A 56,370-nucleotide genomic window follows, 5' to 3' on the forward strand; every position below is an offset into this window, starting at 1 on the left:
TTACCTAATCAGTTAGCTATCACTTCACAAGTATCCCGATATAGCCATACCCTTTTAAGTGTAGATAACTTGCCTAAAGTGTTAGCTCAAGCCTTTGCTGTATTTAACAGTCAACGTCCAGGTCCAGTGCATATCGAGATCCCCATTGATGTACTAGCCCAAGATGCTAGTCACCTCGACATGCAACCTTGGCCAATGCCGCAACCTCCTGCTCCACAGATAAGTAGTATTCAACAAGCAGCAAAACTATTAAACGAAGCAAAGCGTCCGGTGATGATTTTAGGCGGTGGGGCTAAAAATGTAGACTCAGTGGCACAAACCTTAGCTGAAAAACTCAATATGCCAGTTATTAACACCTGTAACGGCAAAGGAATTATCCCCCCAGAACATCCCTTATCTATCGGCTCAACGCCTTCTCACCCAGCAATCCGTGAAGAGTTCGAAAGACAGGCAGATGTGGTTTTAGCGGTAGGGACTGAGCTGGCTGAAACCGATTATGATTTTTTCTTTTTGGGTGATCTGGATATTAAAGGCAAGCTTATTCGGATTGACATCGATAGTGCGCAATTAATGCGTAATCACAAACCTGACTTACCCATTCTCTCTGATGCCCAACAAGCGTTATCTGCCATAAGTGAACAATTAGTGAATAACAGTTCGCAAAATGTGGAGGCGGTTCACACTCGCTGTGACAAATTGCGTACCGATACTCAAGACATGAAAAAATCGATTTATACCGACTTTTTCAAAACCATCACCGACACCTTGGGTGATTGTATTATTGTTGGTGACTCCACTCAGCCAGCTTATTACGCACAAGCATATTATGAGACCAATCATACCGCGCGCTATTTTCACTCTACCACAGGTTATGGCACCTTAGGTTACGCCTTTCCAGCGGCTATTGGCGCTGCCATTGGAGCTCCAAAAAATCCAGTCATTGGTTTAACCGGTGACGGTGGTGGTCAATTTAGCTTGAACGAAATTATCAGTGCCGTGGATGCCAATATTGCGGTTATCTATATTGTTTGGAATAACCAAGGCCATGGTGAAATTCGTCGTTTTATGGATGACGCTAAAGTTGAGAAAAATGGTGTGGATATCATTCCCCCAAATTACGTAGCGCTGGCGCAAGCCATGGGTTGTCAAGCCGGACACGCTAATGACTTAGTACAGCTAAAAACACTGTTAGAACAGGCGAAATCGATTAACGCGCCATTTTTAATTGAATTAGATGAAGCTGGACTTGACTGCGGCTACGCATTTTAGAGGATTTAGATATGAATGTTTTCCTTACTCGACCATTGTTTGACACAGCGTTGCTAAAAGCGCGTTTAGCCCAAAACGGCATAAGCTTACAAACCACAGAATCAGACCAGATTTGCTCTGAGTCATTGCTGCTTGAGCAAACCAAGCAAGCCGATGCATTGATCACCCATACCGAAGACAATATTGATGCAAACCTAATCGCAAAATTACCTTCGAGTATTAAGTTAATTTCAAACTATGGTATTGGTTTTTCAAATATTGATGTGGAAGCGGCTACCCAAAAAGGCATTCAAGTCACCAATACTCCTACCGAAGAAGCGTTTCATGCAACAGCTGAAGCAACCGTCGCCTTATTGGTGTCCATAGCCCGTCAAATCCCAGCTCTAAATGCTGAAAGACGGGCAATGAAAACCGATCCTGAGCCCTCTTTCCAACGCCCTACGGCAGTGTCTATCCGCAACAAAGTTACAGGTGTTGTTGGGTTAGGACGAATTGGCTCTCGTGTTGCCCAAATGATGCACTATGGCTTCAAAAACACCATTATTTATTACGATCTTTATGAAAATAAAGCAATGGAAAAAGACATCAATGCCCGCAAGGTAGCCTTAGAAGAGCTGATGAAAACCGCCGATTTTATTTGCGTTAATATGCCGCTTTCAGAGCAAACTTACGATTTGGTTAGCCCTGATATGCTTGCGTTGATGAAACCTGATGCGGTACTGATTAACACCGCTAGAGCGGGACTAGTCAACGAAGATGCTCTAATTGACAGGGTCAATAAAGGGTTGTTACACGGTGCAGGTTTGGATGTATACACCGACAAAGTCAACACTATTACGGCACAAAATGTTGCCTTAACTTCCCACTTTGCAAATTTCGAAAAAGAAGCCTACACCGCAATGACCAATTTGGTCGCAGACAATATCATTGGCTATTTAACCAATGATAAACCGGTAACCCCGGTGAACTCACCGTTAAGAGAATAATAATGATAAAAAATCAAACGACTCTGCAACGAGAAAATAGTTATTCCCCTCTAGTCTGGATAAAGTTATTAGGCTGTTCGCTGTTCGGCGTAGGTTTTTTCCTAGTCCCCTTTGTATATGACGGTTCTTGGACCATAAGCCTGGGAGTGGTCTCAAATCTTTTTTCAGGTTTGATTGGTGAAAACATGAAGTATTTCACCTGTAGTATTTTTATCCTTGGTGCACTTATTTCAATTATTTACAATTTGCCCCCGCGCTCCTTTGCTGAAAAACTGCCTTTAAGTGAGAAATTTATAGCGTCACACTGGTTTTGGACGTTATTAGCGGTCATCGGTGGGGTTACGTCGGCAATGACATTATTCCAATTTGGGCCCGAATGGGTGTTTGCCAAAGAAACCGGTGTAACTGCTTATATTGATGTTGCAGGTGCTATTTTTCTGTTGATTGGTTTGGGGTGTTTATTTCTTCCTTTTCTCACCGACTATGGCCTGTTGGATTTCATTGGTACATTATTGCAAAAGGGGTTTCAAAAGTTTTTCAACTTACCAGGTAGAGCCACCATCGACACCCTAGCCTCTTGGGTCGGTTCATCCAGTATTGCCGTGGTTATGACGAACTACCAATATATGCAAGGTTATTACAGTGCCAGAGAGTCGGCGGTAATTGCCACTAATTTCTCGGTCGTCTCCATTCCCTTTGTATTGCTAACCGCGCAAGTTGCGGGTATTGAAAGCCACTTTCTACAACTCTATGCCACTATGATTTTCATTTGTGTTTTGTGTGCCATTGTTACCCCTAAACTGCCCCCTCTATCGTCGTTTAAAGATGAGTATTACGGTGGTAACGGTAAACAACTCAATGAAGACGTCAATCATGGTGAAAGTCGTTTCCTTTGGGCATCTCACCGTGCCTTGGCGACGGCCAAGAAAGCGCCCTCACCTGGCAAATCAATTAAGAAAGGTTTCTGGTCAATGCTGGACATTTATTTGATGATGATGCCAGCGGCCATGACCATAGAGTTTTTAACCTTATCGGTTTATTACAATACAGGCATCTTACAAACCCTTAGTTACCCTTTTTATCTACTATTGGAAGCGCTACAAATACCGGAAGCCGAGATGGCCGCACCAGGTATTTTCATTGGGTTACTCGATCAATTTGTTCCAACCATTATTGCCGGTGATATCGAGTCGCCTATCACCAAGTTTATATTGGCCGGCTTATCCATTACCCAACTGATATTCTTTGCAGAAACAGCAATACTAATTATGCGTTCAGCCATCCCTTTAACCATTATGCAGCTCATAGCGATATTTATTGTGCGCACGATCATTGCGTTTCCTATATTGGTTTGTGTTGCGCATATGCTGTTTTAGGTTAATTGGGTTCACGTACATAACATTCTTCGTATGTTATGTACGACCAAGCTGTGATTAGATCAGCAATAGAAAAACGAGTTTTAATCATTTGGAGTGAAACATGAGCGACATAACACAAATAACAAGCGAGCATATCAGTGCCCATGGACTTCCGGCTTCCGTATTTAAGGACAGCACTACCTATGATATGGAATGTGACAAATTATTTGCCCAAGGCTGGGCGAGCATAGGTTGTGCTCAACAGATAAGCAAACCAGGTGATATCCTACCTATTCGCATTGCAGGACAGTCATTGATTGCGATGCGTAATAAAAATGGCGAAATAGGCGTATTCCATAACGTTTGTCGTCATAAAGCGGCCCCCTTGGTAGATGAACCATGTAATAAACGCAGTTTAGTTTGCCCCTATCATAAATGGACATTTAAAATTGACGGCAACTTGCTGAGTGCGCCCCGCTACTTCGGAAGTGAAAACAAAGTAATGTCTGAGGAAGATAAAGCTGACAAAAGCCTGATCAGTGTTCGCTTTGCCGTATGGTGGGACATTATTTTTGTCAATATTGATGGCAAGGCAGAACCATTTGAAGACTTTATTCGACCTTTAGATGAACAATTGTCTAACTATCCTAAAGACGATATCCATTTAACCAGCAGCACTGATTATTCTGGTGAGGTCAACTGGAAACTTGCTGTAGACAATTTCCTCGACGGCTACCATGTGCCATTCGTCCACTCCCAGGCATGTACCTTAGATTCAGTTCTTGATCAACAAGATCTATTTTTATCTGACAATATCGTGGGCTTACATTTAGCCAATGGTGCCAGTGCTAAACCGGCTAAAACAGCAAAACAGTTACCCCACTTCAACGGGCTAGCAGAGGACAAACGCGGTACTCAACAATGGTTTGGCATTTTCCCTAACACCTTGTTTTTTGTAGACCCATGCTGGGTACAGACCATCGTCATTAAACCCATGGGTGCAACTCAAACAGCTGAAACCTTAAATATATATGTGGTAAATGAAGAAGCCGCGAGTGAAGAGTATGCAGCCGAGCGTGAAACCCTCAATGCGGTTTTAAATGAAGTCAATCAGCAAGATATTGAACTGCTCGATAAACTGCAGGTCACCCGTAGCAATGACATTGCCAATCAAGGCCACCTCAACGCTGCTTGGGATCAGGTGAATATGACCTTCCATCAAATGTGGCTGAAAAAAATGACAGCACAAGCAAATGATGAATAGACAACCCGTGATGAATATGAAATCTATACTTTATCCAATTTTGGCTTCAATTGTGGAGTGTCGCACCTTATGAGTTGTATTATTATCGGCGCTAGTCATGCGGGAGTAAATGCCGCAATTAACCTGCGTAATCTGGGATATCAGGGCAAAATCACCTTAATCAGCGCAGATAAGGTGTTGCCTTATCAGCGCCCACCGTTATCAAAAGCCTTTTTGCAAAATACCTTGCCGGAACAACGCTTATGGCTGCGCCCGGAAGCATTTTATCAACAAAAAGAGATTGATTTAATGTTGGGTAAACGGGTGATCTCTATTGACCGTGAGCAGCAAACCGTTGAATTAGATGACGGGCAATGCCTAACGTACGATAAACTCATTTTAGCCACGGGCGCGTCAATACGACGCTTATCAATACCTGGAAGCGATCTCATAGGCGTGCATTATATGCGCGATTGTGAAGATACTATGGGCTTGCGAGATGCATTGCCAGACGCGAAAAATGTGGTAGTCGTGGGCGGTGGCTATATTGGTTTAGAAGTGGCTGCATCACTTCAAAAGCTAGGAAAAAATGTCACCTTACTTCTTAACCAAGAACGTCCGTTAAAGCACCTAACCAGCGCTGTAGTAAGTGATTATCTCAGCGAGTTGCATAAGGCAAATGGTGTCAATATTCAACCCAATGCGGCAGCTCAGGCAATCATCGGAGATGAAAAGGTGACGGCCGTAGAGGCCAGTAATGGTGAATGTTATCCCGCCGATATCGTTGTCGCGGGAATTGGCGTAAACCCAGAACAAGCGTTGGCACAACAATGCGGTTTAGCAATTGATAACGGTATTCAGGTTAATCAATATATGCAAAGCTCAGATGAGAATATCTATGCTATTGGCGATTGCGTTAGCTTCTTTCATCCAATTTATAACCAGCAAATGCGTATTGAATCGGTGCAAAATGCCACAGATCAAGCTAAAACCGCAGCACTGGCTATATGTGATAAATTAACACCTTATACCGCAACCCCGTGGTTTTGGTCTGATCAATATGATGCCAAGCTACAAATTGCTGGTTTGTCTAACGGTTACGATGAATTTGTAGTGCGTAAAGAATCAGAAAATAGTCTCGCTGTGTTTTATTTTTCTAAACAACGATTAATTGCAATTGATGCGATTAATCAACCTAAATCCTTTATGATCACTCGAAAGTATCTGCATCAGCTGCCCGCCGTTGATAAGAACAAACTAGCAGATAATGACCAGGATCTTAATACCCTATTTACTGAATTAGTTGGAGTTTGAGCATGCCAAATATTACTTTTATTTTACCCGATGAAAATCAACTTACGGTTGCTGCAAGCGATGGCGAAAGCTTAATGCAAGCCGCTGTAGATAATGGCATTGAAGAAATAACTGCCGACTGTGGGGGCTGTTGTTCTTGTGCAACCTGTCACTGTTACATTGACGATGCCTGGAAAGATAAACTCGAACCGGCCGATGAAATGGAAACGGCACTGTTAGACAGCGCAATTGAAAACAAACAAGCAAATAGTCGTTTGTCATGTCAGATATTTTTAACCTCAGATCTAGACGGTTTAGTGGTGAAAATTCCTGAAAGCGATTGGTAAGCAATCACTAGAATGCTGATAAACGCCGTATAAAGTTAACATCCTAGTTAACTCGTCCAAAACCAAAAAAAGCGGAATCTTTTCAAAGATTCCGCTCTTTTTATGTTCTCTTCAAGATATGTTCAACAGAGATTTAACTGCATTCCGCTAAACTAAACTGCTGCATAAAACTGTCTATCCGATTACAGGCATCTTCCAGTTGCTTATCGTCTACAACATAAGAAATACGAATAAAATCAGATGCACATTGACCAAACGCTGCGGCTGGCAATACACCAATTTTTTGCTGCTCAAATAACGCTTCGGCAAATTCCTGAGAACTCAGCCCAGTTTGACTCACATTCACCAGTAAAAACATAGAAGCCTGCGGTGTGATACAACTCAATTTAGGATGTTGCTGAAAGCATTTTAATAAGCGATCTCGACGTCGTAAATAACTTAAACGCATACTTTCTGAGTCAGCCAATGCGTCTGTGTCGGTCAATGCTGTATACGCCGCTTGTTGAATAAAACCGGGTAATCCATACAACATGCACAATGACAGATTACTTAAATGTCCAATCAATTCAGTGGGACCAATCGCCCAACCTACCCGCCAGCCTGTCATAGCATGAGATTTAGATAAACTATTGAGGGTGATAGTGCGCTCTGCCATATTCTCTAAACCAGCAATACTGACGTGTTCACCTTCAAAAATAGTATGGCTATATACCTCATCAGAGACCACCCATAAATCATGTTTGATCGCCAAATCTGCAATCAACTGCAATTCCTGCTTATTCAGCATAACCCCAGTAGGGTTATTCGGAGTTGCAAAAAATATCGCTTTGGTTTTGTCGGTAATTGCCTGCTCTAATGCCTCAACGTCTAGACAAAAATTATTTTCTTTATCCATCGCCACAGGTATCAGTTTAGCGCCCGTTAACTGAATACAAGCTTCGTATGTTACGTACATCGGCTGTAACACAATCGCTTCATCCCCCGGCTCTAAAATGCACATTGAACTGGCAAACAAGGCATTTTGTGCCCCAGCCAGCAAAATAACATTATCCTTAGTCACCTGTTGAGCGCATTTTATCTGATGTTGCTCGGCAATTTTACTGCGTAGATTGTCACGCCCTTCTATTTCAACGTAATGTGTATCTCCGCTACGCAACCCCTCAATGGCAGTGTCTATAACCGTGGTTGGCGTATCGAATTCAGGATCACCAATACTTAAAATAATCACGCTAGGATCGCGTTCTTTCAATGATGTTGCTTTAAAATGAATATCCCAAGCATCCACGGTTTCGCCTTGAATGGCTTGAGTTAATGGCGCATAACGCATGTTCAATATTCCTAAATTTTAGGTAGATGATAAACTTAATTGATGAATAATCTGTACAGCATTAAGCATCACTTTCACGACGCATCTGCATCGATCAACAATGCTTTGGTTTCGGTATACTCTTTTAAGCCTTCAAGGCCCCACTCACGGCCATTACCTGATTGTTTATAACCACCAAATGGACTGTCGGTATTAAAATAAGCACCTTGTAAATAGCATTGACCAGCACGTAATTTACTGGCAACTTTAATCGCCTCAGCGCGATTTTCGGCATAAACCGCTGATGACAAACCAAAGGGCGTATCATTAGCCAACTCAATGGCATGGGCAATGTCTTGGTAAGGGATAATGCACAAAACAGGTCCGAAGATTTCTTCCTGGGCAATGGTCATGTCATTGCTAACATTGGAAAAAATAGTAGGTGCAACATATGCGCCCTTGCTGAATTCTTCGGGCACTTGTGTGCCGCCACAGAGTAACTTCGCGCCTTCTGCTATGCCTGTGTTGATATAGCTTAAAACTCGCTGCTGTTGCAGTTGAGAACTCAGTGGACCCAAGTTGGTTTCAGCCAACATAGGATCACCAATCTGCCATTCTGCAGCAACGGTTTTGGCAATGCTCTCCACTTCGGCTAATTTCTCTGCAGGCACTAACATGCGAGTTAGGGCACAACATGTTTGCCCAGAATTAAGCATCACATCTTCTACACCGTAGCGTACAGCTGCGTCTAAATCGGCATCAGGGGTGATAATATAGGGGGATTTTCCGCCCAACTCCTGACAGACTCGTTTTACTGTCGGCGCGGCTGCCTGAGCAACCTTAATCCCAGCTAAGGTAGAGCCGGTAAACGACACCATGTCCACCAGCGCATGACTGCATAAGCTCTCACCAATTTCACTGCCGACGCCGGTTAATAAATTAAATACACCAGCAGGTAAACTAGTACCATCAATAATCTCGGCAAGGATCAAATCTTGTAATGGGGTTTGCTCGGCAGGCTTAACCACTATGCTACATCCAGCAGCTAGCGCTGGACCCAGTTTGCCAACCAATTGTGACAAGGGGTAATTCCAAGGATTAATTAACACACACACGCCGACGGCTTCTGACACCACAATATGATTGGTATGTTCTTGTTGTTTATCCATTTCTGCAGCCATTGGCGCGAAACTGCGCAAGGCATCAATGGCTCCTTGCACTTGTAGGTCGGCAGCAACTGAAATAGGACATCCCATTGAAGCAACAATTGCCTGGGTTAAGTCATCTTTACGTGACTGCATGCCGTCAGCAATTTCATTGATAATAGCAGCTCGAGTTGATGATGGATTTTCAGACCAAGCTGCAAATGCTTTTTTTGCTGCACCAACGGCAAGCTCGACGTCCTGTAAATTTGCGGATGGCACCCTTGCACAGATTTCACCATTGGCAGGATTGACCACATCTAAGTGCCCATTGCCGGCACTGTTAACCCAGCGTCCATCAATATAGAGTTGTTGGTAATTTTTCATTTGCTACCTTTTGCCATACTCGCTAGCTGGCCAATTTTAATACTGCGCCTAGCAAAACCTGACAGCCTGCTGTGATGTCTTCCGGCGTGGCATTTTCAGCTTCATTGTGACTAATACCATCTTCACAGGGTATAAAAATCATCGACGTCGGAGCCACTTTAGAGATGTAAACAGAATCATGGCCCGCCCCTGAAAACATTTCTTCATAGGCAAATCCGGTTTCTTCAACAGACTCACGAACCGCATTAATACAGTCTTGATTAAAAACCACAGCGGGTGAATCCCACTCATCTAAGATGTTGAAATCAACACCACATTCAGCGCTAATTTGTGCTGAAATTTGCCTAAATTGCGCATCCATTTTGACTAACACGTCTTGCTCAGGGTGGCGTAAATCTACCGTTAAGGTTAAGGTTTCAGGTACCGTATTTCGCGAACCCGGGCTTACATTTATGTCACCAAAAGTGGCTCTTGCAAGTGGACCATGTTGCTCGGCTAAAACATAAAGCTGACTAACAATAGCCGCCATCGCTTTGACAGGATCTTTACGCTGCTCCATGGGTGTAGGGCCTGCATGTACAGGTTGCCCTTGGATAACTAAGTCATACCAGCGCATGCCCTGCACACCTTTCACTACACCGATAGGTTTACCGATCGACTCTAGAATGGGTCCTTGTTCAATATGTAATTCAAAGGCAGCTTTGATGGGAAAAGGTGCACAAGGTGACTCACCTAAGTAACCAATGCGTTGCAACTCTTGCTCAATGGTTAGGCCGTTTTTGTCAGTGCGCTGCAATCCATAATCTAAATCAAACTCACCGCACCACACGCCAGAACCTATCATTGCAGGTGAAAAGCGTGCGCCTTCTTCGTTAGTCCAAACCGCGACTTCAACTGGGTGTAACGTTTCTATTTGGTTGTCTTCTAAGGTGCGCAGTACTTCTAAACCGCCAAGTACGCCATACACACCATCAAATTTTCCACCAGTAGGTTGCGTATCTAAATGACTTCCCATTAACACCGGTGGCAAACTGTTATCTGTGCCTTTTCTGCGCAAAAAAAGATTGCCCATTTGATCAACTCTTAGCTCACAGCCAATTTCTTTGCACCATTTAACAAATAAATCTCGACCGGTTTTGTCATCATCGGTTAACGCCTGACGATTACAGCCACCTTTATTGGTCGCACCGATTTCAGCCATCGTCATCAGACTTGACCATAATCTTTCGCCATTAATTTTCAAAGTCACTATTGCTCTCCTATGCGTCTTTACGACTTAGCGGCTGACACATGCAGTGTACACCGCCTCCGCCAGAGGTAAACATCGACATATCAGGGGCATATACCTCTAGGCCGTGCGCTTTGGCTTTATCTACAAGCTCGGTACTGGCTTCGGGGATCAAGACGCGATCTTTACCCAATGCAACCACGTTTACCCCAAGCTCCAACACTGAACGATAAGAAATGTCGAGGATCTCAATGTCTCTGGCTTTTAACCAGTGCAACAATTCATCTTCAACCGCTTGGGTACAAACCGCGGCTAATTTATCGGTTAGCATTGCAAATTTCACATCTAGATGTAAGAAGTATGGGTCAAATTGGTAAGATTTAAACTCCCAACCTTCCTTTTCTACCCAGCTACGAACCTGATTAATACCTGCTTCACTAGTACGTTCGCCCGTGTAGCCGCACAGTACAACACCAGGCTCTAGTACCATGAAGTCGCCGCCTTCAAAAGAACCAGCTGTAACAGCATCATAAATTGGAATATTGTTCTTTTGATAAAACTGCGAAACGCCTACCCACTCGCCTCTTCTCCAAGGACTATACATTTGGGTAATAATTGGCCCCCATGGCGTGAGTACAGAAGAATCACGGGCATAAATTTGATAGGGTAAGTTTTCATCAGCTTCAAGTATATGAGTCTTAACACCACAATGTTGATACACATCCAACATTTCTTTGTATTGCTGCTGTGCTACTTGTTTATTAAATTCCCGTCCTAACCGAATGGAACGACGAGCCATAGCATTACCACTTTTCCAGTCGTAATGATCCATGGGGCCAATCAAAACCTCTTGTAACTCCCCATATTCGGAGTCCATACTCCAATGTTCTAGTCGAGAAGTACCGCCTTGCGAATTGCGACGAAAATAATTAGCTGTCATGTGTAAAATCACCCTATCAGAATACTTAGATTTAGTTTATGGTTATATTTTAATTACTCAAGCAATGTTTTTTCACCATACCGGTCTAATAATTAGACCAAAATAATGAATTATAATGGTGAGCCAATATACGCTGACACGATGAGATTCGACGCAAATTTGCCAGACAGTCGAAGGTTACGCCATGAAACATGATAAAAGTCCCTATATAGACTTACGCCAAATTCCCCTTAATGCATTACTTGCCTTTGAGGCCGCTGGACGACACTGCCACCTTCGCCGCGCAGCACAAGAAATGTTTGTATCGCACTCAGCCCTAAGTCGGCACATTAAATTGTTAGAAGCTCGACTGAACACGCAACTGTTCGAACGAAAAAATAACAAGTTGCGATTAACCGCCGCCGGTAGTCGACTGCTGTCTTCCATTCAAATTGCATTTACTGAGCTTAATAAGGGATTACATTTACTTGATCCCACCTTAGTGGCAGGAGAAATAGTGATAGGCACAACCGCCACAATTATGTTGAATTGGCTTTTACCTGTTTTGGCAAATGTTCAGCGTCAGTACCCAGAAATTTCATTTAAAGTGCAAACCTTAGAACCCCATCAACAATCATTGCCGTCAAATCTTGATATTGCCTTATGTTTAGGTCAGCCAGAAGATCCTGTCAAAACCATCACAAAGTTGTATGACGAATATTATGTGCCGGTTTGTAATCAGGCATTGTTGAAAGGAAAAAACCTTCAATCAGTTAAGGCGTTACTCAATTATCCCTTATTGCACGACGGATTAGGTCAATGGTTCACCTGGTTTAGCCACCACCAATTAGATGGTAATGACTCACCACAACATACTTACTTTGAGTACGCTTACCAAGCGATAGAAGCCGCGCGGCTGGGTATGGGATTAGCACTGGCTGACATTGTTGAGGTTTCAGAGGATATTCAGCAAGGTAAATTGATGCAAGTGGGTGATTCGGCTCACACCGAAGGACAATCGGTATTTTTAGTCACCCATGACAGGACGCAAATGAACTATCGTACTCAGTTGGTGCTGCGCAGTATTTTGCAAAACCTTGAGCAAAAAGGAGCAAGACTTGAATCGACGGCTCACCTTAATGATTTTTAACCCAATGATTGACTAAAATTTGTACCTGGCAACTAACATACAATTATAGCTAGCTCGTAACGACGCTACTGCTGACAAATACTATTTCGGCCTGCACGTTTCGCTTCATACAATGCCTTATCTGCGCGTTTAAATAAACTTTCGAAGTCGTCATCTTGATTCAGTTGGGTTATACCAATACTAATAGAAAGTTGTTCACCTGCGATAAGCTGCATATCATTGATTTGCTCCAACAACCGGTTTCCTACCATCATCGCCATTTGACTATTGGTATTTGGCAAAAGCACAATAAATTCGTCGCCACCGAAACGCCCTAACAAGTCGTCTGGTCTTAAAAGTTGTTTGACCTTCTCACTTAACTCTTTTAGCGCTTGATCGCCCACGTTGTGGCCATGAGAATCATTTATATTCTTAAAATGGTCGATGTCATAAACCAATAAACACAAATCATTTTTTTCCCATTGGGCGTGACGTATTTCAACCATTGCTCGCTGTGTAAGGTATTCTCGCGAAGCGGTTTGGGTTAAATTATCCACAAATACTTTATTTTTAAGTTGATGGTTGTGCGCGGTTAATGCCGGCACGGCAATGGCAAACAATGCATTGGACGCGACTACGTTGATGGCATATTGATAGACCATAACAAAATCCATTAACCCCAATTTATCCACTAAAAAGACAATCAAAAGGCTGGTCAATGCCAAACTGAGTACATTTAAAAATGCATTCTCAGTACAAGCAATCCACATATGGGGTAACACCAAAAAGAAAATCATAAAAGAACTGTCGATTGATTGACTGTAATTAGCAACCGTCATGGTCAACACCACTAATGATAACGCAATCAGAACCTTCAACTTAAATTGTGGCGTAGGAAAAGGAGTCTGCCCTTCGATATGGTGCAGTATATGGAACGGCTTTTTAGGATATAAAATATGCAACACACTGAAAAATAAAGGGCTTAGCACAATAATGCCCGCCATATCGCCAATCCAGAAGGGTAACCACGCAGTGGAAAACTCTTGAACCGTCATCATATCGGTATAAATTAAAGACATTAACACCAACAAAGTGGCAACCAAAGATGAAATAGTTGCAATGACTAGAAAGCTAATAATTGATAAAAGTAAGGTCAACTTTTTACTTTGGGTAAACCACCGCAACAAGCGACTCCCCATGTAGTAGGGAACAATATGAGCAAATCCAAACAGCACACCGCTCAATAAAACTTGCTTAAAATTTAGCTGAATTTGATAGTGGTTACTGGTAAACAACGTCACCAATATCGCCCCAAGCATAATAACAGGAGTTGCCCGAAGCCCAACAACAAACAATACGGCGAAGCTTAATCCCGCGGCAGGAAACCAAACACTAGCATGGTTAGTATACTCAACTAATGCACCACTAAACCACACTAGCAACCAGCATAGTAATAACATGCACGCTCTTGCATTTGCTGAGCTTTGCAAAAAAGCTAAGACTTTTCGTACTACAGCCGCTTTCGCTAAATTTGCTGAAAAAACACTTTTCTGCATTTAAATACTTTTCCTAAAGAATAGACCTTAACCACCACAAACACGTCCCACTTATCGGCTCAATAGCATTATGTACAGAAGATAGAACGTTCTCAGTTAGTACTAAGATACTAACAAGCTTAGCAAGGTTCCATTAAAACAACCTAAAGTTCAGCATCGGGAATATGCAAAAATGAAAAATATAATAACGTTTTTTTGAAATTTTGGTAAATAACAATTTAATTTGTTAGCCGTTATTTACGCGCAGTGTGATCGATTTTAAACATGAAAATGAGTCATGCCGAGGGGGTTACCCCCTTGTTTCCTCATTGCGCTATATAGGTGAACGCAACAAGGAAGCAAGAAAGTGAGGGCCGTTATCCAAGATTTAGCGTGGCATCAATGGCCACGCACCGCCTATTAAGAGCATCATTAAGTGGCCTACAGGGTTTATATAATCAGCGCTTTGTTTCATCAGTGAGGTGCCAGGGCGTTGCAGGTCGTAATATCCGCAAAGGTTGACCGGCTAACTTAGAAACATCTGGTACTTGTACACTGCGTTTCGGCGCGCCCATAAAGGTCACTTCCACACTAATCGGCTGTAATTTTGCTAATCCAAAATAGATGGGCCGAGCACTTTGCGCATTGTACCCGCCTCCTGTAGGGACAATTCTTGAACCAAGAACGTTACCTTGTGGGTCATAAAACCTGACGACTGCCCCCTGCTGAGTATAATTGCCATGGCTATCGAGGACTAGCACAGATAATCCCCTTGCTCTGGCATCTTTGTTTAGCTCATTTCTAAACACAAAATGCCCACCTTCTTCGCCAAAGGTATCGGTAATTGATAGGTCTAGATCACCATCGTTGTCGTAATCTATCCACTCTACTCCACGAGTTACAAATAACCATAATCGCCCAGTTACTCAAGAAGGTAGTTCTGAGGGATGAGATAGGTAGAACTTGCAATTCTGATAACCACCATTAGTATGATTATCATAGCAAATTCGAATAACAAGCTTACTCAAATAATCAGTTTAGGAACCCGTAGAAGCGCATTGTCACGACCTTAGCTAAGACGAAAAGTCGCAAATTTTAAACGCTTTACATGGGTAGGAATAGATTTCGGGTTTCACATCACTCAGCCCTTTCATTTTTTTGGCTGTGAACGCTTTTTCAAATGTTGCGATGCGTTGGTAGTAATCATCTAAAAGTTTTTGTTTAGTTTCATCATCGACAAACGAAAAAGTAAGTGAGTTAGCACCTGTTTTGACTAATTCCGACCACGACATATTAAAGTTCGTCACCGCGGTATAATACTCATCGGTCATGTTTGAATCCCACATCCCCCGATCATCGGTTGATAATGCCACTGGCACGCCTAAACGCAAATATTCAGGAAACGGATGTTGTGAATAATCGTCAACATACTCTAATAAAAGATTACTGATTAAGTTAATTTCAATCAGGTATTGGTTGTAGCGCATCAATAATAATGTGTCAGCATCGTCTATTAAGTTAAAGCCATGACCTATGCGGGTAGCGCCTAATAAAAGGGTATCGCGAATATGCTGATTAGGCTCATCGGTTTCACCGGCATGAATGGATAAATTAACCCCGTGATATTGATGTCGAAGCTTTCTCATGGTGTCTAAAAAGCGCAACGGATGGCCTTTGTCGTTATCTTCACGGCCAACCATATCAACAGCAACATAAAGTTCTGGATGTTCAGAGACAAATTTATACATCCATTCTAAGGCAGGTAACGCTTGCGAATGAAAGCGCAGCAACGAATATTGCAGACGAACAGTCACCCCACTGTCAATGGCATCTTTTTGGGCAAAGCGTTTAAGGTACATCTGATAAACCTGCTCATCTTCAAACCCGCTACCATCAGGATGAACAAAACCACGAACGCCAGCATCGGTCTCTAAATAAGATAAACCTTCAGCGCCAAATGCTTGCATGTTTTTGACAATTAGATTGGCTTGCATATAAGGGTTGGCAAGCAAGGAATTAAGGCGCGTCCAATGGGTTACAAAAAATTCTTCGCGTCCTTCACTCGGTTTATCTAGGCGAATACTATCCATCCAGGCTTGTTTTTGTTCTGGGCTGAGATCTTGCAAACGTTTATATTCAGACTGCTCACAGCTATCGAGTTTTTGGTATTCAAACTGCTGAATATTAACAAACAACATTAAGTAAGGTGAGCCTTTGAATTGATCTGAACCATAAGCTTTGCAATTGTTAATTTTAACTTTTGTATAGTAAATATACCCGTTTTTTCGTTGCTTTATAGCTTCATCAAACCACCACTGTGAACGATTCGAACCTGATGAATGATTATGTAAATCGCCCCCTTTGGGCATCGCATATAAAAAGGTATACAGGTCTTTAGCTGACGCCGTTTTTTTGAAAGCTTCAAACTCACTATCAAAGGTTGCAGCAAAGGTGTTGCACACCACACTCATACAAATGACTGAGAGTATATATAGCAATTTCATGTTAACGGCTCCAAAAAGCGGATGGTTTATTTAAAAGTTGATTACTTGTCAGCAGGCTAAATTAACCTGCTAATTGAACAAAACAAAATGAAATCTGATTATTTCACGTCGTAGGGTAATGCACTCTCATAGCTACTCCAGTTTTTCACAATTTCCTGAATCACTGTATTGCCTACTATATATGCTGCATTTTTAGCAGGATAACCACCATCGGGATACGGAGCCGTGACACTCCAACTGGTTAACTTGTCGGCAGGTGCCATAGTGTAGTTACTCACGGTTCTTAACACCATGACTCTTTGCGGATCCACTTTACCAATCCGAGCCAGACGCATAAGTGATGTTAAGGTTCCTGAGTCTTCCATATTACTGGTCATAAAGTTTGCAGAATCACCACCGTATAAGGTTAACCAATCGTTGGCCCATTCATTTAAGTGTTTACCATGCCAGTATTTACTCGCGCTTAATGTATCTCCCATGGTCACAAAAGGAGGCTTTTGCGCGTTTGGCATCGTTTTATATAATTCTCTAAACGTTTTTATACCTTCACTGTCAGGGAGTTGAATATCTTTTGTTTGACTAAAAGCCCAATCGGCTAATTGACTGTTTAAATCGAAGGAAACCGTATCTAGCGTCCATCCGGTAGAGATGTCTGCCGGTTCTTCAGCAGGTTCAGTGGCACCTAATGGGATAATTCCATATGGCCAAGAATCCGGTATTTCTCTGGCATCAATTTGATAAATAAGATCGCCATCAACAACATGCTTGGCCCATGCTGCAGAACCCAGCGACAAATCTTCTGGATCACCACCAGCAATACCTGCAACTACCCAATAGGCTTTACTTAGGTCAAAGCGAGGATCTAGCCCCAGTGCCATAATTGACGCCGTTGCATTGGGGATACCACCCCCCACACAAATCACCAACACTCCATCTTTATTGAGGTATAAATCGTACTCGCCTAATGGGAAGTCTAATTTTTGAGAAAAGTCTCCACGTTCCAACCAAAGTTGAAGCTCCCCCGCGTCATCTCCCATTGCATCGCCAGACTCATACATAGTCACCACTACGGCTTTAATTGCATGGGTTTGTAATGCGGTTTGTACTTCGGCTTCTGCCACACTGACAGGCTTAATTTTGGTCGTGGTTTCATTATTACCGCAAGCAACAGTGTTAGCCGCTAGTAACACTAACATTGCAGGCTTAGCGTATTTCAAAAATGACATATTGATACTTCTCCGGTTAGATCACACTCAAAAACTTGACCAGCTGGTCAGCAAATACTATACCGATTGGCTAAAAATGGCGAATAAATAGGTTTCTGATAAATAGTGTTGTTAGGTTTACCCATTGATGGGAAAGGGCTAGGGAAAATAATCGACAGTTAAAAACACAGATTGAAAATACGAGCCAGCTTTCCTTTGCACTTACTTATTTGGACAATAAGCGATGATCATGGTGCATGAGCATCTAATCAGTGCAGGGAATAACAATCAATAGATATCTAAAAACCCCAAAAGAATCGGGGTTTAAAAAAGCAGAAGAAGAATAAAATTAAACCATAGAAAAGTTAGCTAGGCAGACTATAACCGCCTAGCAAACAATCGATGAACCAAATCAAAAAATAGCTTATTTAGCACTCACTTCAGTAAACACATAGGAATGCTGCATATCAATGAGTGTAAGGGTGCGTTTGCCTGCATCATTTTGACCAATTACCAATTCCAAACCAAAAATTGCAGGATTCGTCATCACAATAGAGTGTTTTCCATCTGAGCTGGTTTTGGTTGTGACAGTGCTCGTCCAAACGCCAGGATCAAAAATGGTTTGCCCGCCCACTTGTGTAATCGATAATTCACCTAAAATATCACTTTCGTAATGTTTGGCCAGGTTAGCCAAAATGGTCGCGTCACCCGGTAGATCAATTTCATTCAATCGGGCGGCGATGCCTTTTTGCTGTTCAAGTGCAAACACCTCTACTTCCTCAGCAGCCTTGGAAGGAGCGTCATAAAGTAATTCAATTAGTTTACGTTGGAATGCCGAGGCTAAATAATATCCTTCATCGGAGTTGGTCAAAATTACCGCGGCAACATTGGCACTGGGTATCACAATAAATTGGGATTTATAACCCGCCATACTGCCGCCATGTTCAATAATCTCCACCCCTGCGATTTTCTTGGTACTTAGCCCCATTCCATAATATTTATCTTTACCAGATGACACTCCAGGTTGGCGTCTTTCTAACAACGGTTTTTCAGCAAAGAGCCTTTCACCTTCAGGTGTTACCCCTAACGTTAGTTCATTGGCAAGATACTTGAGCATATCCGACGAGGAAGAAAAAGCGCCACCAGAAGGGCGATAAGGTATCACCGTCAAATTAAATCCCTGCTCCGGGGTTTGTAAAACCTCTTTAAGCTCATAGTCCAATCCTAGGGCATGAGGTTTAGCAATATTGCCTGCAATCGCCGTGCTGAATGACAATGTAGTGCTCTTCATTTGCAAGGGATCAAAGATAAATTCTTGCATGGCTTTATCGTAAGCAGCTCCTATTTCCATGTCGGGATATAAAATATGGCCTGCAATATAGCCCGCTACCGCTGGCATTTGATTATTGTATTGATACAACTCCCCAAATTCACTAGTAGGCTCTACATTGGCTAAATCTTCTACGGCCATTAAGGTTGGCGCATCCGGGCCACTATTAAATACCCAAGTCATATCTTTACGGGGTAAGCCTGTGCAAGCACAGACTAAGTGACGGATCAGTACTTTATTTGTGGTTTCTGGGCTTCCTAGTTTAAAGTCAGGGTAGTGATCAGTAACTTTGTCATCCCACTGCAACTTGCCCATCTCTACAAGTTTGGCCAATAGTAATGTGGTCATTCCTTTGGTATTGGAAGCCACTTGAAACAGGGTGTTTTTATCTACTGGCTCTTTGGTAAGGATGCTTTTAACCCCTACCCCACCTTCGTACAGGATTTTACCATCTTGATAAATCGCCACACCAGCACCTGGAACATGCAGTTTTTCGGCAGCACCACTGACAAAGCTCAGCAGCGCATCTAATTTGTTTGAATCCAATGTATGAGCGGGATTGCCTGACACATCTTCAGCTTCATAGCCTTGTACCGTATAGCTATCAACTAATAAGTTTAATTGAGAACCCCGCTTACCCAGTACCGCCAAACTAAAATCAACTAATACTACATGCCAGTCACTCTCTTTACGCAACACTAGGGCAAAAAAAGCCCGCTCTTCAGATATGGCACTTTCATACTCAATAAAAGTTTGTTGTTGCCAGCCGTTTTTAGCCACCTCATCATTATTAAAACGCACTGTTCGGGCAAAGTCTGGATAGATTTTATGCCAGGCTTGCAAGGCTGCGCTGGCAGAATCATCGGCACCTTCTACCACAGTCAAAGCGATTAACGCACCACCTTCGGGCGCAGTATATTTAATGACTTCAGCCCCTTTTTCTTCAATCCAATTTTCAGGTGCTTCGTAGGTTGCCCCAAACCAAGTGTTAGACAGCTGGTCAGGCTTTTCCATGTCCGACATGGCGGACTGCACAGGAGGTTCAACAGTAGAGGTTTCGCTTGTACAAGCATTGAGCACTAAGATAAGTGAAAAAATAATCGGGTAGCACTGGCGTTTTTGCATAATTTCAGTCCTTTGAATTGGTTAAAAAACAGTCTAAACCAATCAGAATAATTTGCAATGTTAAACAAAATTATCAGGTACATTTAAAAACAAAAGCGGTTAGCTTTACTGCTATTCCAGTCACCTATTTTCTGCAGTTATTTAAAATGCAAATCATTGCAGAATTCACCTGTTACTCGATAACGTTTTAACTTTCCCTCGAGTTTTTCAAGTTGCTCTAAATTGTCAGCAAACGCACTTGTTAAACCTAATTTGTCACTTAAAGCGATATGGGTTTTCACTAATTTAATTAGTTTTGTGAAATCTGCTGACTTCCCCGCTTTTTCAATAATGGAATTCTCGCGGCTTATTTGTAACGTTAGCTGTATAAGTTTTGGGTCCATAAAGATTTCTCAAATTTTTTTTATTGTTATCTAGAAAAACTCATTTAAGGCATTTATTGGCTTACGATGTTTTAGCAAATTCGGGAAAGTGTGATTTGCAGATATTTACGGTTTTTTGACTGGTAAACACCGTTTTGGACCTGTTCTGCGTCCAAGCAGTGAGTGACATTTTTGTATAGTGGAGCAATATTGAAAGGCGAGTTTGCCATCTTTGATATTGTGTTTTCATGCTAAGTCTCTACTACTTATAGGCGACGTTTTTGTATACGCGACTGCTTTTGCCCGCTTCTACCACCGATTTCCATTAAACTGGTGATACCTTGTTCACACCAACGTTTTGCTGGCTCAACAATATGGCTAAGATTGCGATCATCTACTTTGTTGTATAAGTGTAATGAAGATTGAAAATCTCCCACCTGACGATAAATATCTGCACATAGCAAGGTCATTTCATCAGAGGAATAGTCGGTGTAGCGGTGTAAAATGAACTGGCAAACCCTGTGATACTGCTGTTTTAATGCTGCATCCGCTTCTTGCTCGTTTCCGTACATTCGATATGTTTGATTAAACACTTGCAGCGCTTTTAAGGCCCAATTGAATCTCAAATCACTTTGAGTGTCGTTTTCAAACAATTCTAGGTAAACGTCAAATGATGGTTTGGGAAGGTAACTATATTCAGGTTCTTTACCTACCAATTTCTCCCAAAATCGGCGCTTTAAAGGCTGTTCGACTAAATCAAGACTCAAAATATCTTTAATCACAGCCTCACAATTTGGGCACCTAGCCACATTGCACAGGGTATCTTGCAAACCATTTACACTTCCTCCGTCAGAGAAAGTTTTTTGCATCATTGTGTTAAAAGACAATAACACGACGCGCAGGTAACGGGCCGCACAATGGGGGCAAGCGATGACTTCGGGCTCGGCAAATCGAGTCATTTTTAATTCCTTTTAATGTTTATGAGCGGTGGTAATTACATGATCGTCTTCACTGATAACCACAAACACGTCTCTTTGTACTTGCATCAATAATCGTTTTAACTTTTTGCACAAAGATTTTTGTGTTTGCTTATCTAACTCTAGCACATAGGTATTGCCTTTTTGATGGGTCTCCATGCCTAAGGCGTTTAAAAGTAACACCAAGTCTGGAGAGATACCCCGCTGCTGGCAGCGTTTTTGAGCATGCTGTGAAATCGTCATCTTAGTTCCTTTTGGTTAAAACGTAACCTAAGCATATGTCGTAGAAAACGACAGATAAACAACTGTGCAGATACACATGTACAGTTTTCAGGCAGATATCCACAATGAACCTCTTAAAAGCAATCCCGTTACAGAGTTAACTCATTGTTTTAAATGTTTTTTATGAAAATATGAACGAACAATACAGCTTAAACACCTATATAAAACGAACATATATTGCGCAAAATAATTTTGCTAAAGCCCCACCAGTATGCTGATAATGAGCCAATTAGCGTAGTTACTGACGACATATATGAATCAAAAATCTAATTGGCCGTTTCGATACGATTTACTTCAGCGTTATCGATTAATTGAAATTGTAGCCTTGTGGGAAGGTAAGCTTAATGCTGGGCATTTAACCGATTATTTTGGGATTGGACGACAGCAGGCATCCAAAGATATTAATGAATATCGCAATAATATCGGCCCAGACAACCTCATTTATAATTCCTCATTGAAAGGCTATGAACCCTCTGACAACTTTGCTCCAAAAGTAACTTTAGGAGAAGCTGATGAGTACTTACAGTTAATTCATCGCAATAGTGATTTGATGAATACCTTTCACGATATGACCTTAGGTTTTGACTATACCCATAACTTGCCACTCCCCAAATATCGGGTTCAGCCTACTGTGCTGCGTCAAGTGGTAAAAGCCTGCCGAAACAAACTCCGCCTTGAAGTGGATTATCGCTCGGTAAATGCCCCAGATAAAGCAGGCCGCATTATTGTGCCCCACTCCATAGTGCATTCTGGTATGCGTTGGCATGTGCGTGGGTTTTGTGAAAAGAACCAAGATTATCGCGACTTTGTGCTAACCCGGTTTTATGGCACTCCGGAAGTAATGGGGAAAAGTAACCAGTCAATAGAACAAGACACGGCCTGGCAGACTAAAGTGAATGTTGTTTTTATACCAGACCAAAGGTTGTCTGATGCCCAACAAGAGGTGGTGGCCAATGATTTTGGTATGACAAACCAAAGTTTGCTGATCCAAGTGCGCGGTGCGTTAGTGCAGTATTTATTACAAATGATGCGCATTGATATGAATGTCATTGCCGCCGATCCCAGAGCGCAACAGGTGGTCATTCAGAATATGGATGCGGTTAAACAGTGGCTGTTTAAATAAACAGCCCGTAACCGGTATTTTAGCCACACCTTAGTTTTTATTCTTTGACTGAGGTTTGCTAAGCTAGGCCAAATTAACAAAGCTGACTTACCTCAATGACTCACCAAATGAACGCGATTTTTTCCTATGTATTAACCCTAACCGCTTGTGCATTATTATTGGGCGCGTGTGCAACTGCCGAAAAACCTCAAGAACAATTTCACAGCCCATCCAAATTACCCATTGCGGTGTTAACCACTGAGTATGGTGATATCCAAATTGCGTTGGATGTAAACAAAGCCCCCATAAGCGCCAATAATTTTATCGCTTACATAAAAAGCGATGCGTTTAAAACACTGACATTTTATCGCACCGTTGATCATAACAATGATAATCACCCCCTTAAAATAGCGGTTTTACAAGGTGGTTTAAATGCCGCACTGGATGATCCTTTTGAAGCCGGGCTACCGGCAATTCCTCACGAGTCCACGGCGCAAACCACCCTCACTCATAAAAGGGGGGCAGTATCTTTTGCGCGCGGTGATTTAGGAACCGCACAATCTGAATTTTTTATCTCGACCCAGGATAATCCCCACTTAGATGCCGGCGGATTGCGTCACCCTGACAAACAAGGTTTTGCGGTATTTGGCAATGTGATTGCAGGCATGGAGGTAATCGATAAAATTGCGGCATTACCAGCTCAACGAGCGCACAACAATCCCTATGTGAAAGGGCAATTGCTAACTCAGCCAGTGCCTATCACTAAAGTCACACTCGAAAACTAACGAATTCCAGCTAAACGGTTATTTAGCCATGGCTTTTACAATAAGGGAAATCAGCGGCGGGAAAAATACTTTCCTGCTTTACTTTTTTTTAAAAAACTTAGAACATTCATGCACTTGCATAGCTTTGCTTAATGCTAATTTACTGATAAACTTTTCAATGGGGTTGTATCTAGCCCTTTACCAACTCAAGCATTTTGTCATCGTTAATAAAAGCCTTTAACAGGTAAGCATAATTTTTTGAGCAATTTATACACACAGTAAACAACTATTATAAAAGTGCAGGTGAACGCCTGTGCGCACTTGTACTTCCCAACTACCAATTAACTAACTTAAATAACAAGGGATCCACCACAGTGACACATCAAAAATCATCCACGTCTATCTTAAAAGCACCCCAATTGAAGGGTAAGACCCTGCTGGCAATGGCCATAGCAACGTGTTTATCTCCTATGAGTCTGTATGCACAATCCAATGAAAGTGGCGCAAGCAATGCTGAAGTTGAGCGTGTTGTTGTTACCTCTCGTAAACGTTCAGAAGATATGAATGATGTGCCTATTAGCATTAACGTAGTGACCGATGAGCTAATCGATAACCTTGGGGCTGCCGACTTTACCGACTTGTTGGGCGTAGTGCCTAGTTTAACCTCTTACCAAAATGGTCCAGGCAGAACGCGTTTATCTATTCGCGGTGTAGCCAATGGTGGCGGTAACGACAACGATACCCAAAACCAAGAAACCGTGGGTATTTATATGGATGAAATCCCCATTTCCATGGGCGGCATGAACCCAGAATTCGCATTATTTGATTTGAAACGTGTGGAAGTTCTACGCGGCCCGCAAGGAACACTATTTGGTGCTGGTTCAATGACAGGAACAGTGCGCCTTGTTTCCAACGAACCTGACCTGAATGAATTTGGTGGTCGCTATGAAGCCAGCGCATCGTCTATTAGCCATGGTTCACAGAACTACTCGGTGAAAGGTTTGATTAATGCGCCTGTTATTGAAAACCAATTGGCCATTCGTGCTAGCGGTTATTACATGGATAACGGTGGTTACATCGATAATGAAGTGACTGGTGAAAAAGATCTCAACGATGGTATCTCTAAAGGTGCAAAGATCTCCACATTGTATTTCCCAACGGATAATTTACGCGCAGAATTAACCCTACTTCATCATAACTATTCAGACAATGGTTATCCACAAGACATCGACTCTACTGCGTTTTTAACCAGAAACTACACCTCTTTTGATGGTTTTGATGATGAAGTCAATATTGCCAACTTAACCTTAAAATATGATTTAGAGTGGGCTGAATTAGTCAGTTCTACCTCTTATTTTGATCGTTCCATTATTAACCGACGTTCGCTGGATTTATTGTTCGAGTCGGCCCTGCCACCAGAAGTGACGCCACACGAACTTATTGACTTCACCGACTCTGAAGTTTGGGTACAAGAACTCAGATTAAGCTCAACCACCGACGACAAACTGCAATGGACGGTGGGTGCTTATGCCGACAAAAAAGATGTGTTTTATGAAAACACCTTCCCGGTACCTGGCGCGGATGACATCTTGGGCGTGCCTTCTTCGGCGTTTGGCGCACCTGAGGATCACTTATATTACGGCTTTGACGATCTAACCGTTGAAACCTATGCCCTTTTCGGTGAAGCCTACTACGACATAGGTGACTTCTCGATCACAGCAGGTTTACGTTATTTCAACTGGAAACAAAATATCGAATTTTACCAATCAGGCTTGTTTAATGGTGAATCAAACGGTGATATTCGCCCTGAAAGCACCACCGATGGGGTAAATCCAAAATTGAATGTGTCATATCGAGTGAATGACGAAGTATTAGTCTATGCCCAAGCCGCAAAAGGCTTCCGCTACGGTGGGATCAACGGTGCCATTCCTGAATCAGTTTGTTCTGAAGAGTTGGCCGAGGTTGAACGTGAAGGTGGCGATACCCGCTTCTTTAAACCAGACGAAATTTGGAATTACGAGGCGGGCATAAAGGGTGTTACTAAAGACGGCATGTTCAGCTATAACACAACCGTATTCCACATTGATTGGAGTGATATGCAAACCAGTCGCTCTTTCGAGTGTGGTTTTGGATTCCGTGAAAACGTTGGCGAAGCCACCAGCCAAGGGATAGAGTTTGAGTTAAGCATGAAACCCGTTGATGCCTTAACGCTATCGGTAGGTGGAGCTTACATCAAGAGTACCTTGGATGCAGATGTACCTAACTTATCTGCCTTAGAAGGCGATTCAGCGCCATTTGTACCTGAAACCACGTTCAATGCCAGCGCCGATTATGAGCGTGCGTTGAGTCAAAATTACATGGGCTTTGCCTACTTCAATGTGCAATATACCGGTGATCGTGCCACAGAGTTCAACGAAGAGGCTGCTAATTACCGTAAAATGGATGCCTATACCGTGGCGAACTTACGCCTAGGTGTGCGCTTTGACGAGTTTGAAGTGTCGTTGTTTGCAAATAACCTGTTCGATGACGATGGGGTTGTTCGTGCCATTGGTAGACCGCCATTTGATCAACCTGCAACTATTCGCGTAACGCCGCGCACAGTTGGGTTAACTTTCCGCGGTAACTACTAAGTTTAGCGGGAATAAACGAGTGCAATGAGGTCTGTTTATGTTAGCAGACCTCATTTACTAATAACCAACACCGGCACTAAAATGTGTCATTGTTGGTCAATCAGAAGGACGTTAGTTATGAAGCAATTTGCCGCAGTGGTAATGATAGCGTTTTGGTCTATCAGTTTTCTCAGTTTAGCCAACCCACAGCAATCATCAGAGACAGCAGACACAGAGTCGATTAATAAACTGGTAGACGGCTTACACTACGCCGCAAGCCAAGCGAACCTCGAAGGATACCTTGGTTCGTTCACAAAAAACGGTGTGTTCATGGGAACGGACGACTGGGAACGATGGAGCCGTCCAACCACCTTAGACGCCTATGTTAAAGAACGTTTTAAAGGCGGCACAGGGTGGACATACAACTCAGTTGAACGCCATATAAATTTTGCTGACAGTGGCAAAACAGCCTGGTTGGACGAAATAATAGTTTCTCCAAAATGGGGACGCTTTAGAGGGACAGGCGTGGTGATCAAACAAGGAGACAGCTGGAAAATCGCCCACTACTCAATGTCGGTGTTAATCGCCAATGAAGCATTTTTTGAGGTTGCAGAGATCAACAAAAAAGCCTTTTCCGTTCGAAAAAACCAATAAAATAAATAAGCAGAAGGGCATCGCTGAATGATGCCCTTCTGCTTTTTTGATTCTAAAATAATAGCTGAACTAACCTTTACCGCGCGTCATGCATATCATGGGGCTCTGCCGCCAGGCAGTAGTGCTTGCGCAACTAACCATTTAATCTCAAAAGGCGAGTAAATTTGAGCATTGACCCTGAGTTATTAGCCGCTTATAAGAATGCTGAGTATGTGGTTTTTTCTGATGGTTGCTTTTCTGACTTAACGACAAAACAGCAGTTAGCAATTTTAGTGGATAAACCCAGCCGCCGATTACAAGCTCTCATGGAGAAAAAACACTGTAAACAAGCCGCGTTTATTACCGCATACAATCCCCACAGTGTTGCGATGACAGAGTCTGAGAACCTGATTGCTCAGGCTAAACTGATTAAGCTATTACACAATATGGGCTTGGAATTTATCGAAGGTGTAGGCAGGGATCCCCAACGGTTATGGCCAGAGGAAAAGAGTGTGTTGGTGCTCAATATCAGTAAACAACAAGCCCTAAATTTAGCTAGGCAATTTAGGCAAAATGCCATTGTCTGGATTGAGGCCGATGGCATAGGGAAATTGCTTTTATTGGATGATCAAAGCCAATAACTTTACCCGCCTTAATCGCTATTTATACGCTAAAGCCACCGACTACAGGTTATGGGTTTTCCTCGCTATTGGGCATTCATCCCAAACCTGTAGCATGGTCTTTAGGCCATGAGGTTTCCATAGGCTTTTCCATGGGTTATTGACATCCCTTTCTCGGGGCTAAAGCCACCGACTACAGGTTATGGGATCTTCCTCGCTATTGGACATTCATCCCAAACCCGTAGCATGGTCTTTAGGCCATGAGGTTTCCATAGGCTTTTCCATGGGTTATTAATATCCCTATCTCGGGGCTAAAGCACCCGACTACAGGTTATGGGTTTTCCTCGATATTGGGCATTCATCCCAAACCCGTAGCATGGTCTTTAGGCCATGGGGTTTTCATAGGCTTTTCCGTGGGTTATTGATATCCCTATCTCGGGGCTAAAGCCACCGACTACAGGTTATGGGTTTTCCTCGGTATTGGACATTTATCCCAAACCCGTAGCATGGTCTTTAGGCCATGGGTTTTATTGTTAAGTGACGCTTTTATCTAACCAATTTATGGTCACTCCTTCTGCTTGGGTAAATAACAAGATACCGTCAAATATACATTCCTATAATTAGTTATTGATTGCAGAATTTAAGAATTTATCAAACCCGCTATGTTGTTGCTTATTCACTTAAAACAATGGACTGTTGATGAGCCACAAGAACACTTCCCTTTTAACGGTTTTATCCTATTTACCATGGTGGGTTAGCATCACAACAGGCTTGGTGGTGTACCTAGCCCTGCAATTTGTTATACCCCCATTAGTTAATAAAAACCAAATTCTATTGACCCTAGCAACCGCAGCGCAAAACTTTGCTTGGTTATTCGCAGGTATGTTCCTACTTCCTGCCGTTTCATCTGTATTTATGGGAAGAAAACGTAAAGCAAACTTAATTCAAAATAGAAAAATAATCGTTCTAAATTGTAGGTAAACTGTTTACTCCGCCTACAACTTTAGTATAAGTTTAATATAACTCGTTGACATGGAAGAGAAATATGGATTTAAGGCAAGCTCTGAGCGTGCTGTCTAGAGCGTCACAGTATTCTGTTTCGACCCTTCGAAAGGGAGAGGATGTGGATGAATTACAAAACATTAAAGACTATTTGTATATAAAACCACCAATCCAAACAGACTTCGAACGAGCGCTGATAAAAGCTAATAATAACGAAATACTATGCCTTTGCGGAAGTTCTGGAGACGGAAAATCTGAAATTTTAACTAAGCTTTATAAAAATCACAGTAGCACAGTTACTTTCCATTTAGATGCAACACACAGCAATAGTCAGCATAAATCAGCTATTGATTGTTTAGATGAAAAGTTTGATGAATTTAAAGCAAATGATAAACCTCTAGCTCTTGGTATAAACATTGGTATGCTGCAGAAGTATATCAAGCAAGGCAGCGAACGCCATTATGATATCAAAGAATCGTTTGAAAAATACTTTGAGAATAGGCACATAAAAGCCTTCAAAGCTAATGCTGTTAGTTTTTATGACTTTGAATGTTATCCAAGATTGAATTTTTCATCTTCAAAAATCACATCAGATTTTATTTCAGATTTTTTATCGAAATTAACGGGAATCTCAATTGATAATCCTTTTTATCGGTCTTTTCAGTTAGAAAACCAAACTTCCTCTTACTTGGCTAAAAACTTTAAAGTCTTATCATTACCTTCCTTCCAAAATAAGCTAGTTGAATTATTTGGGATTGCGAGATTAATGGATGAGCAATTCCTAATCCCTCGAATTTTTGTAGATTATGTTTTTCAAATATTAACTTTGGAAAATGAAGATGGAATTATTGGAAATGTTTTTGCTCATTTTGATAATGAATTTAGTCGGTGCTTTATTAAAGTTGATCCAATTAATATACGTAGCCAAGCGCTAGACAACTTTTATCTTGAATATACAACTCAAACGATATCCACTGAAGTCAAAGATGATATTAATTTGCTCACTTCTAGGACTAATTTTGCGCTTACTCCTGAAGGTATTGTACGTGCTTCATATCTTTTAGGAGAAGATAAATTGGAGTCATCATTAGCTGACTTTTCTAATGAATCATATTTACAAGAATCACTCACTAATTACCTAAATCTAATTAGAATATTTCAAAAAAATGACCTAACAAACCAAGACGAAGATTTATGTTTAAACATTATCGAAGAGCTTATCGTCAACTCTGCATTGGACTATTCCAATAGACTTTTACCTTCAAAGGTTGATGGGTTTATCGTTAGTAGAAAGCTAAAAGATTATTCAATCTGTAACAAGGTAAATATCCAGACTGACTTAGAATGGATAGAAAACCATAAATTAACATCAATCGACAAAATACCTATCCCGCTAGTCATAAATAATGAGCCTGTTTATATATTTAAAATTGACCTCAATACTTTGATACAAGCTGTTTATATCTCGAATGGCTTTAGACCTAACCGCCAAAACTTAGAAGCGATCGCTAAATTTGATGAGCTTATTTCACATATAATAGACCGAACTATAGAAACCGAATCGATGAAATTGATAAGCAATAATAAAATTATATCTGTCAATAAGAATAGACGCAGATATACAGTAGAGGAATAGAAATGGATGACTTAACGGTTATTGAATCATCTTTGTCTCTTGTTAAAGAATGCATCGAAAATAAGAATGATCTTAAATATAAAAATATTGCAAGGGTCTATTTGCCAATAGGCCCACAAAAACTTGATGAACATAAATTAGATTGGCAACGTGTATTTCAATCAATCGTAGAAGACTTATTTGAAATAACTTTAGGTGGAAAAGACAAAGAACAACTTAAAACTGAAGTGTTAGAATCTTTTCGAAATAGCAGAGATACTCGTGAATTAGTCAGTGTTTTTGATGATTTATACTTTTCTTCAAATGAGATCAATGAGATCACCCCATTAGCCTACCTGATGAGTAATCAAGAGACTTTAGGAGCAAGAACCAAAACAATGATCAGTATTGTTCAAGGTTTATTAACGTCACCTTTAAAAGAAAAAATGATATCGAGTGGTAACAACCCACTTGAGTCACTATTAATAGATAAAATCCAAAGCCTTTGTCAATCCAAAACCTTTAATGAAGATCGTTTAGCCTATTTACCATTTTTAGCTGACGTATTTTCAAAAGACATTAAAAAATTAACTCAATATCCAAGCTATTTTTTAAATGAATTAGAAGACTTTATAAGCCTTTATTCTTTCATTTATTTGTCACAATTATCTATCCACCTTTGTATACCTGATAATCGATATAAAACGCCAACAGCTAAACCTCTTTATTTTATTTTAGAAACGGAAAGGGCTAGTAAGGAAAGGCATGAATGTAATCAATATGGATACGATTATTTATTTAGTAAAACTAGAGGTATTGCATTTAATCTTTTTCCTTATTTAGGTTATTCAGATCGCATATCAAAAAAGCCGTTATGGATGCTAATCAACAATACTAATAAATTCACATCTAAAGTAAATGAATTTAATCAAAGCATTGGCCAATTATTTGATGAAGTTCCCCTGAGTGATAATCGACTTCAGACCGCTATTAATTCAGGACTGGCTTTGCATAGACAAATCTTTGAGAAGACAGATAGAAAAGATGCAAACAAAAAGGTCGTAGCTATTTTTGAAAAAAAATTCGCAGCCGAATTTATTACAGATAGAAAGGCAGCTGGTAAATATTTTGTTTTAAATTCTAATATGTTATTGCTGCTTACTAATTTAGTAATAATCGGTTCATCGGTAAGCCAACTCCTAATTGATGATGTAATTGAAGGCTTTAAAGAACGTGGTATTTGGTTGGATATTATGTCCAAGAAAGCATTGTTAAAATTCTACGAAAATGTAGGAAACATCGAAAAATTAAGTGACAGCGGGGATGCAGTCTATGTCAAAACTACCATTTGAAGAATTTTTAGCAGGGTTGTTTTGTCAATTTATAACAACGTCAAATTCAATAGATACTAAATATCACTTTATCAGCTCTAATCCCGCACAATCACTACAGCTGTATAATGGATTTAAAAAAATGAATTTTAAATCTCTTACTGTTGGTAATTCTGCATTGAATTATATTGAGGCTGAAAATGGGAAAAAAATTATTGTTATGTTGCATCACCTCGGGGAGCAAGATAACAACTCTAGTCATGAAGACTACATAGCGAGTATTAGGGATGCACTTAACGATATTCAAAATGCCGTATTATTTGTAATCAATAATAGTTCTTTGGAAACACTAACATCAACATTTACAGACGTTAGTGTGGGCAATAGTGTATTCACACCTAAGTATGTAAATAATGCATTGATAGAGCATGGAAAAGGAATTAAAGACGAGTTAATTTTCAAATACTTGGTAAATAGCACTGAACAAAAAATTAAAGATCAAAACCTAAGTATATTTGGATACGAACCGCTTTATAAATCGATTCACAAGGAAAGAATTGATTTAAAAGAACATGGACTTTTCCCAGAGCCACGGCTTTCAGACATTAACGATGAAAAAGAGCTTAAAAAAGAATTAGATAAAAATGCAAGCTTATCAAAAATAATTTACGACAGAGTTCATGACTTTGAAGATGATCCTGTTGAGTTACAAAGACAACTTGAAGATAAAGGTTTTAGTGAGCGGTTTATAAAAGATCAATTTATCGGTAAAAATCAAAATGAATATAAAAATAGGACTTTTTCGGAAATAGAAGCCGAAATTGAAAAGAATAAAGATCGAAACCTCGAATTAGTTGATATTGAGGTAAACGGGCAAAAGCTAGAAGAATGGAAACGACTTTCAGAAAATGGACCGTCCAGAAAAAGTATCTCTTTAATTGGTGAATTAAAGCCTAATGTTATTGAAATAAAGATAAGAATGACTAGGGGGGAACCTTTACTTAAATCGGAACAAGTTACATTTTATGGAGATTTAAATAAGAACCAAGTCAGTATAACCAACGCTAACCATGAGCAACATTCAACTCTAAATATAAAATTTCCATTTGATGGTAAACCTACCTTCCTACAAATAAAGATCAAAAGACCTTCTCAAAGAGAGTGTTTTCAATTCAACTGTTGTTTTGTTGAAAAAGATACTTTTTACTTACAAAATTTCTTCGAAAAGCTAGAAGTCGAAATAAAAAGGAACAGAGGTAAACTTATACTGGAAAACATCCAAGATAAAATTACTCTCAATCCAGAAAGCCCTCAAACTCATACATTTACAGGCTCTGAAAATGAAATCAATTGTGAAGACATAAAGGAGATAGATTTCCGCCAAAGTGCAGAAGAAAATGTGTTAGGTGATTTTCAGTTGGTTCTACGTGATTACCATTTACCTATTACAATTACTGGTAAAAAAGTTATTGAAAGTGTAAAGCTACCTAGTTTATTTGATACACAGCGAAGCAAGGACATCTTTGATAACGATAGAATTCCTAAGTATAAGCCATCAAACTCAAGAGTTATTGTCAGCGGGAGAGAAAAAGAACTTTCAGTAAAGGCAAAAGAATTGTGTATTGACGAATATAAAATTATTAGTGAAGGTATTCTATATTTTGATGACTCACCATCTAACATGTTGGATGTGAAGGACATAGAAAAAAACTTCCCTAAAATAGCACAAGCGTATAAATCACTATTTTCATGGTTGATGCAAAATGAAACTTTAATATCGATAACGAATTGGCCTCCTGAGTTACTTAATTTACTCGAATCAACATTACTTAGCATTAAATCTGAATTAGATGATATCCCTCAAGAAGCACTAAGCCAAAGAAGTCGAGATTTATTAAAAATTGGCATGTTCAAAAAAGGTAACGAAGAACTTTTTAGCCCATTCCATCCTGTTTGTATGGCATATGCATTAGAGTTTGCAAAACTTAGAAATACAGACCAAGAACATTCTTTTAGTAATGTACCGCCTACAACTATTGATAAGTTTAATGCTGCGGGTCTACTACCAATATTATTTGATGAAAATGAAGGATTTGTCAGAACCCAAGCTTTAGGTCATAACAGACTCTGGTTAGAAGTAGTGCCACAAAAGGAATCTGGAAATAAATTTGTTTCAACTTTAGTACACGAAAAAATTCAAGATTTTGTAACATGTTTTGATATGTTGTTTCAGCAGAGCAAGAATGCTCCTTTGATAATTAATTCTATTAATAATCAAAAAAATACTCACGTTTTTAAAGGTATCGTGAGTTATTTCAAGAAGGCAAAAGGAAAGGCAAAAAAAATACAAGTTAATGTATACGATGACGAATATTACACTACTTCATTTGAAGAATTTTCTGAGTCAAGAAAGCTAGAAGAGCTGCGCGAGTTAGTTCGTTTAAGTAATTCAGATAAAGAAGCAGTGCTAGATGACCTAATTTTCAAAATAAGAAGAAATGTTACTGTTCATAAAGTGAGAGAATTTACCGATTATGCTTATGCTCACTTAAGTTTTTTCAAAAATAATGAAGAGGTAACTCTACGATCGAATAATGTAAATGAAGGTAAGTCAGGGATTGTCTGTAATGGTGTTTTATCTGGTGAAGCTTCTTACCTAGAAAATGAAGTTTTCTATACTGGTTTCGGCTTGAAAAATGTAAAAACAGAAAACTTTGCAATTAGTTTAGCCTCTCAATATAACCAGTTACTTTTCGCTTATCGAGATAAATCCGCTAAATACATTAAAGGCAATGTGCCAGTCCTTGCGGTTAAGGATACTTTTAGAGACAAATTATCTAAGTCATATGATTCAAGTTTGTGGACTTGTATCATTGACCCTAAGGTTACTCTAGAGTTTTTTGATACCAAAGATACAATATTAATTCACTATGCTGACCAATACACCAACTCAGTAGCCTATGACGCCATAACTGTATCTTCCCGTGTTGGACTTTATAAAGATTTATTACAAAGTCAGTCTGATCAGCTAATTAATTCTTTCAACGCGTTAAACGGGCAATGGCTGTTAAGTATTGTTAAAGAATCAGGCAAGAAAAAAACAGAAAACACTAAGAAGCAAATAAAAGAAAAACAAGGGATTGTTGCAGCGTATAAGTTCTTATCTAGCTTACTTATAACTAGTGATATTACCTGGATCCCTCTTTCGGTAGGCGAAATGCTTAGAGTCACTGGTAACCTAGGTTTAGAAATTAAAGATAATGACTTTGCCGCACGGCTTCATAATAAAACTAAGGGCGCTTTATCTGACGACATATTGTTTGTAGGCATTAAAGGTGAACAGCTTGTACTGTTACCTTTAGAGGTGAAGACTAGAAAGCAAGGCACTGATTTTACTAAGGCGGTAAAACAAGTAAAAGCCTTAGCCGATCATATGAAGCGCTTGCTAGAGCCAAAAACATTAAAAGGAAAAGTGTATCGCTCACTGTTTATTCAACAAGTCTTAACTCAAATTGACAAATTTGAATTATATGATGTTTTTCCAGAAGGGTATTTCTCAAGCATACGCAATAATCCCGATATTTTATTACAAGGTGATTATGATATTTGTGACCTTTCAAATTACCCAGAGGGCGTTGCTCTTGCCGTCAATGAAGGCATGGAACGTTCTCGAATTGAGACCGAATTAGATAAAGAGGTTAATGTTTTAAAGCTCCGTTTGCCTCAAGAATTTGTCAAAATGATCCATGAAAATTCTATAGCAGAATTATCTAAAAAGTACCAAAAACACTCCGATTACCCAGAAATAAGCAAATTAAGCTTACTCAAAGCTGAGCTAACAACATTCATGAACCAACCCCTATTAGAGGTTAAAGATGATAGTAGCGTAATTACTGCTACTAATATTGACACTGATACAACTGAAACTATTCAAGATCATGGAGTAAAAGAAGATCAGAAAGAATATATAGTTAAATTTGATTATCCAGAGCACTTGGAAAGGATTGTAGAAAAAATACTGAGCCTGTACCAAAAGGATATTACCGCTACAGATGTCTTTTCATTATCCGAAAATGACTTAGAGGAAAGTAAAAGTTTCGAATCCTCAGATATTCTATCTTTTTATCGTTTAAGAGAAGTTTTATTAAGTGACAGAATTACAACTATTACTGAGCAAAAAATTACGGGGGATGATTCAGCTAAGCTAATTACCATAAACGTTACTAATGAATATAGAGCCTTGGTTAATACTTTACTTAAAGAGTTTGGCGAAAATATAACTGTAAACCAAGTAATGGAAATAGGAGTACCATCACTTGACAATATAAATGGTTTTGGAAAAACTAAAGTTAATAGATTTTTTGAATTTATCAACCATTTAAAACAAGGTTCTTTTTCGATTACCAATCAGGATGATAGCCCGCAACAAATAGACAATTTTGACCTACCTTTAGATGAACTTGAAGAACACTTAATCAATGACCTTAACGATTATTTTCAACAAGAAAAAAACAGAGAGACTGACATTTTATCTCGTCGTTTAGGTATCAATTGCGACAGTGAAACTCTTGAAGAAATTGGAAAGAGTTACGACATTACAAGGGAAAGAATTAGGCAAATTGAATCAAAAGCTAAGAAAAATTTCATTGCCAGATTAAGTATTTCACCGAGAGTTATCTGGGCAATTACTAAAACCAATCTTAGTGAATTAAGAGCACCTCTTTTTCCTCGATTACGAGACTACTTTAATGTAAATAAAAACTTTTATTCTTTCTTAGAGGTTTGTTGTGGTCTTAAAGAAAACGAAATAAAGATAGTGACGTCACCAAACTTGAATAAATCAGTATTTGAAGAGTTTTGGGTTTGGCATAAGTCGCCTGCCAATATTGAAGACTTGTCTTGGTATTTGCATGAAAATATGAATATCGAATTAGCTGTTGCCGAAAACCAAATTTCCATTTGGATTCAAGATGGGATCCTTGAGCTAAATAACGAAGAAATTAAGCCTCTTGCATTATCCAAAGTACCAGGGATAACCAATGCGTTGTTGGACTTTCCAAGTGGGGATGTATGGCAAAACATCCAAAATCATGCGAATTCAAAAAAAATCATCTCTGGTGACTTTTTCACAGACCGACCAGAGCCGAGTTTAGGATATGGAGCGGATAAAGAATACCTATATCAGAGTGCTCGTGGGACATATCGTCACCTCGCTTATCTCAATATAAGCGAGAATGATAAACAACGAGTACTAGATATTGTGCTTTCAAAGCTTAATGAACATAAACACGCAGGAAGAGAATCAGTTAATTTATCTGTTGATATATATCAAAGGCTTGGATTATCAGACGACTACTATATTGTTAGACATATAATCCGAGCTTATGGCGAATCCAAAGGCATTTATTTTAATGGAAAATCCGGAGCAGATACAGTTAGTTTAGCTTCAAACTTTAATTTAGCCTCCCAGAAAACAGTTCTAATTGACTTGTTCAAACAGTCTTTGAAGCCACTATCTAAGAAATTCGTTGCGTCAAAAATCAGAAGCCAATCACTTGGTCATGCTTCATTTTACTTAGATAAATTGTTGACTGACGGGGATATTGTTCGAATAGACGAAATGCATTACTCACATAAAGATAATGCGTTTATTAGTGTGGACATCGAAGGGACATTGAATCTAGCTTTTTCTTTTATAGATAGGGAAGTCAGAATTATTGAAGGTGAAAAAATTCAATCACACCTTAATAGACATTTAGATAAAGAATATAACAAGTACTTCTATATTTCTTTGTTGAAAGCACATGCCGCAGCCTTTGGCAGAAAATACTATTTCATACAAAACCTTATCTCTAACAATGAAATTGAATATTCTGGGTTGTCTGATATTTGTAGGGAGGCATTGGATAATTCGACTACTCGCGAAGCAGCGTTAGAGTTTGTTAAAGAAAAAGTATGTGTCCATGAGCATGTGTTGAAAAGGAGCTTCGATCAAATATCCATAGGAAATAGTAAAAATACACCTAGCCCCGCAGTCAAAAATGATAATGAATCAGTTATTTCTCCAATAGATGTAAAAATTGAAGCCAATTCAATATATGAAACTACAACAAAAACTAACAGCCCTCCAGAGCTAACCAAAGAAGTAAATATTGAAAGTTGTAGAGTTTTAATTGGCCAAGCAATCGACAATCAAAAGCCAGTTTATTGGGAATACGGCAATAAAAACCTAGCGAATAGACATCTCATTGTTTTTGGCCGTTCAGGACAAGGAAAAACTTATTGTATTCAAGGCCTATTGATGGAAATGGCCAAAGCCCATTGTAATTCACTCGTTATTGATTACACCAATGGCTTTCTCCCTAATCACTTAGAAGATGAATTTAGTGAATTTGTTAATCCTCAGTCTCACTTTTTAGCTCAAAAACCTTTAGGACTTTCGCCATTTAGAAAGCAAAAACAGGATTTTGGTGGTGTTATTCTCGAAGAACAAAATCATATAGTTGCTGGTCGAATTGCATCTGTGTTTAATCAAGTTTACTCGTCAATTGGGGAACAGCAGCTCGCCACTTTAATGAATGTGCTAGAAGATGGTGTCCGGCGCCATAGTAGTAAGTATGATTTTGAATGCATGCTTGATGACTTAAGAGAGGAAGGTAAAGTAGGTGAAGCCTTAGCAAACAAGCTCTCTCCAATGGTGAAATCTAAGTTATTTGATAGTAACTCAGAACAAAGCTGGCAATCTATTTTTGGTGATGAAAAGTCAAAAACAAATATTATTCAGCTTGCTTCGCTTTCTAGAGACATTATGCAGCTAGCGACTGAATTTACCCTTTGGGATTTATACGCCTATGCATGTAGCTATGGCAATAAGTCTAACCCACTACCTATAGTGCTAGACGAAGTACAGAACTTAGATCATCGGCTTGAAAGTCCGTTAGGGAAAATGCTTACTGAAGGAAGAAAATATGGCTTATCGTTGATCTTAGCAACTCAAACTTTAAGTATGCTTTCGAAAGACGAACAAGACAGATTGTTTCAAGCATCCCATAAGCTTTTCTTCGCTCCAGCAGAAACAGAAATTCAAAGCTATGCAAAACTCCTAGAACAAGCAGTACCGGGCACAAATCGCAAAGCTTGGTTAGATGAACTCGCTAAATTGAAAAAAGGTGAATGTATATCTGTTGGATTACATATGAATGAATATGGAGTTGTTGAGCAAGGTGCACGAGTTGTTAAAGTTTCTTTGTTAAGTGAGCGAATATGATAGTTATATCAATGCAGGCTGATGCTACTCAAGAGCAATTGAACAAATCGATTCGAGGTCTTGAGAAACACTATAGCCTTTATATAAACGGTGATAAGCAAATAACAAAGATTAAAGATAAAGCGTTTTGGGGGCTGCTAAATGACGATAATTGAAGCGATCTGTAAAGCTTTAGCTGATATAAATGCACCAGCAACATATGAAGACATTTATAACAATATAATACAAAACAAGTATTATGAATTTGGAGCTGATGACCCACTTTCAGTTGTAAGAGTAAAGTTGAGAATCCACAGTGATAATGCCAACATTAAAAGTGCTGTTAATAAAAGGAAGTATTTTTCTAGCGTTTCAGGGAAGGGCAAATCTGAGTTATTTAAATTACTCAACACGCCTCTAGAGCCTAAAGAGGTTGTAAAGAAAACTCCGGCATCAAATAAAAAAATAGGCTTAAAGTATTCAGAAAAAAGTATTGATAAAATCAAAAGGTTTTTCACAATACAACGGCCTGATGTTCATAAAATTGCTTTAATAGAATGCTTTTGGATGTTGTTAGGGGCATTTCTTCCTATCATCACAGATTCTGTTATGAGAACGATTTTATTACAAGCCAATTTAATAGAGGCTTTTAACGAAAACGTAAAAGGAGGTGAAGTGTTTTTATTGACATCAGCATTAATAACACCTTTCTATTTTCTGCTATACAAATATGTTAATTCTGATATCGATTATAAAAAAGAAAATAAATTACCATATTTTGGATTAGTCTTACCATTAACATTACTCTCTTCATTAGCTGGCCTTTTTGCATTTTCTTACTATCGAATAGGGCTAATCATTAAGGACGAATATACTAATAGTCCTACCACTAGTTTATTTGATTTTGAATTTGGAGGATGGGCTTGGGCAATATATTTAGTTTCTTTAATTATTTGGTATTACTCCTCGTATATGAATCATTTAGGTACAGGTGAGTACAAAAAAATAAGACGAAAACAATTTATTGAGTTAAAAACGGAATATGAGCAAGTTAGAGGGGTCAAATAGTGAAGACAATAAAAATAAAAGCTTTAGAAGTTGTTCAACCTATTGGCAACTTCTATTGTGGTGTTATTGACGCAAAAACATTAAGAGATATAACATTTTCAGATGTGAGACGATTGAAAGATGATGAATCCAGAGAATTAGATGATTTTATCGGAATACAAAGGCCATTAAACGATTCTCGTGTTAAACAAATTAAAAAGTATGTAAATGGAGTTGACGCAACATTTCCTAATTCAATAATAATTTCAATGGACGAAAAAAATGTCGAATGGGATGCGGATTCTTCGGTATTTTTAATACAATATAAAGATGAAACAGAAAAACAAACTCTCGCAAAAATATTAGATGGCCAGCATAGAGTTGCAGGTTTTGTCGATACTAATGAGCAATTTAAAGACGAGAATGGAGATTTAAAAGACTTTGAATTACTGGTTACAATATTTGTAGATGCAGACATTTCAACGCAAGCAAACATATTTGCAACAGTCAACTTAGCACAAACGAAGGTAAATAGAAGCCTTGTTTATGACCTAGAATCTCTTGCTCTCTCCAGAAGTCCTGAAAAGACAGCCCATGATATTGCAGTATTATTAAATAAAAATGTTGGGCCTTTTCATAAGAGAATAAAAAGGCTTGGGGTTGCAACACCTAAAGTTAAAAATGAATTATTAACGCAAGCTGCGTTTGTTCAAAATCTACTTAAACTTATCACTCATGATGAGAAAGCGGACAGAAATTATTACCTAGCTAAAAGTAAAAATAGTAAATATTCTGAAGAGTATGAATTAGAAAAAATAGAAGACGAAGATTTTATAAAGTACCCGTTTAGAAAGAGCTTTTTAACTAAAAACGATCCCGTAATCGCTACCAACATTACAAATTTTTTCGCTGCTGTTGAAGAACTTTGGCCTAAGGCATGGGATAAGACTAATAAAGACTCTGTATTAAACAAAACAATTGGATTTATCGCACTCATGAGAATTTTGCGAAAAATTCTAACAGAGATATGTCTTATTGATGGGATTAATGAAAAGAGAGTTATTGAACAGAGTGAATATTACGAAATGCTGGATGGAGGGGTCTTAGGAGAAGAACAATTTGAGAAAATAGACCCTGTTTCAAAGACCACTAAAGTCATTGTAGATCTTATAGAATCAAATCTAGCGATAGAGTTTGAAAATGATGGTAGTTAATGGCTCAACTATTTTCAATCAACCAACGTTATTGAACAATAACGTTGGTATTGGCTAATTCAAGTTAACAGTCAATTCAGAAAGGAGCTTATGATTTCTCAAAGCACCTATCCCATGTTCTACATGAGATGCCCAAGCTATTTGTAGCTCCTTCCCCTCAAGCTCTGGATACTTCTGTTTCAACAATAACTCTGTCACCAATTGTGTTTTACCCAGCCAGGTAAACTTGTCTAAAGTGAGGCTACCATCAAGCTTGTAAGCAATATTAGGTTGATAACAGTAATCTGACTCAATTGAGCGAAAAAAAGCGATACGGGCTGATACATTGGGTGTAATGCCGGTACTTGCTTTAAGCTTTTTTAGTTGCTCTTCAACAGTTTTATTTAACTGCATACGATTAGGTAACATTACACAACCTCCTTGTATTTAACTTTTGGGTGGGCTTGCCAAAAGTACCCTTCTTTTAGGGTTGAGCATTTAGTTTGTTGATCAAATTCAATTTCAAAGGCGTGGGAGACTTCATGAGCCATAGCGCTAAAGAAGTCCTCATCTACTTCTGTGTCGGTTGATAACAAAATAACTTGCTCACCCGCTTCTGGGAAATAGTGCTGAACCAATTTGTCGCGATGTTTAGAGTCTAGTCTTCCTAATGGCGTATCTACCACCACAGGTAAAACTTTACCCGACAATTTTCCCAAGGCTTCTAGTATAGCGAAAGCGAATATTTGTTTTTCACCAGCTGACATCGATTTACGGTTAATAGCTAAACCTTCAGAGTCGACCAAAGTGATATCAAAAGTTATTGGGTCAATTTTAGCCGAGAGCTTTAGGTCTTCTTTACGTGCTAACTTACGGTAAGACTGTGCAAATAACTCTTCAAGTTGGCTAACACGCATATGAGTAAGCTTGGTTGAAAATTCATTTAATACTTTATTAGTCGCATCAACTCGTTTTACTGCCGTGGATATTGAAGCATCGGTTTTTTGATTGGTATAAAGTTTTTCAAGCTTTTTGGCTAATTCTAGGGCTTTAGTTATATGATTCTTAGCGTTAACCAAATGATGCCCATAACCTGTTTTAAGTTTGTGCTTTTGTGCATCTAAGGTACGTAAATTGTCATACAATGCAGTTAACTCTTCTTCATCAGGCGCTCGTTGAATATTAATCGATACCGACTCTAAAGATTGTTGTGTTTCAACTAATTCTTCAGTTAATTCATTACAATGTGCCTTTGCAGTTGAGGCATCTTGAATCAGACCCTGAATCAAATTGAAATCTGTAAGTGAGATATCTAATTTAATTTCTTGTGTTGTGGGCTCGCTGACCGATTCGAAATATTGACTAATAGCTGCCATTACGTCATTTGCATTATCTTTAAACTGAGAGGCAATAACTTGCTCTAATCCCGATAAATTTTCGTTCAGTTTATGTGAGAAAACTTGAGAGTCTTTTACTTTCTGCTCTTTTGACAAAGTATCAATCAAAGACGCCATGGCTTTAGGAGCCAAAGATAAAGGAAATGCCCCATCAAGTTCGTGCAATAATTTACTCTCTAATATGGCTTTTTGTTTTATTAAATCATCGGCTTTGTCTTTTTCAGCGTTTTTGGTTTTTGCCCACGCACCGCCACGGTCTTGTATTTTTTGTTCGGCTTCACGTACTTGAATCTCTAATTCGCTAAGCTGTCGCTTTAGCTTGTCTTCAGCTTCTCGTTCTTGATTTGCCAATAACAAACATTCATTTTTTTCGTGTTCAAGCTGCTCAATCAATTTAGTCGTTTTTGCATCCGCCGTTTTTTGACTAATTTGCTTTATATAAATATCTAGATCATCGGCTAGGCGGTTTATAACATCAATACCTAATAACTTTTGTACGGCTTCTTTTAAATATGAACCTGTATCATCTTCGGCTAATTCAGCTATTTTTTCCCCATCAAAAAAGAACAAGTCTCCAATACCTGGTGGTACGAGTTCATGTAAAAAGCTTTGAACTTGATCATTGGAAAGTGAATCTTCGCATACCTCATTTTTGTATAACACTAACGACTCGTCAGTATTCGCTGACCAGCTTCTTTCAACTCGGTAAATGCTGTGCTGCCCCTGATGAGTGTGAGTAAAATCTAAAATGACTTTAGCTACAGCTTCAGGTTCATCTTTTATCGCTTTATTATTGATTTGTTGAGCAAGATGGCCGTTAAAGTCTTTTTTATTTACCACATTCCCAATCGCCTTTTTACCCAACAGAGCTAAGCGAATTGCGCTTAATATCGAAGTTTTACCTGCACCATTTAATCCGCCAAATAAAATCACTGGTTTAGATAATAAGCCATCTCGCTTGGGAGCTAGTTCAATATTATGTTGGCCATTAAATACGCGAAAGTTTTCTAAGATTAAAGTTTTAAAAATCATTACAAACCTTCCTTTTCAATCAACTTATTAAGTTGTTCTAACTCAGCTGCAATTGAAATAACCTCTTTTGATTGGCGCATTTGGTTTTGTCGACTTTCTAGATTTTTTTCAATTATTTCTTCTGGAGACTCCCAGTCTTGCTGCACCAATTTACCTATTTTATTGAAAATACCAGTACGACGAGACAAGCCACTCATTGAAGTTTCTAAATCTATAAGCTTTTTAATCATTTGTGGGGCAACGGAATATCTGGGCGATATATCATCTAACAATTTTGATTCTGCATGACTAAATTGATTTGTATCATCAACACTCCAATCTAATTCGTAGCCAAATACGTCATTGAATATTTTGGGAAGTGAATCATCCCAATCTGGTTCATTTGGGTCATTTAACCATTGGTGTCGAATTGCATGAAGTTCAGGTACGGTCACTAACTCAGTGTCTTTACTGATTTCGTTTATTTGCTTTTGTGTCTCAAGTAACTCTTTTAAAAATTGCTGCCTAAAACTCAACAAATACGGGCCATAGGTGTAACCCTCTGTCATTTCTTTTTTACCATCGACAGTCAGAGTTTTAAATGCCATTCTGCCATCCCGGCGAATATGGCTACGGTATTTACCTTTGTCTTCTATCACAGTTGTTTCGGCTAATTTGTTACGTAAACTCAGTAATGGTTTCATCCATTCTTCGCCATTTTGCACTAAGCTTTCCATCGCCCTATCTTTGGTAACAACAGTACAGGTCCAACAACCAAATCGTGAGTTACCGCAAGATGGAGTGGTTTCGTCGATTACCATTGGGCATTCGCCTTGGCCGGATGAATCTTTGTATAAGTTCCAAAGAATTAAGTTTTTGCCACCCCAAGGGTTTTCCCACTCAAGATCGTATTTATCAAACCATTTATTTCGAATACCGTAAGGGCCCTGTTCACTTTTTAAATGACATAAACGTAAAATTTTCCAAACATCATCCACATGCCATGTATCAATTGGGGTATAGATGAATGCATTGGATAACGTGGTATGTTTAGCTAGTACAGTTCCATCTATTTTATGTTTCGCAATAACCTGTGCCCGTGATGCACTCTCTTGGGAACGAGAACCAAGTACTACAATCACTTCATCATATTGGCTAACTTTATCCGTAATGAAAGTACTGACTGGATCTATCTTCATTCGCTCAGTACACCATCTAAAACTCCTTGTTGGTGCGGGATAACCTTTACCTAACAAATTCACCCAAAAGGTTTCATGTGTTTTAGGCACTACTTTATGAGAGGTAATAGGTAATTTATCTCGTTTTGCGCCTCGCTCTATCGCTTCCAAAGAGTTATTTACGTGATTTACCACTATGGGGGTTTCTACCAAGGTATCAGATGCAACGACAAATACTGGTTTGTGGCGGTCCTCAGGCTTTAAACCTAATAAAGCTAAATATACTAAGGCCATAGTCGCGGAAGAATCTTTACCTCCACTGTAACCAATAACCCACGGACGGTTATCCGCCAAGTACACTCGTTGGGTATCGGCAATATATTCACTTAGATATCGCCCAGAAAACTCTTCATTTTCAATAAAGTCTACGTAGTCTTCATCGATATCATGTTTATTTAATAAATTCATACATTAAGTAACTCTTTTTCTTTAACTAGCTCTTCATCCGATATGGGAAGAGCTATTTGTCGTTTAATTTCGATAGCAGTCAAAAATATATTTGAGTTGGCTTTTGATAGTCGGCCATGCTGCATTGCACGGTTTGACCAATCTGAGTTAGATTTAAGCCAATTAATTTTTTTTAATCCTTCGAACTTTTCAATTTGTTCTGATTCACTAAAAGTAGAAATTTCTCTACCCACAATTGCTAATGCCTGCAAACCAATACCGTGGGCGGTAATAAATTCTTTTCTAAATTCAGCTGCTGATAAGGTTTTAGCTTGTACTTGTTGCCACTCCACCATGTAACTATTTAATGTGTTCCAAAAGTCGACTGCATTTTTTTGTTCTTCATCATTAAATCCATCTTTCGGGCCTTTTCCAAACAAAGCGCGTGTTGCTTGTTTGATACCGCTGAGGGTGAATAATTTGCTGCTTCTAACAGAAATAGTTGAGCGTTCAAATTCAGTAAACCCAACAAATGGTTTAGCATTCATTGATAAGTATCTAGCTAATTCAGAAGCCTGATCTCTATGATCATAAAGAGTACCTAATGAAGAGCTAGGTCTAACTGCATATTTATTTAGATCAGCAAACATTTGTTGGCTACGCTTAAGTCCTTCATCTACAAAGAACAAAACAGCAATATTATCTTGTCCTAATTCAGGGTTATCTTTAATCGCTTCTTCGATTGCAGCTCTGCGATGCTGTCCATCATTGATCAGCATTTGTGCATCCATTGGCACTTTTAACGTACCAAGGTTATTCATGCTATTTGCTTCAATAAATTCAACGTCGGAGCCAACTGAGGCAGTTAACGCAGAAAATACATAATCTTTCGGAGAATCGAGAAGATAACGAGTCATCTCTGGGATACGACTTTTATTTAAAGTACGCTGAGCGCGCAATTCAACCGGCACTTCTTCCTCATCATACATAAATATTTTAGGGATGATTCGCAAAGGGCATGTCGCTATATAAAAAGGCTTACCCGCTTGAATCGCTCTAATTGCGGGAAAGGAATAGCAGTAGTTACTATCAAACTTATCCATCATCACTAACCATTATTACGTATTTGTACGTAATAATATCACGTACAAATACATTGATGAACTGTACTTTTAAGTTTTTGAGAAATAAATTTAGTATTAATAGATTGAGAGAAATTAATATTTAGTTTAAGAAGAAACGGTGGGACACCATATATTAATCAAGCTGTAATAGTGTCATTGCCATGGGAAACTGTCAGTCTAATTACCGAGCAACTTTGTCGTAACGATTTTAATAGTAAAAGATTTTTTGCAATCTGGCAGTCTCAGATCAGCGAGCAGAGAACTTTGAAATTATCGTAAACGAACGACATCTATGTCAATGATAGTTGCCAGTCGATGTTATCATCATTCTTTGTATTCAGGTGACTAAGCACTTATTAGATCACTAATGGGTTTTCGAAAGCTTTTCATAAACAAACCTAAAAGGTGTGAAAAACATCATGTTCTATGCGACTGAAGTTAATAACCATACTGACATTTGTAATTTCTCATGATGATGTAACCCAATCAATTACAATATTAAATTACGATGCATTTTTAGCACTCAGCGAGATTTAAGATGTACTCAAGTTTGAAGGACGGTTGTAGTTGATTTTGTTGGTTGATTTTCAAGTTGATATGTAATAAGTTCAACTGAATCAGACGATTAACCTGCGCTTTTTATTGGATAACGGATTACTATGAATAAGTTAGAGATCATTAAAAAGAATCGTCAGCGCAAAAACAAAGCGCCCCATCTAACACAAGAAAGTAGCACCTCAAAAGCTACCACACAGTTTGACGTATTGAAAATATATGCATCCATAATTAGTTCTAGTATCGCTATTAGTGTGATTGCAGGCGCATTTTTTGCGGTGACGCAATGTAATTTATATGGAATTGATTTCATTCAGCTTGCAGAGATTGATGACTACATACGAATTGGGGTAAGCAATATATTAACGGTAACGGTGTTGCTTATTTCGCTTGGAATATTACTTGTGGTAGCCGTTACAATATTGGATAGATTTATATTTAGGCGTACAAATAAGTATCAATTGATTAATTATTTACCCTTATACAAAAGTCTGCCTCCTGTTCACAGGGTTACATTATCAGTGACTGCATCAATTTTTTTAGTTTTGACATTGATGCCTGTGGGAGATGAGCCAATGATAAGTGAGGCGCCTCCAGATGTTGACATTAAAAATAAATTAGTATTAGAACGTGGCTTAGTGACCGTTTATCACTCCAAAGATTATAGACCCGAGTCTTGCCTTGTTTATATTGCTCAGACAGGTGATTACTTTCATTACTGGTCAGTTAAAAATAGGAAACGTTATTCCTATAATACAGCTTCAATTGTAGTCATTGAAGAGCAATTCTCTAGGTATGAACCTAAGCACTATTACTCACGTTCTTACGGAGAGGCCATGATGTTAGAGCCTAAAGTAAGGTATGAGTTGAGTTTGAATTTAACGTCATTGGAACCAGTAATAATGGGGGAAGGTGCCGCTCTTGAATCACAGAGGAAAGATCCAATCAACTTATCATGGATTCAATTGATTGAGAGAGACTGCGGCACTTTGTAACGCCTTTTATTCTCTGAGTAATAATCAATGGTTAGATAGTTATTCCCTCGTGAAGTTTTCTTAACGTAGGTTAAAAAACACATCCATCTATTTGGGGCTGATAAGATAAGTTAGCCGAATAGTAAATGGTATTCCGAGTTTAAGTAAAGGTGAAATATCACTTTTCCTAAAATCAAAATCCATGATGATCCATACTTTCCGCGTTGACATCTATTTTATATTCTTAAGAGTGTGAAATTGGGTTATTTTTCGTCGATTAATCACCCGTTTCCATGCAATTTAGAGTTCAAAACAAGCACCTCTAGTCAGTTGTGACCCCATACAAGTTTGATTAGGGGTTTTCTAGTGAAGAGCATAGAATATACCGTGTTACCTAATAAAGCACGTTACAAGGAAAACCGCTCGCAGTCCTTCGGCCAATGCTCTCCAGTTTTCCTGAGCAATTGGCGTTAATGTCTGCTTTACAGCATTACCGTTATATCTACCAGCGAATCTTGAAAGGCGGGAATTGGCACACAGGTGCCATTAAACAAAGTCGTTCGGTATTTAAACCGATATAATACCTCGGTAACCACACTAGTATAATTTAGCATAGCCAAATACTTTTTTAATCTTCCTTTTTAATAGTAATTTCAATATTTTTACTATTACCAGCAAACCAATTTTGAATGTAAATGCTACCGATAACCGGCGGCATACCTTCTTCTGGTACTTCTTTAAATCTAATGCTATTTTTATTCTTTTTTTCGAATTCGAATTTAACTTTCTTTTCGGTCATTAGTTTCTCTAAGTATTGGTAACTTTATCGGTGGAATATACCCTAAAATTGCGGATGATTTTATTGTTTTTGACCAGTCTGTTATTAAATTCTGCATTTGACATATGCTGTTCTCCCTTTCCATTTACAACTCCTAGTTTTATTAGTTTTTCATCCAACCTCTTTTGATTTTTGTAGTTATCATCAAATTCCGCCATCAACTCATGTTTGTTCAACAAAGGCGGTCTTTTTGCTTCATTAATGTAATCAAAATAATCAATATCTTGCTCGGCTAATTTCACTTTTATCCGCTCTTTTATGCGCGGAATTGAGTTATGGGCGAAGTCGTCATACACCATAAAAGTTACTTTGCCCGATGTGATATGAATTTTAACTACATCAGCCTCATTCCAATCTCCATAAATCATTGCCGCAGCACCAATATAAACTCTTAATATGATAGGTAACTCGTTAATGTATCGGGTTTGAACTAACATTGAATGACCTGCATTATAGATAGCAGGAATATACTGATTAGCTTGCTCCACTGCCCTCTCAAGCAATTCGTAGTCTGCAATTTTAAAAAGCCATTCTTTTGCTTCTTCTTGGGCTAAATTCACGTTAACAAATAGAGCTTTGATATCTCTCTTTTTCCCTTCTGGCATACTTCTATAGGTTTTGCGTTTTGAGAAAAAACCAAGGGCAAAATATACTAAATAGTCCTCGCGCCTTGCTGCTTTCGCTTGTTCAAACTCCAGCTTCCTTTCTGCATTCATTAACAAATTAAATAGCTTTTTAGTACTACCAAATAATTCAACTAATAAGCTAGCTTCTGCAAATTCATCTGCTGCAGGAATTCGCCCAAGCTCCAGCACAGTGTTCCAAAATGCTTCTACTAGTTCATGATTTTGTTCGAGTAAGAGGCTAGTTTTTTGTGATTTAGTTGGAGATTTGTTTAGCGACGTCCATTGACGTTTTCTTTTTAATTTTGCAGATAAGTAGTTTTGTTCTTCCAACTCATCTTTAAAAATAATGAAAATGCCTGGCCCAGCGGATATAGCTGTTTTTTCTAGTGAGTCTTCTAGAAATAATTGTAATTCAGTTTGAAAATAATATTTTTGAAAAGTATTGCGCGACGTAATAACACCATCTTTAAATTGGGTCATTTGTGCCAATTTTGATTCGCTTATCAGCATACAAGATACAATTAGAAAAAGATCTGCTAGCTGATAAGCGTTATGTAAAGCCTCTATTCTTTCAGGTACATCTTCAATAACATTCAGTACAAACCCTAAATTTACAATATCAGCATTAAATAGTTCAGCGTCTGGTCTAAAATTAGGGTCCCAACCAGATGCATCAATACCGTTTGCATGTAACTCAGCTAAATCGTCACCGAGTCCACAACCATAATCAAAAACACTAAAATTACCGTTTAAGTATCCCTTATTAAACAAAAATTTCATGGGCGTACTTAACCCATGACGAACTATTGCTGTTTTATGCCGATCAATCTTTTTTTCATTCGAATATGCTAGTGCACTAGCTCGAAATAATCGACCATCAACAAGCTCATAACCGGCGTTTGTAATGGTAGCTTCCCACCCCAACTTAAAACCTATTGCTCTGGTATTTTCATACAACCCAGCCAACTCACCTTCCTGAGTGATTAGCGTGAACTCTTCATACAATGGATAGTTTGTTGTCACCATCAATTCTTTACGATGTAAAATGGGAGGGTTATCTGTTTTAGAATAGTCATTCATACGATGGTGTTTTTTAGTTAAATCAACAAACATACTTGTTTTTAATTCAGGGTAAGCTTCGCTGTCGAAGTCTGGATAAGATAGCAATGAAAACTGAAAAGATTGTTTTGAAAATTTAGCGATTTCCCATTGGAATGAAGACTGTTTCAGAGCCGATTGAATGCGGTTTATAAAATCTAGTAGCTGAGTATTTTGTATTGTTGAACGGTGAACATAAATTGCTTGAGGAGTAATTTTTCCAACAGATAACTCACTGATTAACTCTCTAAAGCTATTAGAATCCATTAGTTACTCTTCCCATAAATCCGCGAATTTAATTTTGGTACCCTTTTTCTTTGGTATTCTTTTACCCGATTTAGATGTTCCCATTATTTGAATAAATTGAGAATTACTTGGGCCCACGCTTACATGAATGGGTCTGTTTGTTCCGTAAAAATAAACTCGGTCAAAACTTAAATTTTCATTTATCCAGTCTGCCACTATGTGCATGTCATTTTCATGTTTTGCGACTATAAAATCGCATGCAGCACCAAATCTATCGCAATGTAGATTATTTTTTGAATTAACTTCACATGAAGCATGTTGATCAAGTTTGGGCGCAATCCCTTTAGAATTTTTCTTTTTTATTAAATTCAGTAGGTAAGTTGAAGTAAATCCATAAGTCACATCGACTTGACCAAATTTGATTTGGACCGGGAGCAAAACCTTTTCACATAAAAGCTGAATTGCCGCTAGACTTTCGTTTGAGGGGGTATTCGATGTCACTTCTGGGTAGCGTGAAGTGTGCCAATTAATAACCTTCTCTACCAACTCAACTAGCTGATTATTAGATGTTTTCATTAGCTAAAGTTTTTACTTTTGAATAGTAGAAGGCATTTCCAACTTTCTTAAACACAAGTTTACCGGCTTGCCGCAAGTGCATAAGTTCACATCCTGACACATTAAGATGTTCTCGCATTTGCTTGCTAGTTAGCCATTGCTCTTGAATTTCTTTATTTAAGGTAGACAAAAATGCCCCCAAGACAGTGTTACTGTCATATAAATATAAGTGATTTTGTTAGATATAGTATTAACTACTATTGTCATTGAGTAAATCAGACAGAGTTTGCATTATGACATCTCTAAAAGTTAATTCATTTAGATGCATCTTACTTGCTAGCTCTGCGCTTATCTCGAACATAAGTGCCCGAACCATTCTTTTGTTTGAGTTCAAATAAATCAATTTCTGCAAATAGATCGCTTAGCTTTTTGAAACCGTAATTCCTCTGATCGAAAGATGCATGGTTGGCGATATGTGTCCCTATCGCACCCAAGTTTGCCCAGCCGTCAACGTCTTCAGAAGCTAAAATGGCTAGGTGCAACATCTTCATTAATTTGCTGTCACTTTTAATACTGGGTTTTTTCTTAGTAACTGACTTTCCTTCGTTTTCTTTATCGTCCAGGTATATAAATTTTGAGCAGCTATTTACGAAGGCCGCTGGCGCTTTGCGCTCGCCAAAGCCAATAACGAACTTGCCGTCAGCCAAAGCTCGGGTAACTAAAGGGGTAAAATCACAATCTGAAGAGACTAAACACATGGTGTCTACATCTTTGGTATAGAGGATATCCATAGCATCAATAACTAATGCGATATCAGTGGCATTTTTGCCTTTGGTTAAATCGAATTGTTGGATAGGTTGAATGGCATATTCATGGAGTACGTCTTCCCAAGGTTTGATATTGGGGCTTTTCCAGTTGCCGTAGGCTTTTCGAATATTTACCAGCCCATAACGTGCAAGCTCCGACAGTATTTCGTCAATTTTGGCTGCGGGAGCATTGTCAGCATCAATAAATAACGCGATTTTGTCCTGTTCTTTCACAATTCTAAATCCTTTTAACACTTAATCATCACTAGCAATATCAGCATAACTAACACGGTGTAATCAATGCTTTTGAGCTTGCTCCCGTATCAATAACAATACGTTATTTTTTGCCTTCTCGGCTATCACTTACTGCTTTTTAAACCGCCTTTAGCCTCAAACCTTGGGGTGATTCGAGGCTATAAAGTTTAATAACTCATTGTTAACGATGTTCGGTTGGGTGTATAAAATACCTTACCCTTAACTTCCAAATATGCGCTTAGCGTGGGTGATCAAGCCTGTTGTGACACTACCAAAATGATTCCCGATGACAATCTCCGTATCGGGGAACATGGTGTTTATCCATTGTTTGATGACGGGGGAGATTGCGGTACCACCGGTTACAAAAATGGTGTCAGGGGTGGTACCTGATTGCAGTAAAGACTCGTTAACAATGGACTGAATTTGGTTTAGCTCGCCACTGATGGCGTCACCTAGCTGGTCGCGGCTCACTGAGATTTGTAAGTTGTCTTCTATATAATCGAGGTTAACCTGGGCCAAATGGTCTTTAGATAGTGCTATTTTGGTTAATTCGGCACTTTTGTTTAATTTAAGCCCTAACTTGTTATCTCGTAAGGTTTTTAAGCGCTCAATTCGTTTGTCCAAAGACATAAAACAATAGCGTTGTAGCTCTACTCCGGTTCGATTTGAATTAAATTCGCGCTGGGCAGCAACATCATTGACACACACGGCTTGCCTAAATAATGTGGGCGGAATGGGCAGTTCGTTGGTTAATATAATGTCTTTTCCAAAGTGCGGCATTATGCCCATTAAGGCTAATTTGTTGTCAATGTCGATGCCGCCAATGCGCTTTCCTGAACAACCAAGAATATCGCTTTCTCGACTCTCGTTGTTGATAGAGTTTGGCCCCAGTTTAACCACTGAGCAGTCGGTTGTTCCGCCGCCTAAGTCAATAATTAGTACGACTTTATCTTGGGTTAACTGTCGTTCGTAATCATAGGCTGCGGCAAGGGGCTCCATTAAAAATTCAATATCGTTAAAGCCCACCTTTTTTGCTGCTTCACTAATGATGTTAATGGCTTGGCTATTGCCGTCTCTTTCCTGTAGTCCATGAAAATTGACGGGCCGGCCTATCACAACCTGATCGAGCTCAACTGCCTTTATATACTCAGATTCTTCTTTTATAAACGCCAACATTTTTTCGATTACAGATGCGAATATGCCTTGTTGGGCTTTGGTAATTTTGGCCCCTAAAAACGACTTGGGCGATTTGATGTAAAAGCCATTTTCAGGATTGGCAATGTGCGCAAATTCCGCTTCTCGTCCAAACATAACGCCGCCACTGAATGCCAAGGCTTCGCCTATGCTTTGCATACGTTGATCCGTTTTAGCGTCTTCGCGGTTCTCAGCTCTGATCACTTTGCGATAAATATTAATAAGCTGTTCTTCAGTGAACACTTGCCCATGGGTGTCGGTTTGCGCTCTTTTGGTTTGCGCTGCTTTTTCTGCTTCCACACGTTCTGCTAATGCGTGTTCCGATATCTTTTCAGGCTTTATCACGCCGTGTTCTAAAAACACACAGGACGGAAGCGTGGTTTCGCCATCTTCTAGGGGAATAAGAACGGGTTCATTGTGTTCTATTATGCCAATGGAGCAATTCGACGTCCCCAAATCTAAACCTGCGAAGGTTCTATCTTGTTTTTTGTTGCTGTTAAGTGCCACTCAATACTCATTTAATTGAATCCCAATAAGTTTCCAACTCATTACACTGAAGTAAGAGCCTTGTGGGTGCTAATTGGGTAATTGTTTGTTGATGAAAAGTTGATTTCGATAAAAAAGCGCACCTACCAGCTTGCAAATCACCAAAAGGAGACAAGCGAAAAATAACCATTCCAGTGCGATGAAATCGGATAGTAAAGGGAATGTAGTGGATTTTCAATTTATGCTAGGTCTAAACACCTAATGTAAGCCTGTTGGAGTATTGTGGTTGGCCGTTTGAGTGTTGTCAAACCTTTGGTTAACCCAGTAATCTTGCCTTATTAGGTTAAAAATTCTTGACTTAAGATGTCACTATTGTAAGTTGAGTAAAAAACATACCCTGTTCTTTCGTAAGGAGTACTGCATCTCGAATAAACATCGCACCCCAGCCTTTGTTTGTATTGCATTTTGTGTAGCGACTTTGTGGGCACCCAAAATATACGCGGAATCTGATAAACTCGCGTTTTCGGGGTTTGCTCGTGTGGTTATGGGTCACCTAGATGATGAGAATGCGGAATATGTGGGCTACGACAACAGTATCAGTTTTGATCAACAATCACTTCTTGCCTTGCAAGCAGATTATACTTTCAGCGAGCAGCTTTCTTTAACCGCTCAGGTGATAGGACACACTGCTGAACAACGGGCTTCAGGCTTAGAGTGGCTTTATTTAACCTATACGCCAACCGACACGGCTCTTCAGATTAAACTTGGCAAGCAGCGAATTCCCTTTTTTAATTATAGCGATAGCATCGATGTTGGCTTTGCCTACCCATGGTTAACCCTTCCCCAACAATTTTACGACACCGCATTCTTTTCGACATTTGAAGGCGTGTTGGCAAATTATCAATATGTGTATGACGCTTGGGTGATGAATTTTGAAGGGTATTGGGGCTATTACGATGACAAAATTTACTTAGCCACTGGCGAGATAGATACCAAGGTAACGGGGCTTTACGGATTTAATACCAGCGCATCCTATAACGGTTTCACGTTTCGAGCGGCCTACAACCAAGGTAATGCCAATCTAACCCTTCCCGGTGCTGCGCAGTTTGTTGATGTGCTTAATCAATATGGGTTTAGTCAAAATGCCGAATCTCTCAATCCTGATGGCCTGATCCATTTTTATCAACTCAGTGCCAATTATGAAAACGTAGATTATTTTGTACGTAGCGAAGTGGCAAAAATGAAGGGCGAAAGCGGCCCCGTGCCCGACATAGACAGCTTCTATATTTCCGTCGGTTACAACTTCTACCCCTATACGATATACATCTCTTATGGCGAACGAGACGTTTATTACGAGCACGGACCCAACGAAATCCCTTATGGCATTTCGGATGAACTTGATTATTTGGCCGCCACCTACGAGTCGGTACTTAGCGGTTTTCCAGACGATAAGAACAAAGGGACTAAAATTGGCCTGCGTTGGGACTGGCGATATAACGTGGCCTTGAAAGGCGAAGTAACTTACGTTGATGCTGAGAAAGTAAGCAATGATTTTGCATTAAAAGATCTCGGTGGATTCGATGGTCACGCCATTTTGTACCAACTGGGTATTGAGTGGGTATTTTTATGAAAACATACATAACAATTATACTGATAGCAGCACTTAACTTATTTCAGGTAGCTAAGGCAACTGACACTATTGTTGTGGTTGCCAATGTCTCCGACCGATCAATTCAACTCAACCGTCAGCAAATACGTAATTTGTATATGGGCGGAATGATGTCATCTGATTTAGACGTTATTGCCTTACCACCTGACAATATCACCCGCATGAAGTTCAACACTAAAGTGCTAGGGTTAACAGAGTCGCGTATTCAATCCTATTGGGCGCAAATGCGCTTTACCGGACGAACGAAAGCCCCCAAAGAATTCGACGACGAACACTCTTTGCTCGAATATATCAAGCAACATGAAGGAACCCTAGGCTACCTACCCGCAAGTACATCAATACCAAGTGACCTAATGGTAGTGTACACCGTTCAGTAACCACAACTTGTAGTCGGCGGCTTCAGCCCCGAGAGAGGGATATCCATAACATGTAGTCGGTGGCTTCAGCCCCGAGAGGATGAATCCCCCACCATGGCCTAAAGACCATGCTACAGGTTAAACAAATATTCATTCCTGAATATCTTGCCATGGTCAACGATGCTACCCAGCGAAAGCATCCTATTTTCTCGGCATAAGCAACAAACCATAGGATTACTTCAAATCCTTACTAATTCGTATGAAATAAAAAAGCCCCTACGAAAAACGTAGGGGCTTTCTTATTTTATTTGGCGGAGAGAGAGGGATTCGAACCCTCGTTAGGTTTAACCCTAAACACACTTTCCAGGCGTGCGCCTTCAGCCACTCAGCCACCTCTCCAAAACTTTTAAATTACTCTTCGAATATATCGCAGAGTTAACACATCCATGATGATCGGCACCCAGTC

43 protein-coding genes and 1 tRNA gene (1 of these 44 cut by a window edge) are annotated in these 56,370 nt (G+C 39.4%); 21 read left to right on the plus strand and 23 right to left on the minus strand.

Translation table 11 applies throughout. The features are described from left to right. From Q4574_RS14495 to Q4574_RS14520, 6 genes are all read left to right on the plus strand, one after another. Positions 1-1,269: the 3' portion of a 5-guanidino-2-oxopentanoate decarboxylase gene (locus tag Q4574_RS14495; RefSeq protein WP_303474863.1), read on the plus strand. Its footprint begins 348 nt before the window's first position; 1,269 of the gene's 1,617 nt are visible here — the last part of the coding sequence; its start codon lies beyond the left edge, outside the window; the stop codon is at positions 1,267-1,269. An 11-nt stretch (positions 1,270-1,280) separates the two neighbouring features. Then, on the plus strand, positions 1,281-2,255 hold the full coding sequence (locus Q4574_RS14500; protein ID WP_303474864.1) for a 2-hydroxyacid dehydrogenase: 975 nt from the start codon (positions 1,281-1,283) through the stop codon (positions 2,253-2,255). A 2-nt stretch (positions 2,256-2,257) separates the two neighbouring features. Next, positions 2,258-3,631 (plus strand): YjiH family protein, encoded by a 1,374-nt coding sequence (locus Q4574_RS14505; RefSeq protein ID WP_303474865.1) that lies wholly within the window; start codon positions 2,258-2,260, stop codon positions 3,629-3,631. Positions 3,632-3,734: 103 nt separating this feature from the next. Beyond that, complete coding sequence (locus Q4574_RS14510) at positions 3,735-4,877, plus strand: aromatic ring-hydroxylating dioxygenase subunit alpha (protein WP_303474866.1); 1,143 nt, start codon at positions 3,735-3,737, stop codon at positions 4,875-4,877. A 69-nt stretch (positions 4,878-4,946) separates the two neighbouring features. Then, positions 4,947-6,170 (plus strand): NAD(P)/FAD-dependent oxidoreductase, encoded by a 1,224-nt coding sequence (locus Q4574_RS14515; RefSeq protein WP_303474867.1) that lies wholly within the window; start codon positions 4,947-4,949, stop codon positions 6,168-6,170. Between the two features lie 2 nt (positions 6,171-6,172). Further along, entirely contained in the window at positions 6,173-6,496 is a 324-nt protein-coding gene (locus tag Q4574_RS14520; RefSeq protein WP_303474868.1) for a 2Fe-2S iron-sulfur cluster-binding protein, read from the plus strand. A 133-nt stretch (positions 6,497-6,629) separates the two neighbouring features. Here Q4574_RS14520 and Q4574_RS14525 read toward each other — a convergent pair whose 3' ends face one another. The 4 genes from Q4574_RS14525 to Q4574_RS14540 all read right to left on the minus strand — a co-directional run bounded on the left by Q4574_RS14525 (position 6,630) and on the right by Q4574_RS14540 (position 11,499). Beyond that, complete coding sequence (locus Q4574_RS14525; protein WP_303474869.1) at positions 6,630-7,823, minus strand: pyridoxal phosphate-dependent aminotransferase; 1,194 nt, start codon at positions 7,821-7,823, stop codon at positions 6,630-6,632. A 74-nt stretch (positions 7,824-7,897) separates the two neighbouring features. Next, positions 7,898-9,331, minus strand: a complete 1,434-nt coding sequence (locus tag Q4574_RS14530; protein WP_303474870.1) for an aldehyde dehydrogenase family protein — start codon at positions 9,329-9,331, stop codon at positions 7,898-7,900. Between the two features lie 22 nt (positions 9,332-9,353). Further along, positions 9,354-10,580 (minus strand): Zn-dependent hydrolase, encoded by a 1,227-nt coding sequence (locus Q4574_RS14535; RefSeq protein ID WP_303474871.1) that lies wholly within the window; start codon positions 10,578-10,580, stop codon positions 9,354-9,356. A gap of 10 nt (positions 10,581-10,590) precedes the next feature. Next, positions 10,591-11,499, minus strand: a complete 909-nt coding sequence (locus Q4574_RS14540; protein ID WP_303474872.1) for a dimethylarginine dimethylaminohydrolase family protein — start codon at positions 11,497-11,499, stop codon at positions 10,591-10,593. A 184-nt stretch (positions 11,500-11,683) separates the two neighbouring features. On the opposite strand from Q4574_RS14540, the gene Q4574_RS14545 reads away from it, so the two are divergent. Next, positions 11,684-12,628: a LysR substrate-binding domain-containing protein gene (locus Q4574_RS14545; RefSeq protein ID WP_303474873.1), complete on the plus strand. Its 945-nt coding sequence runs from the start codon at positions 11,684-11,686 to the stop codon at positions 12,626-12,628. A 65-nt stretch (positions 12,629-12,693) separates the two neighbouring features. On the opposite strand, the gene Q4574_RS14550 is transcribed toward Q4574_RS14545, so the two are convergent. From Q4574_RS14550 to Q4574_RS14585, 8 genes are all read right to left on the minus strand, one after another. Then, complete coding sequence (locus Q4574_RS14550) at positions 12,694-14,163, minus strand: diguanylate cyclase (protein ID WP_303474874.1); 1,470 nt, start codon at positions 14,161-14,163, stop codon at positions 12,694-12,696. A gap of 437 nt (positions 14,164-14,600) precedes the next feature. After that, positions 14,601-14,951 carry a hypothetical protein gene (locus tag Q4574_RS14555; RefSeq protein ID WP_303474875.1) on the minus strand — a complete coding sequence of 117 codons (351 nt, stop codon included), beginning with the start codon at positions 14,949-14,951 and terminating at the stop codon, positions 14,601-14,603. A gap of 264 nt (positions 14,952-15,215) precedes the next feature. After that, on the minus strand, positions 15,216-16,646 hold the full coding sequence (locus Q4574_RS14560) for an adenosine deaminase (RefSeq protein WP_303474876.1): 1,431 nt from the start codon (positions 16,644-16,646) through the stop codon (positions 15,216-15,218). A 98-nt stretch (positions 16,647-16,744) separates the two neighbouring features. Next, positions 16,745-17,872: a purine nucleoside permease gene (locus tag Q4574_RS14565; protein ID WP_303474877.1), complete on the minus strand. Its 1,128-nt coding sequence runs from the start codon at positions 17,870-17,872 to the stop codon at positions 16,745-16,747. Between the two features lie 403 nt (positions 17,873-18,275). Then, positions 18,276-20,306 carry a serine hydrolase gene (locus tag Q4574_RS14570; protein WP_303474878.1) on the minus strand — a complete coding sequence of 677 codons (2,031 nt, stop codon included), beginning with the start codon at positions 20,304-20,306 and terminating at the stop codon, positions 18,276-18,278. A gap of 137 nt (positions 20,307-20,443) precedes the next feature. Further along, positions 20,444-20,689, minus strand: coding sequence for a hypothetical protein (locus Q4574_RS14575; protein ID WP_303474879.1), 246 nt, complete (start codon positions 20,687-20,689; stop codon positions 20,444-20,446). 245 nt (positions 20,690-20,934) lie between these two features. Beyond that, positions 20,935-21,627, minus strand: coding sequence for a hypothetical protein (locus Q4574_RS14580; protein WP_303474880.1), 693 nt, complete (start codon positions 21,625-21,627; stop codon positions 20,935-20,937). Between the two features lie 12 nt (positions 21,628-21,639). Then, positions 21,640-21,888 carry a hypothetical protein gene (locus tag Q4574_RS14585; protein WP_303474881.1) on the minus strand — a complete coding sequence of 83 codons (249 nt, stop codon included), beginning with the start codon at positions 21,886-21,888 and terminating at the stop codon, positions 21,640-21,642. 292 nt (positions 21,889-22,180) lie between these two features. Between Q4574_RS14585 and Q4574_RS14590 the strand changes: the two genes are divergently transcribed. From Q4574_RS14590 to Q4574_RS14640, 11 genes are all read left to right on the plus strand, one after another. Then, on the plus strand, positions 22,181-23,050 hold the full coding sequence (locus tag Q4574_RS14590; protein WP_303474882.1) for a WYL domain-containing protein: 870 nt from the start codon (positions 22,181-22,183) through the stop codon (positions 23,048-23,050). Positions 23,051-23,157: 107 nt separating this feature from the next. After that, a complete protein-coding gene (locus Q4574_RS14595) occupies positions 23,158-23,814 on the plus strand; it encodes a peptidylprolyl isomerase (RefSeq protein WP_303474883.1) in 657 nt (218 codons plus the stop codon). Between the two features lie 398 nt (positions 23,815-24,212). Then, complete coding sequence (locus Q4574_RS14600; protein ID WP_303474908.1) at positions 24,213-26,423, plus strand: TonB-dependent receptor; 2,211 nt, start codon at positions 24,213-24,215, stop codon at positions 26,421-26,423. A 117-nt stretch (positions 26,424-26,540) separates the two neighbouring features. Then, positions 26,541-27,056 carry a nuclear transport factor 2 family protein gene (locus tag Q4574_RS14605; protein ID WP_303474884.1) on the plus strand — a complete coding sequence of 172 codons (516 nt, stop codon included), beginning with the start codon at positions 26,541-26,543 and terminating at the stop codon, positions 27,054-27,056. Between the two features lie 164 nt (positions 27,057-27,220). Continuing rightward, on the plus strand, positions 27,221-27,676 hold the full coding sequence (locus Q4574_RS14610; protein ID WP_303474885.1) for a DUF3293 domain-containing protein: 456 nt from the start codon (positions 27,221-27,223) through the stop codon (positions 27,674-27,676). A gap of 1,102 nt (positions 27,677-28,778) precedes the next feature. Then, positions 28,779-30,293 carry a DNA phosphorothioation-dependent restriction protein DptF gene (dptF, locus tag Q4574_RS14615; RefSeq protein ID WP_303474886.1) on the plus strand — a complete coding sequence of 505 codons (1,515 nt, stop codon included), beginning with the start codon at positions 28,779-28,781 and terminating at the stop codon, positions 30,291-30,293. Between the two features lie 2 nt (positions 30,294-30,295). Continuing rightward, positions 30,296-31,624, plus strand: a complete 1,329-nt coding sequence (dptG, locus tag Q4574_RS14620) for a DNA phosphorothioation-dependent restriction protein DptG (protein WP_303474887.1) — start codon at positions 30,296-30,298, stop codon at positions 31,622-31,624. Next, a complete protein-coding gene (gene dptH, locus Q4574_RS14625) occupies positions 31,605-38,870 on the plus strand; it encodes a DNA phosphorothioation-dependent restriction protein DptH (protein ID WP_303474888.1) in 7,266 nt (2,421 codons plus the stop codon). The genes dptG and dptH overlap by 20 nt, the downstream gene beginning before the upstream one ends. Next, complete coding sequence (locus tag Q4574_RS14630) at positions 38,867-39,025, plus strand: hypothetical protein (RefSeq protein WP_303474889.1); 159 nt, start codon at positions 38,867-38,869, stop codon at positions 39,023-39,025. Before dptH ends, Q4574_RS14630 begins: the two co-directional genes overlap by 4 nt. Beyond that, positions 39,012-39,917, plus strand: coding sequence for a hypothetical protein (locus tag Q4574_RS14635; RefSeq protein ID WP_303474890.1), 906 nt, complete (start codon positions 39,012-39,014; stop codon positions 39,915-39,917). The genes Q4574_RS14630 and Q4574_RS14635 overlap by 14 nt, the downstream gene beginning before the upstream one ends. Further along, positions 39,917-41,110: a DGQHR domain-containing protein gene (locus tag Q4574_RS14640; protein WP_303474891.1), complete on the plus strand. Its 1,194-nt coding sequence runs from the start codon at positions 39,917-39,919 to the stop codon at positions 41,108-41,110. The genes Q4574_RS14635 and Q4574_RS14640 overlap by 1 nt, the downstream gene beginning before the upstream one ends. A gap of 54 nt (positions 41,111-41,164) precedes the next feature. Here Q4574_RS14640 and dndE read toward each other — a convergent pair whose 3' ends face one another. Genes dndE through dndB form a run of 4 tightly spaced genes read right to left on the minus strand, consistent with a single transcriptional unit; the run spans position 41,165 to position 46,225 of the window. Next, the gene (gene dndE, locus Q4574_RS14645; RefSeq protein ID WP_303474892.1) at positions 41,165-41,518 is read right to left on the minus strand and encodes a DNA sulfur modification protein DndE; all 354 of its coding nucleotides are present in this window, start codon (positions 41,516-41,518) and stop codon (positions 41,165-41,167) included. Next, positions 41,518-43,518, minus strand: coding sequence for a DNA sulfur modification protein DndD (dndD, locus tag Q4574_RS14650; RefSeq protein ID WP_303474893.1), 2,001 nt, complete (start codon positions 43,516-43,518; stop codon positions 41,518-41,520). The genes dndE and dndD overlap by 1 nt, the downstream gene beginning before the upstream one ends. Next, entirely contained in the window at positions 43,518-45,143 is a 1,626-nt protein-coding gene (locus Q4574_RS14655) for a DNA phosphorothioation system sulfurtransferase DndC (protein WP_303474894.1), read from the minus strand. The genes dndD and Q4574_RS14655 overlap by 1 nt, the downstream gene beginning before the upstream one ends. Continuing rightward, the gene (gene dndB, locus Q4574_RS14660) at positions 45,140-46,225 is read right to left on the minus strand and encodes a DNA sulfur modification protein DndB (RefSeq protein WP_303474895.1); all 1,086 of its coding nucleotides are present in this window, start codon (positions 46,223-46,225) and stop codon (positions 45,140-45,142) included. Before dndB ends, Q4574_RS14655 begins: the two co-directional genes overlap by 4 nt. A 680-nt stretch (positions 46,226-46,905) precedes the next feature. Between dndB and Q4574_RS14665 the strand changes: the two genes are divergently transcribed. Beyond that, complete coding sequence (locus Q4574_RS14665) at positions 46,906-47,796, plus strand: hypothetical protein (RefSeq protein ID WP_303474896.1); 891 nt, start codon at positions 46,906-46,908, stop codon at positions 47,794-47,796. 607 nt (positions 47,797-48,403) lie between these two features. Here Q4574_RS14665 and Q4574_RS14670 read toward each other — a convergent pair. The 6 genes from Q4574_RS14670 to yegD form a co-directional block, all read right to left on the minus strand. Then, on the minus strand, positions 48,404-48,574 hold the full coding sequence (locus Q4574_RS14670; RefSeq protein WP_303474897.1) for a hypothetical protein: 171 nt from the start codon (positions 48,572-48,574) through the stop codon (positions 48,404-48,406). Between the two features lie 8 nt (positions 48,575-48,582). Further along, on the minus strand, positions 48,583-50,604 hold the full coding sequence (locus Q4574_RS14675; protein ID WP_303474898.1) for a DNA phosphorothioation-associated putative methyltransferase: 2,022 nt from the start codon (positions 50,602-50,604) through the stop codon (positions 48,583-48,585). Between the two features lie 3 nt (positions 50,605-50,607). Next, entirely contained in the window at positions 50,608-51,159 is a 552-nt protein-coding gene (locus tag Q4574_RS14680) for a hypothetical protein (protein WP_303474899.1), read from the minus strand. Beyond that, positions 51,146-51,328: a hypothetical protein gene (locus tag Q4574_RS14685; RefSeq protein ID WP_303474900.1), complete on the minus strand. Its 183-nt coding sequence runs from the start codon at positions 51,326-51,328 to the stop codon at positions 51,146-51,148. The genes Q4574_RS14680 and Q4574_RS14685 overlap by 14 nt, the downstream gene beginning before the upstream one ends. 139 nt (positions 51,329-51,467) lie before the next feature. Then, the gene (locus tag Q4574_RS14690) at positions 51,468-52,178 is read right to left on the minus strand and encodes an NYN domain-containing protein (RefSeq protein WP_303474901.1); all 711 of its coding nucleotides are present in this window, start codon (positions 52,176-52,178) and stop codon (positions 51,468-51,470) included. Between the two features lie 240 nt (positions 52,179-52,418). Then, positions 52,419-53,900 carry a molecular chaperone gene (gene yegD / locus Q4574_RS14695; protein WP_303474902.1) on the minus strand — a complete coding sequence of 494 codons (1,482 nt, stop codon included), beginning with the start codon at positions 53,898-53,900 and terminating at the stop codon, positions 52,419-52,421. A gap of 436 nt (positions 53,901-54,336) precedes the next feature. Between yegD and Q4574_RS14700 the strand changes: the two genes are divergently transcribed. Both Q4574_RS14700 and Q4574_RS14705 read left to right on the plus strand, forming a co-directional pair. Then, positions 54,337-55,509: a hypothetical protein gene (locus Q4574_RS14700; RefSeq protein WP_303474909.1), complete on the plus strand. Its 1,173-nt coding sequence runs from the start codon at positions 54,337-54,339 to the stop codon at positions 55,507-55,509. After that, the gene (locus Q4574_RS14705; protein WP_303474903.1) at positions 55,506-55,925 is read left to right on the plus strand and encodes a hypothetical protein; all 420 of its coding nucleotides are present in this window, start codon (positions 55,506-55,508) and stop codon (positions 55,923-55,925) included. The genes Q4574_RS14700 and Q4574_RS14705 overlap by 4 nt, the downstream gene beginning before the upstream one ends. Positions 55,926-56,213: 288 nt before the next feature. Here Q4574_RS14705 and Q4574_RS14710 read toward each other — a convergent pair. After that, positions 56,214-56,303 (minus strand) — tRNA-Ser (locus Q4574_RS14710). Between the last annotated feature and the right edge of the window lie 67 nt (positions 56,304-56,370).

This window comes from Aliiglaciecola sp. 3_MG-2023, from assembly GCF_030548205.1.
GTDB lineage: Bacteria > Pseudomonadota > Gammaproteobacteria > Enterobacterales > Alteromonadaceae > Aliiglaciecola.

Bases quoted from the DNA above. Each gene is read 5' to 3' on its own strand.
- Q4574_RS14675 (WP_303474898.1), bottom strand. From the start codon at position 50,604: ATGGATTCTAATAGCTTTAGAGAGTTAATCAGTGAGTTATCTGTTGGA.
- Q4574_RS14565 (WP_303474877.1), bottom strand. From the start codon at position 17,872: ATGTCATTTTTGAAATACGCTAAGCCTGCAATGTTAGTGTTACTAGCG.
- Q4574_RS14520 (WP_303474868.1), top strand. From the start codon at position 6,173: ATGCCAAATATTACTTTTATTTTACCCGATGAAAATCAACTTACGGTT.
- dndE (WP_303474892.1), bottom strand. From the start codon at position 41,518: ATGTTACCTAATCGTATGCAGTTAAATAAAACTGTTGAAGAGCAACTA.
- Q4574_RS14630 (WP_303474889.1), top strand. From the start codon at position 38,867: ATGATAGTTATATCAATGCAGGCTGATGCTACTCAAGAGCAATTGAAC.
- dptH (WP_303474888.1), top strand. From the start codon at position 31,605: ATGTCAAAACTACCATTTGAAGAATTTTTAGCAGGGTTGTTTTGTCAA.
- Q4574_RS14605 (WP_303474884.1), top strand. From the start codon at position 26,541: ATGAAGCAATTTGCCGCAGTGGTAATGATAGCGTTTTGGTCTATCAGT.
- Q4574_RS14580 (WP_303474880.1), bottom strand. From the start codon at position 21,627: ATGACTCGATTTGCCGAGCCCGAAGTCATCGCTTGCCCCCATTGTGCG.
- Q4574_RS14575 (WP_303474879.1), bottom strand. From the start codon at position 20,689: ATGGACCCAAAACTTATACAGCTAACGTTACAAATAAGCCGCGAGAAT.
- Q4574_RS14570 (WP_303474878.1), bottom strand. From the start codon at position 20,306: ATGCAAAAACGCCAGTGCTACCCGATTATTTTTTCACTTATCTTAGTG.
- dndB (WP_303474895.1), bottom strand. From the start codon at position 46,225: ATGGATAAGTTTGATAGTAACTACTGCTATTCCTTTCCCGCAATTAGA.
- Q4574_RS14705 (WP_303474903.1), top strand. From the start codon at position 55,506: ATGAAAACATACATAACAATTATACTGATAGCAGCACTTAACTTATTT.
- Q4574_RS14595 (WP_303474883.1), top strand. From the start codon at position 23,158: ATGAACGCGATTTTTTCCTATGTATTAACCCTAACCGCTTGTGCATTA.
- Q4574_RS14515 (WP_303474867.1), top strand. From the start codon at position 4,947: ATGAGTTGTATTATTATCGGCGCTAGTCATGCGGGAGTAAATGCCGCA.
- Q4574_RS14530 (WP_303474870.1), bottom strand. From the start codon at position 9,331: ATGAAAAATTACCAACAACTCTATATTGATGGACGCTGGGTTAACAGT.
- Q4574_RS14590 (WP_303474882.1), top strand. From the start codon at position 22,181: ATGAATCAAAAATCTAATTGGCCGTTTCGATACGATTTACTTCAGCGT.
- Q4574_RS14550 (WP_303474874.1), bottom strand. From the start codon at position 14,163: ATGCAGAAAAGTGTTTTTTCAGCAAATTTAGCGAAAGCGGCTGTAGTA.
- dptG (WP_303474887.1), top strand. From the start codon at position 30,296: ATGGATGACTTAACGGTTATTGAATCATCTTTGTCTCTTGTTAAAGAA.
- Q4574_RS14500 (WP_303474864.1), top strand. From the start codon at position 1,281: ATGAATGTTTTCCTTACTCGACCATTGTTTGACACAGCGTTGCTAAAA.
- Q4574_RS14655 (WP_303474894.1), bottom strand. From the start codon at position 45,143: ATGAATTTATTAAATAAACATGATATCGATGAAGACTACGTAGACTTT.
- Q4574_RS14525 (WP_303474869.1), bottom strand. From the start codon at position 7,823: ATGCGTTATGCGCCATTAACTCAAGCCATTCAAGGCGAAACCGTGGAT.
- Q4574_RS14545 (WP_303474873.1), top strand. From the start codon at position 11,684: ATGAAACATGATAAAAGTCCCTATATAGACTTACGCCAAATTCCCCTT.
- Q4574_RS14670 (WP_303474897.1), bottom strand. From the start codon at position 48,574: ATGACCGAAAAGAAAGTTAAATTCGAATTCGAAAAAAAGAATAAAAAT.
- Q4574_RS14635 (WP_303474890.1), top strand. From the start codon at position 39,012: ATGACGATAATTGAAGCGATCTGTAAAGCTTTAGCTGATATAAATGCA.
- Q4574_RS14540 (WP_303474872.1), bottom strand. From the start codon at position 11,499: ATGACAGCTAATTATTTTCGTCGCAATTCGCAAGGCGGTACTTCTCGA.
- Q4574_RS14680 (WP_303474899.1), bottom strand. From the start codon at position 51,159: ATGAAAACATCTAATAATCAGCTAGTTGAGTTGGTAGAGAAGGTTATT.
- Q4574_RS14585 (WP_303474881.1), bottom strand. From the start codon at position 21,888: ATGACGATTTCACAGCATGCTCAAAAACGCTGCCAGCAGCGGGGTATC.
- Q4574_RS14510 (WP_303474866.1), top strand. From the start codon at position 3,735: ATGAGCGACATAACACAAATAACAAGCGAGCATATCAGTGCCCATGGA.
- Q4574_RS14665 (WP_303474896.1), top strand. From the start codon at position 46,906: ATGAATAAGTTAGAGATCATTAAAAAGAATCGTCAGCGCAAAAACAAA.
- dndD (WP_303474893.1), bottom strand. From the start codon at position 43,518: ATGATTTTTAAAACTTTAATCTTAGAAAACTTTCGCGTATTTAATGGC.
- Q4574_RS14505 (WP_303474865.1), top strand. From the start codon at position 2,258: ATGATAAAAAATCAAACGACTCTGCAACGAGAAAATAGTTATTCCCCT.
- Q4574_RS14560 (WP_303474876.1), bottom strand. From the start codon at position 16,646: ATGAAATTGCTATATATACTCTCAGTCATTTGTATGAGTGTGGTGTGC.